The sequence below is a fragment of the Providencia sp. CIM-Carb-044 genome (genome assembly GCF_033901115.1).
Classification (GTDB): domain Bacteria; phylum Pseudomonadota; class Gammaproteobacteria; order Enterobacterales; family Enterobacteriaceae; genus Providencia; species Providencia hangzhouensis.
In genome coordinates this window covers 344038-400978 of sequence record NZ_JAXADV010000004.1, presented here as the reverse complement: position 1 = coordinate 400978, position 56941 = coordinate 344038, and the positions used below count along the sequence as shown (strand labels likewise).

57 protein-coding genes and 1 pseudogene (1 of these 58 cut by a window edge) are annotated in these 56941 nt (G+C 46.3%); 43 read left to right on the top strand and 15 right to left on the bottom strand.

The features are described from left to right. A protein-coding gene (locus tag SJ312_RS11325; protein WP_032481061.1) for a DUF4400 domain-containing protein crosses the window boundary here: on the top strand, window positions 1-404 show its 3' portion. 232 nt of this gene lie to the left of the window's left edge; 404 of the gene's 636 nt are visible here — the last part of the coding sequence; the start codon falls outside the window, past its left edge; it ends in the stop codon at window positions 402-404. A 26-nt stretch (window positions 405-430) separates the two neighbouring features. On the opposite strand, the gene SJ312_RS11320 is transcribed toward SJ312_RS11325, so the two are convergent. Both SJ312_RS11320 and SJ312_RS11315 read right to left on the bottom strand, forming a co-directional pair. Further along, the gene (locus tag SJ312_RS11320) at window positions 431-1018 is read right to left on the bottom strand and encodes a plasmid-related protein (protein WP_032482154.1); all 588 of its coding nucleotides are present in this window, start codon (window positions 1016-1018) and stop codon (window positions 431-433) included. A 13-nt stretch (window positions 1019-1031) separates the two neighbouring features. Continuing rightward, window positions 1032-1271: a hypothetical protein gene (locus SJ312_RS11315; RefSeq protein WP_032482155.1), complete on the bottom strand. Its 240-nt coding sequence runs from the start codon at window positions 1269-1271 to the stop codon at window positions 1032-1034. A gap of 35 nt (window positions 1272-1306) precedes the next feature. Between SJ312_RS11315 and traL the strand changes: the two genes are divergently transcribed. The 6 genes from traL to traA all read left to right on the top strand — a co-directional run bounded on the left by traL (window position 1307) and on the right by traA (window position 5413). Further along, a complete protein-coding gene (gene traL / locus SJ312_RS11310) occupies window positions 1307-1588 on the top strand; it encodes a type IV conjugative transfer system protein TraL (RefSeq protein WP_000433889.1) in 282 nt (93 codons plus the stop codon). Further along, a complete protein-coding gene (locus tag SJ312_RS11305) occupies window positions 1585-2211 on the top strand; it encodes a TraE/TraK family type IV conjugative transfer system protein (RefSeq protein WP_319867718.1) in 627 nt (208 codons plus the stop codon). The genes traL and SJ312_RS11305 overlap by 4 nt, the downstream gene beginning before the upstream one ends. Then, window positions 2192-3091: a type-F conjugative transfer system secretin TraK gene (locus tag SJ312_RS11300; protein ID WP_413776558.1), complete on the top strand. Its 900-nt coding sequence runs from the start codon at window positions 2192-2194 to the stop codon at window positions 3089-3091. Before SJ312_RS11305 ends, SJ312_RS11300 begins: the two co-directional genes overlap by 20 nt. A gap of 2 nt (window positions 3092-3093) precedes the next feature. Next, window positions 3094-4383 (top strand): TraB/VirB10 family protein, encoded by a 1290-nt coding sequence (locus tag SJ312_RS11295; RefSeq protein ID WP_032482156.1) that lies wholly within the window; start codon window positions 3094-3096, stop codon window positions 4381-4383. Between the two features lie 74 nt (window positions 4384-4457). Continuing rightward, a complete protein-coding gene (locus tag SJ312_RS11290; protein WP_148514729.1) occupies window positions 4458-5030 on the top strand; it encodes a TraV family lipoprotein in 573 nt (190 codons plus the stop codon). Continuing rightward, window positions 5027-5413, top strand: coding sequence for a TraA family conjugative transfer protein (gene traA / locus SJ312_RS11285; RefSeq protein WP_004249359.1), 387 nt, complete (start codon window positions 5027-5029; stop codon window positions 5411-5413). The genes SJ312_RS11290 and traA overlap by 4 nt, the downstream gene beginning before the upstream one ends. A 65-nt stretch (window positions 5414-5478) precedes the next feature. Here the strand turns inward: traA and SJ312_RS11280 are convergent, their stop codons facing one another. Together SJ312_RS11280 and abiEi are read right to left on the bottom strand one after the other, a co-directional pair. Then, a complete protein-coding gene (locus SJ312_RS11280) occupies window positions 5479-6399 on the bottom strand; it encodes a nucleotidyl transferase AbiEii/AbiGii toxin family protein (RefSeq protein ID WP_032482158.1) in 921 nt (306 codons plus the stop codon). Further along, window positions 6389-6925: a type IV toxin-antitoxin system AbiEi family antitoxin gene (gene abiEi / locus SJ312_RS11275; RefSeq protein WP_007105006.1), complete on the bottom strand. Its 537-nt coding sequence runs from the start codon at window positions 6923-6925 to the stop codon at window positions 6389-6391. The genes SJ312_RS11280 and abiEi overlap by 11 nt, the downstream gene beginning before the upstream one ends. Before the next feature lie 378 nt (window positions 6926-7303). On the opposite strand from abiEi, the gene SJ312_RS11270 reads away from it, so the two are divergent. Genes SJ312_RS11270 through traN form a run of 7 tightly spaced genes read left to right on the top strand, consistent with a single transcriptional unit; the run spans window position 7304 to window position 17073 of the window. After that, window positions 7304-7996, top strand: coding sequence for a DsbC family protein (locus SJ312_RS11270; protein ID WP_001228924.1), 693 nt, complete (start codon window positions 7304-7306; stop codon window positions 7994-7996). Then, window positions 7996-10395 carry a type IV secretion system protein TraC gene (gene traC / locus SJ312_RS11265; protein ID WP_024008831.1) on the top strand — a complete coding sequence of 800 codons (2400 nt, stop codon included), beginning with the start codon at window positions 7996-7998 and terminating at the stop codon, window positions 10393-10395. The genes SJ312_RS11270 and traC overlap by 1 nt, the downstream gene beginning before the upstream one ends. Beyond that, window positions 10388-10735: a hypothetical protein gene (locus SJ312_RS11260; RefSeq protein ID WP_015066569.1), complete on the top strand. Its 348-nt coding sequence runs from the start codon at window positions 10388-10390 to the stop codon at window positions 10733-10735. The genes traC and SJ312_RS11260 overlap by 8 nt, the downstream gene beginning before the upstream one ends. After that, on the top strand, window positions 10719-11231 hold the full coding sequence (locus tag SJ312_RS11255; RefSeq protein ID WP_187386332.1) for a S26 family signal peptidase: 513 nt from the start codon (window positions 10719-10721) through the stop codon (window positions 11229-11231). Before SJ312_RS11260 ends, SJ312_RS11255 begins: the two co-directional genes overlap by 17 nt. Window positions 11232-11238: 7 nt before the next feature. Continuing rightward, window positions 11239-12366: a TrbC family F-type conjugative pilus assembly protein gene (locus SJ312_RS11250; protein ID WP_319867711.1), complete on the top strand. Its 1128-nt coding sequence runs from the start codon at window positions 11239-11241 to the stop codon at window positions 12364-12366. Then, window positions 12350-13378, top strand: coding sequence for a TraU family protein (locus SJ312_RS11245; protein WP_032482162.1), 1029 nt, complete (start codon window positions 12350-12352; stop codon window positions 13376-13378). The genes SJ312_RS11250 and SJ312_RS11245 overlap by 17 nt, the downstream gene beginning before the upstream one ends. 2 nt (window positions 13379-13380) lie before the next feature. Further along, window positions 13381-17073 carry a conjugal transfer protein TraN gene (traN, locus tag SJ312_RS11240; protein ID WP_032482163.1) on the top strand — a complete coding sequence of 1231 codons (3693 nt, stop codon included), beginning with the start codon at window positions 13381-13383 and terminating at the stop codon, window positions 17071-17073. 153 nt (window positions 17074-17226) lie between these two features. Here traN and SJ312_RS11235 read toward each other — a convergent pair whose 3' ends face one another. Both SJ312_RS11235 and SJ312_RS11230 read right to left on the bottom strand, forming a co-directional pair. Then, on the bottom strand, window positions 17227-18000 hold the full coding sequence (locus SJ312_RS11235) for a hypothetical protein (protein ID WP_050504481.1): 774 nt from the start codon (window positions 17998-18000) through the stop codon (window positions 17227-17229). Window positions 18001-18158: 158 nt separating this feature from the next. Further along, entirely contained in the window at window positions 18159-18761 is a 603-nt protein-coding gene (locus tag SJ312_RS11230) for a hypothetical protein (RefSeq protein WP_001963923.1), read from the bottom strand. 367 nt (window positions 18762-19128) lie between these two features. On the opposite strand from SJ312_RS11230, the gene SJ312_RS11225 reads away from it, so the two are divergent. From SJ312_RS11225 to SJ312_RS11160, 14 genes are all read left to right on the top strand, one after another. Beyond that, entirely contained in the window at window positions 19129-19455 is a 327-nt protein-coding gene (locus SJ312_RS11225; protein WP_032482164.1) for a hypothetical protein, read from the top strand. A gap of 15 nt (window positions 19456-19470) precedes the next feature. Beyond that, entirely contained in the window at window positions 19471-19890 is a 420-nt protein-coding gene (locus SJ312_RS11220; RefSeq protein ID WP_319867707.1) for a single-stranded DNA-binding protein, read from the top strand. A gap of 79 nt (window positions 19891-19969) precedes the next feature. After that, entirely contained in the window at window positions 19970-20788 is an 819-nt protein-coding gene (gene bet, locus SJ312_RS11215; RefSeq protein WP_000414664.1) for a phage recombination protein Bet, read from the top strand. An 81-nt stretch (window positions 20789-20869) separates the two neighbouring features. Continuing rightward, entirely contained in the window at window positions 20870-21013 is a 144-nt protein-coding gene (locus SJ312_RS11210) for a hypothetical protein (RefSeq protein ID WP_008844794.1), read from the top strand. 60 nt (window positions 21014-21073) lie between these two features. Continuing rightward, window positions 21074-22090: a YqaJ viral recombinase family protein gene (locus SJ312_RS11205; RefSeq protein WP_000862954.1), complete on the top strand. Its 1017-nt coding sequence runs from the start codon at window positions 21074-21076 to the stop codon at window positions 22088-22090. 209 nt (window positions 22091-22299) lie between these two features. After that, entirely contained in the window at window positions 22300-23259 is a 960-nt protein-coding gene (locus SJ312_RS11200) for an AAA family ATPase (RefSeq protein ID WP_319867705.1), read from the top strand. Next, window positions 23259-24026: a hypothetical protein gene (locus SJ312_RS11195; RefSeq protein WP_053426189.1), complete on the top strand. Its 768-nt coding sequence runs from the start codon at window positions 23259-23261 to the stop codon at window positions 24024-24026. The genes SJ312_RS11200 and SJ312_RS11195 overlap by 1 nt, the downstream gene beginning before the upstream one ends. A gap of 98 nt (window positions 24027-24124) precedes the next feature. After that, the gene (locus tag SJ312_RS11190) at window positions 24125-25078 is read left to right on the top strand and encodes a DUF3150 domain-containing protein (RefSeq protein ID WP_053426188.1); all 954 of its coding nucleotides are present in this window, start codon (window positions 24125-24127) and stop codon (window positions 25076-25078) included. Window positions 25079-25139: 61 nt separating this feature from the next. After that, window positions 25140-25574: a hypothetical protein gene (locus SJ312_RS11185; protein ID WP_319867700.1), complete on the top strand. Its 435-nt coding sequence runs from the start codon at window positions 25140-25142 to the stop codon at window positions 25572-25574. Between the two features lie 75 nt (window positions 25575-25649). Then, window positions 25650-27305 (top strand): VWA domain-containing protein, encoded by a 1656-nt coding sequence (locus tag SJ312_RS11180; RefSeq protein ID WP_319867698.1) that lies wholly within the window; start codon window positions 25650-25652, stop codon window positions 27303-27305. A gap of 82 nt (window positions 27306-27387) precedes the next feature. Then, window positions 27388-27885 (top strand): RadC family protein, encoded by a 498-nt coding sequence (gene radC, locus SJ312_RS11175; protein ID WP_319867696.1) that lies wholly within the window; start codon window positions 27388-27390, stop codon window positions 27883-27885. After that, on the top strand, window positions 27885-28226 hold the full coding sequence (locus SJ312_RS11170) for a hypothetical protein (RefSeq protein WP_001014427.1): 342 nt from the start codon (window positions 27885-27887) through the stop codon (window positions 28224-28226). The genes radC and SJ312_RS11170 overlap by 1 nt, the downstream gene beginning before the upstream one ends. Window positions 28227-28317: 91 nt before the next feature. Continuing rightward, window positions 28318-29391: a primase-helicase zinc-binding domain-containing protein gene (locus SJ312_RS11165; protein ID WP_223419533.1), complete on the top strand. Its 1074-nt coding sequence runs from the start codon at window positions 28318-28320 to the stop codon at window positions 29389-29391. Between the two features lie 89 nt (window positions 29392-29480). Continuing rightward, window positions 29481-30188 (top strand): hypothetical protein, encoded by a 708-nt coding sequence (locus SJ312_RS11160; RefSeq protein WP_319867692.1) that lies wholly within the window; start codon window positions 29481-29483, stop codon window positions 30186-30188. Between the two features lie 163 nt (window positions 30189-30351). Here SJ312_RS11160 and SJ312_RS11155 read toward each other — a convergent pair whose 3' ends face one another. Continuing rightward, complete coding sequence (locus SJ312_RS11155) at window positions 30352-31242, bottom strand: IS982 family transposase (RefSeq protein ID WP_319867690.1); 891 nt, start codon at window positions 31240-31242, stop codon at window positions 30352-30354. Between the two features lie 111 nt (window positions 31243-31353). Here SJ312_RS11155 and SJ312_RS11150 point away from each other — a divergent pair, with 111 nt between their 5' ends. Both SJ312_RS11150 and SJ312_RS11145 read left to right on the top strand, forming a co-directional pair. Then, window positions 31354-32073: a GGDEF domain-containing protein gene (locus SJ312_RS11150; RefSeq protein WP_319867689.1), complete on the top strand. Its 720-nt coding sequence runs from the start codon at window positions 31354-31356 to the stop codon at window positions 32071-32073. Window positions 32074-32701: 628 nt separating this feature from the next. After that, on the top strand, window positions 32702-32980 hold the full coding sequence (locus tag SJ312_RS11145) for a hypothetical protein (protein ID WP_029628492.1): 279 nt from the start codon (window positions 32702-32704) through the stop codon (window positions 32978-32980). Here the strand turns inward: SJ312_RS11145 and SJ312_RS11140 are convergent. After that, window positions 32969-34228 (bottom strand): annotated as a pseudogene (locus SJ312_RS11140) (IS4 family transposase); the annotation flags it as partial. The gene SJ312_RS11145 and the pseudogene SJ312_RS11140 sit on opposite strands and share 12 nt — an antisense overlap. Window positions 34229-34342: 114 nt before the next feature. Between SJ312_RS11140 and SJ312_RS11135 the strand changes: the two are divergent. The 4 genes from SJ312_RS11135 (at window position 34343) to SJ312_RS11120 (ending at window position 42269) form a co-directional block, all read left to right on the top strand. Further along, window positions 34343-35923: a PAS domain-containing methyl-accepting chemotaxis protein gene (locus tag SJ312_RS11135; protein ID WP_319867687.1), complete on the top strand. Its 1581-nt coding sequence runs from the start codon at window positions 34343-34345 to the stop codon at window positions 35921-35923. A gap of 437 nt (window positions 35924-36360) precedes the next feature. After that, window positions 36361-37305, top strand: a complete 945-nt coding sequence (locus SJ312_RS11130; RefSeq protein WP_319867684.1) for a thioredoxin family protein — start codon at window positions 36361-36363, stop codon at window positions 37303-37305. Between the two features lie 2 nt (window positions 37306-37307). After that, entirely contained in the window at window positions 37308-38696 is a 1389-nt protein-coding gene (locus SJ312_RS11125) for a conjugal transfer protein TraH (protein WP_319867683.1), read from the top strand. 3 nt (window positions 38697-38699) lie between these two features. Next, window positions 38700-42269, top strand: coding sequence for a conjugal transfer protein TraG N-terminal domain-containing protein (locus tag SJ312_RS11120; protein ID WP_319867682.1), 3570 nt, complete (start codon window positions 38700-38702; stop codon window positions 42267-42269). Between the two features lie 32 nt (window positions 42270-42301). Here the strand turns inward: SJ312_RS11120 and eexS are convergent, their stop codons facing one another. From eexS to SJ312_RS11085, 7 genes are read right to left on the bottom strand one after another with little or no spacing between them, the layout of a single operon-like run. Continuing rightward, on the bottom strand, window positions 42302-42733 hold the full coding sequence (eexS, locus tag SJ312_RS11115) for an entry exclusion protein EexS (protein WP_319867681.1): 432 nt from the start codon (window positions 42731-42733) through the stop codon (window positions 42302-42304). A gap of 54 nt (window positions 42734-42787) precedes the next feature. Then, window positions 42788-43321 (bottom strand): FlhC family transcriptional regulator, encoded by a 534-nt coding sequence (locus tag SJ312_RS11110; protein WP_319867679.1) that lies wholly within the window; start codon window positions 43319-43321, stop codon window positions 42788-42790. Then, on the bottom strand, window positions 43318-43617 hold the full coding sequence (locus SJ312_RS11105; RefSeq protein ID WP_000210563.1) for a flagellar transcriptional regulator FlhD: 300 nt from the start codon (window positions 43615-43617) through the stop codon (window positions 43318-43320). The genes SJ312_RS11110 and SJ312_RS11105 overlap by 4 nt, the downstream gene beginning before the upstream one ends. Continuing rightward, a complete protein-coding gene (locus SJ312_RS11100; RefSeq protein WP_078460331.1) occupies window positions 43614-44162 on the bottom strand; it encodes a lytic transglycosylase domain-containing protein in 549 nt (182 codons plus the stop codon). Before SJ312_RS11100 ends, SJ312_RS11105 begins: the two co-directional genes overlap by 4 nt. Continuing rightward, window positions 44149-44811 (bottom strand): DUF6475 domain-containing protein, encoded by a 663-nt coding sequence (locus SJ312_RS11095; RefSeq protein ID WP_319867677.1) that lies wholly within the window; start codon window positions 44809-44811, stop codon window positions 44149-44151. Before SJ312_RS11095 ends, SJ312_RS11100 begins: the two co-directional genes overlap by 14 nt. Further along, the gene (locus SJ312_RS11090) at window positions 44798-45667 is read right to left on the bottom strand and encodes a hypothetical protein (protein WP_319867675.1); all 870 of its coding nucleotides are present in this window, start codon (window positions 45665-45667) and stop codon (window positions 44798-44800) included. Before SJ312_RS11090 ends, SJ312_RS11095 begins: the two co-directional genes overlap by 14 nt. 55 nt (window positions 45668-45722) lie before the next feature. After that, entirely contained in the window at window positions 45723-45974 is a 252-nt protein-coding gene (locus tag SJ312_RS11085; RefSeq protein ID WP_000451746.1) for a helix-turn-helix domain-containing protein, read from the bottom strand. 117 nt (window positions 45975-46091) lie between these two features. Here SJ312_RS11085 and SJ312_RS11080 point away from each other — a divergent pair, with 117 nt between their 5' ends. The 9 genes from SJ312_RS11080 (at window position 46092) to deoB (ending at window position 56685) form a co-directional block, all read left to right on the top strand. Then, the gene (locus SJ312_RS11080; protein ID WP_000854920.1) at window positions 46092-46739 is read left to right on the top strand and encodes a LexA family protein; all 648 of its coding nucleotides are present in this window, start codon (window positions 46092-46094) and stop codon (window positions 46737-46739) included. 256 nt (window positions 46740-46995) lie between these two features. Continuing rightward, entirely contained in the window at window positions 46996-48585 is a 1590-nt protein-coding gene (gene prfC, locus SJ312_RS11075; RefSeq protein WP_112307954.1) for a peptide chain release factor 3, read from the top strand. A 191-nt stretch (window positions 48586-48776) separates the two neighbouring features. Further along, window positions 48777-49187 (top strand): BON domain-containing protein, encoded by a 411-nt coding sequence (locus SJ312_RS11070; RefSeq protein WP_004905738.1) that lies wholly within the window; start codon window positions 48777-48779, stop codon window positions 49185-49187. Window positions 49188-49319: 132 nt separating this feature from the next. Beyond that, window positions 49320-50417 carry a patatin family protein gene (locus tag SJ312_RS11065; protein ID WP_004905737.1) on the top strand — a complete coding sequence of 366 codons (1098 nt, stop codon included), beginning with the start codon at window positions 49320-49322 and terminating at the stop codon, window positions 50415-50417. Then, a complete protein-coding gene (locus tag SJ312_RS11060) occupies window positions 50410-51195 on the top strand; it encodes a TatD family hydrolase (RefSeq protein ID WP_319867672.1) in 786 nt (261 codons plus the stop codon). The genes SJ312_RS11065 and SJ312_RS11060 overlap by 8 nt, the downstream gene beginning before the upstream one ends. Window positions 51196-51500: 305 nt before the next feature. Further along, on the top strand, window positions 51501-52784 hold the full coding sequence (locus SJ312_RS11055; RefSeq protein WP_172767538.1) for a NupC/NupG family nucleoside CNT transporter: 1284 nt from the start codon (window positions 51501-51503) through the stop codon (window positions 52782-52784). Window positions 52785-53258: 474 nt separating this feature from the next. Beyond that, window positions 53259-54038 (top strand): deoxyribose-phosphate aldolase, encoded by a 780-nt coding sequence (gene deoC / locus SJ312_RS11050; RefSeq protein WP_165879960.1) that lies wholly within the window; start codon window positions 53259-53261, stop codon window positions 54036-54038. Window positions 54039-54086: 48 nt separating this feature from the next. Further along, a complete protein-coding gene (gene deoA / locus SJ312_RS11045) occupies window positions 54087-55409 on the top strand; it encodes a thymidine phosphorylase (protein WP_004905729.1) in 1323 nt (440 codons plus the stop codon). 52 nt (window positions 55410-55461) lie between these two features. Continuing rightward, complete coding sequence (gene deoB / locus SJ312_RS11040) at window positions 55462-56685, top strand: phosphopentomutase (protein WP_004905728.1); 1224 nt, start codon at window positions 55462-55464, stop codon at window positions 56683-56685. Window positions 56686-56941 lie beyond the last annotated feature (256 nt).

Here is a 56941-nt window from a genome sequence, read left to right as displayed (position 1 = left end):
TAATCCCCACTGAAGAGCAGCGACTTCGTTCTAAAGGGATGGAGAACATGGGAGGCTTTTGGTTTGTGTGGGTAGAAGACCGTATTCAGGCATTTTTTGATGTGCTGTACCAAGTGTTCACTCGATTTGCTTTACTGATGGTCTGGTTGCCCTTTGCGCTTATTCTCATGTTACCGGCGCTGTGGGACGGCTTGATGACCTGGAAGATTAAAAAGACAACCTTTGATTTTTCAAGCCCTATCATTCACCGCTACAGCATGATCATCTTGGGCTCAGGCGTCATCTTGCTGTTTATGGGATTGTTCGCCCCGCTGGCTATTCCACCGGTGGTGTTACCGTCGCTGATCATCGGTTTAGCATTAATGGCGGGGTTGGCGTTAAGTCACTTGCAGAAGAAGATATGAGGCCAGTTAGGCCTCATCTTGTAGAGCTAAAACCTGACGCCTACGGTATTTCCGTTCTCGTCTTCAGCTGGCAAATGATAAGTATCAATAAGGTGACCTTGAAGCCAAATATATTGCGGCATCCAAAACGAGTACTGTCGTATAAGAGCCAATACTTCTTTCAGCGATTTGTTTGTATGAGGCTCGGCAAGACGAAAGTACATGAATGAGCAATAATCTCGAAAATACTCATGAAGCTCTGAATCCGATAGCGTTTCTTTTAGCGGCCTGTTTTGTTCGTTTTCCTCATCAGAGGAATTGGCATAAATTTCGAATAGCTGCTTTTCAGTGAGCATCTCCAAGAAGTGGTCTTCAATTAAAATTCCATCACTGGTATCGACATCCATACCATCTTTGACATCAAAAGCCATGACACATCCTGAAGATAACGCCACTTCTGATGGCTTCAGTAAGTCATTAGCTTGTACAACTTGATGCCAATGATTAAAACCAACAGAGATTGCAATTTCATCGAGTGCTTGAGTGTGTGGAATAGATTTTTCACGTTTAAGCTTTCGTGCTTTTTGCTTTAAACGTTCAACCGTGGCAGAGGAAATGATTTTAGTAATTTGCATTGAGTTTCTCCTATTAGCGAATACGGTGCCCACTGCCGAGGTCGCAGAAAAAACCTAAGCAAAAAATAAATTTGATATGCATGTCGTCCCGTCCGGGTTTGCTAAAGTGGGCAGCTGGTCTCGACACGACCAATATCCTCATCATATCAACCGCATCAAAAAGATCAATTGTCAGTATTGTCTGAGTAGAACCCTCAAAACCTTCAAAAATTCGGCATCTAGCTGACCACCGAACCTGCCAATCCCAAGGCATTCTTCACTTCTCAATTCAAACAACGAGGAGTGACTATGGAACCTGTAAATATTCCATCCTATATCGATGACCCGCCGCACTTCCTGCTTTGGAGTGCCGATGAGATGGCTCCCATTCTGTTGGGGCTAGTGATCGGCATTTTTACCGGTAATGCCTTGGTTTTATGCCTGTTGGGGTTGGTGACAACCAAGCTCTATCGGCGTTTTCGTGATGGTCGCCCAGATGGTTTTATTCTTCACGCCATCTACTGGGCCGGACTGTTGCCAACCAAAGCCAAGACGATCCCTAACCCATTTATCAGGAGCTATCTGCCGTGAAGTTCGACGTGTTTTTAAAATCATGGCAAGGCACGAAATTAGAGAACCGATGGCAGCGGTTCCTGATTGCAGTGCTGGTGCTATCTAATTTGCTGCTTGCGGTAGCGGCATTTTCTCGCAATACCGTGGTGGCCATTCAACCACCAACCTTGTCTGAAACGGCTGAAGTGTCACGAAACCAGGCCACTCAGCCTTACCTGGAATCTTGGGGACTCTACCTGGCTGAGCTTATGGGCAACGTGACGCCGGGCAATGTGTCCTTTATCCGGGTTGCTATCGAGCCGCTACTTTCACCTGCGGTGTACCAGCAAGTGGTCGATGCACTGGAGATTCAGGCAAGACAGATCCGTGAAGACCGAGTCACGCTCAAATTCCAACCCAGACAAGTGGAGTATGAGTATGAAACCGGCCATGTCTTTGTGACCGGTTATTCCTTGGTCTCTGGACCATCTGGAGATGAACAGCGCCAAACTCGCACCTATGAGTTTGACATCGATATTGAGCAATACCGTCCAAAACTCAATTGGATGGATACGTATGAGGGGCAAGCTAGAACGAAGCGAGTTCGTGAAAAGTTGACCCAAGAGCAAAACCGGAGGGTGAATGATGCGAACCAAAATTAGTCGATGGATAACACCAAGCTTAATCGCAATGAGCTTGAGTGGCGTCCTTTTATCTCAAGCGTCGTATGCAGACGTGGAATTGCCGATTGTGCCAGCCAGTGTGATGAAGCAGTCTGCTACTGCAAATCCACCGGTTCAAAGCAATTCGGTTGCAGCAGATACGCCAACAACGCTACTGATGACACCGGGGGTTAATGAACTGATCCCTGTAGCACTTGGTCATCTGAACCGGATTGTGACGCCGTTTGAATCGCCTCAGGTGAGAACAACCAGTGATGCTCAGACGCAAATCAAGGGGAATGTTGTATATGTGGCCACGGACAAAGAATCACCGGTTTCACTTTACATCACTCCGCCTGGTCAGGAAGCGTCCGCATTATCTGTCACCTTAGTACCTCGTCGTATTCCACCGCGTGAAATCACCTTAGCTATTGATGGTCAGCAGTGGCCTATTAAGGGCGTCGTGAACCGCAAAGCCGCCACTTGGGAAACAGCTCAACCTTACGTCGATAGCTTGCGTGACTTACTCAGACGCCTTGCACTAAATGAGTTACCACAAGGCTATGACATCCGTTTAGCTGGCCAAACTGACACAAGCCCGAAATGTTTTCAGCCGGGCTTAAAGTTTGGTTTTAAGCAGGGGCAAATTGTGACGGGACATTACTTCACCGTCTATGTAGGACTGGTTGAAAGCTTTGCCGATGAGCCGATAGAAGCCAGTGAAATAGCCTGTCCTTCACCAGATTTAGTGGCAAGCGCCTACTGGCCTCGCAATATCTTGTTGCCGGGTGAAAAGACTGAGTTGTATGTGGTTGTTCGCAATCATCGTGAAGAAGCGGTGGAAAGTCAGCGACCTTCGCTTCTTGTGGGAGATGAATAACGATGAAAGCACAATGGGAACAAATGAGCCCGAACATGAAGCGGGGCCTATCGGTTGCTGGTATTGCTGGTGGTCTCATCCTTATGGTGATGGTGTTTTCACCTAATCCTGACGATGACTCAAGTAGTCGGAACCGACAGGAAACGATCCGGCACATTCTTACGGATACCAATACTCGTGATGTTGGGGTCGATAGTTTGGCTGCGAACGTAAAACTACTCAGTGAGCGCAATGAACAGTTACGTCGTGAAGTTGAGCGCTTGCGTCGTGACGTCGATTCAGGACGGCTAAGCCCAGGTTCGCCTTCTATACCAAGTGAAGTCAATGCGGAGCTGGCCCGCCTTCGAGCGGAACTTGATGATGTTCGCGCTGGAGGTGATGCAGCAGTTGAAGGCACAAATAGCCGCTTTGAAGTGCCTTTATCTGCCATGGAATTGCCTAAAGAAGAAAAGCCATTGCCGTCTAACCCAGACGACTATTTTGCCAATGCGCCACTTCCTGATCCGCTCTATCAGCAGCCAGCCAATGGCCAAGGTACACGAGCTCGGGATGTTCCATTGCCGCCAATCACGATTCGTATGATTGAGCCTGAAGTGGTTGTCGAACCAGACGTTGTTGTGCAAGAAGCGCCGCCTTTGTATCTACCGGCGGGCAGCATTATCTCGGGTACTTTGATCACGGGTTTGGATGCTCCTACTCATGAGTCCGCAAGACGTGAGCCTTTTCCTGCATTGCTGAGGATTCAAAAGGAAGCCATTTTACCCAACCGATTTAGAGCGGATATCAAAGAGTGTTTCTTGATCGCCGCAGGTTACGGTGATTTGAGCTCTGAGCGTGCTTATTTGCGAGGCGAGACCATTTCATGTGTGAGAGAAGATGGTGGCGTCATTGAAACACGACTGGATTCTTATGCCGTAGGTGAAGACGGCAAAGCCGGTATTCGTGGCCGATTAGTGTCGAAACAAGGCCAACTGGTGGCCAAATCGATGATGGCCGGATTCCTTCAGGGCTTGGCAGGCGCATTTGATGTGAATCCTGTACCAACGATTCAGACGGGTAATGCAGGTGATACTCAGCTGTACCAGCAAGTCATGAGCCAAGAAGCATTACAAGGTGCTGCAATTAAAGGCACTGGTAAAGCATTGGATCGAGTGGCCAAGTTCTATCTGGACATGGCTGAAAATATGTTTCCAGTCATAGAGGTAGACGCTGCAAGGAAAATTGAAGTCATAGTCACTCGTGGGGCCTCGTTGTCGTTGGCCACTTCGCAAGGGGGAGGTGCAAGAAGATGAAAAAATCCTGCATGTTGCTGACCGATCGAAGTCCGTTTCAGACAATAAGATGTGTATCCAGAGGAGAGTTAACCATGACGACATCAATGCAGAACAACCCAAAGCACCAGTCAAAACAGTGGTCTAAAGCTGGATTACTTTTATTGGCAGTCGGCTCAACCTTATTGTCTGGCTGTAGTTCATTGGGTCTTGGGAGTAGTGAATATGGATGCCCAGGTATGCCTGACGGTGTGCGCTGTTTATCCGCTCGTGAAGTCTATGAGCTTACCAGCAATGGTGCTGCACCCAAGACGATTGATGCTGTGGCGGCTCGAATTGGTTCTCCCTCTGGGTATTCACAATCTGATTTAGAGACAGGACTGCTGAGCCATCCAGCATTACCTGAGACGCAGCAATCTGCACCTATTCGCATTCCTTCAAGGGTGATGCGAATTTGGATTGCGCCTTGGGAGGATGACCGTGGAGATCTGAATTTATCCAGCTACGTGTTTACCGAAATTGAACCGCGACGGTGGGATATTGGGGTGTCAGCACCTCGAACGGTTTCGCCAGTGCTACGTCCACTTCAGACTCAAAGCGATTCAGCCTCAGCGGGAGCTGATGGTAAGCGCGATAACTTGAGTATCTACGGAGAAACTAACGAATGACAAATGCAGTTCGCAGCATTCAGACTCAGCGCCTAATGACCATTGGTGCGCTTGGTTTGATGGCGTTAATGATTTCGGAGCCCTCATTTGCGGGCACCGGAGGTGATGCTTTCACTGATGTGTGGGATACCCTAAAAGATTGGACCCAAGGTACTTTGGGACGGATCGTAGCGGGAGCCATGGTTCTGGTGGGTATTGTAGGCGGTATCGCTCGCCAAAGCTTGATGGCTTTTGCCTTGGGCATTGGTGGCGGTATGGGGCTCTACAACACACCAACAGTCGTTGAAAGTGTTATGTCTGCAACCTTACCTGTTGTTGCCAGCACTCAAGAAGTTATTGGCACAACTGTTCCAGCAATCAGCGCCGTTTTACTGGGCACCTGATAAACTGAATAGAGACCTTTAAAAGGTTTGGGTCTACAAAGTCACTGCTTTTTAGACCCAATTTTTTACATTCTAAATTCATTATTAGTAACGTTGCCTAGTAATTCGTTGCTCACAGTTTTAAATAGTTTCGCCAACATATTTTGCAGGTAAACTTGAAACTTGTCCTGAGCTAGGGTTCTATCAAATACATCTGTTGGTAAGAAACGTTTCATTTCTGCAATGAACGCTTCACTAGATACAATACCAGGAAGTCGGTCAAGAAAGTTATCCAACATTTTGTTGAAGTGCTCAAGTTTATAATCTGACACCTTGTTTTTAACTAAGTCCATATTGAGTGTCGCGCCTTGTTGCTGTAACCAAGCTAAATCCCATATATCTCGGTGGCGGACATACCTTGTAGTGGCAGGCAAGGAAATGATTTTATCCGCCATGACTTCATCCAAGCTTTCTGTCAAAATTAGCGTATCACTGTATCCATCAGGCAAAAAATCATAGTTTATTTGAAGAGGTTGGGGCTCTCTTGTATAGGCTGGAATGTTTGCCACTTCTACTTTGATTTTTTGTTTTGGCAGATCTTTTCTCTCAGGAGAAGTCACTACAGCTATTTGCCACTTATCAATGCTCAATTCAGAATATTTGGGATCTTGCTTTAGATCCTTTGGTTCTTTTACTGTCACTTCAAGCCCGTATCGTTCACCAATGTACTTTTCTATACAATGTTTCATGTCTGCCAGCATCGCTGAGCTGAAATCCTTCCCGCCAGCAAAATCCAGATCTTCGCTGAAACGATTGCCGCCATAACAAAGGCGCAATGAAGTGCCACCTTGAAAAGTTAGTTTGTCTAGAAGTCCACCTTTCTCTAGCGCAAATAAAATATCGTAGTGTAAGAGCTCTTTCTCTATCACTGAGCGCATATGAGATACATTTTCAACCTGCATTGCTTTATTTACCAATTGCGCGAAATTTTCTTGATCAATTTTCATATAGCCCATCCTTGCTTACTAAATGTGTATTTCGGCCAACTCGTTTTAAGTCTCTGTATGCAGTTTGTTTCGTTGCTAACCTAAGCGGTCTGCCGACTAAACTGGTATTTTCTAAAATATCCATTGGATCTCGTTTCGTATGCGTAAATTCAATTGTACCCAAAGGTGTTTTGAATTCACCGGAACGTCCCGTTGTCATAACAGTTAAGCGATCTACTGGAATTTGCGAAATAACTCCAAAATCAGAAAGTGCAGACTCTAGGCTAATGTAGTTATATTCTCCACGCCGAATGGTTTTAGCAATTTGCTCCAACGTATCGCTGCCTTTCGACTGCGCTAAATTGTATAAGTACACACCATTAATGATTCGGGTGAGTAAGCCATCGTCTTGCAAACGTTTAATTCCCGCACGCAATGCTCGTTCATTATCTTGATGAAAGATTTTCGCCAGATCTGAATTAGTAAAAACACAGCGACCACGCTTGTCATATTCTAATAGCTTTTTAATTGCCTCAGCCTTTTTCACAATACGCCTCTAGTTATCAAGGATGGCACTTAAACATGTCATAAGTGTAGACTTAATTCTCATGGGGCGCAAGTGTACAATAATGACGCCAAAAAGCGTCAAATTTGTCAACTTGACCTCTAGGGGGGATTAAAAGGACTTGGTTAGTTTACCCAGTGATGAATTTTAACACCCAGAGTGTGAAAAAGCGGGTTTAGATAAACTAGATGAATTGGGTAAGCCTGTAAGGCTGCCAGAATGAAAGCTATACCTGAATTAATAGTGCGTAACAACAAGTGGCACCCTAGCAAGGCACCCAATTCTTCAATCTATCTAACCGAGTCCATATAGGACAACTGCATAGACTGGAGCCTCGATTTACATTAACGAGGACTCCTCATGCGAAAACTATCTCCAATTATTCTGGCGCTTGCGCTGTCTCCATTGGTTCAAGCTGAACCTGTGTCTGAAGTGTCGCCCGTTGGCAAAATTGACGGCATGGTTTCTTTGCCGGTCACGGGTATGAAAGCGGTCGAAAGCAATGGCCGTATTGTTTTCATGTCAGACAGTGGCCGGTTCGTCATTGATGGCACGCTCTATGATGCCTGGTCCAAAAAGCCGCTTACTAGCCTTGAAGAAATTCGAGAAGCGGGAAACACGCTGGACTTAAGTCGTCTTGGCTTAAAAATGGATGATTTGAACCCACTGACTTTAGGCGAAGGCAAAAAGAAAGTGGTGGTCTTTGTTGACCCACGATGCCCGCACTGCCATGAGCTTTTGAAACAAGCTTTACCGCTAACCAAAGAATACACCTTCCAAATACTCCCTGTGCCAGTGCTTGGTCCAGATTCAGAGCGTCAGGTTCGCCAGCTTGGTTGTGCGCGTGACAAGAAAGCGGCCACCGATGCATTGCTGAATGGCCGGATTGGTAACCTAGAGCAGGATGATGCCTGCAACTTAGAGCCAATGCAGCGTACCTTGGTGACCGCTCAAATTCTGGGAATTCAAGGTGTGCCTTTCATCGTCGCCAATGATGGTCGCATCAGCCGAGGCCGTCCTTATGATCTTTCTGCTTGGTTGGAGGGGCGTTAATGAAAGCCTCTCTGTATTCAGGGCAACGCGCTTCAGAGCTCTTGCCAGTATTGGCCTATTCAGACGATGAGCAACTGTTTTTCATGGAAGACCAGAGTGTTGGCTTTGGTTTTCTATGTGACCCATTGCCTGGTGGTGATGAGTCTGTTGCAGACAGGGTTAATGTTCTACTCAACAACGACTGGCCAAAAGACACTTTGCTGCAATTTGGCCTGTACGCCTCGCCTGATATTCAAACCGACCTTCAGCGCATGATGGGCTTACGGCATCGTCAATCCGATCCATTGCTTAGGGCGTCGATACGCAAACGTGCGGATTTCCTCGATGGGGGCACGGTTCAACCGATAGAAGAATCGACCCAGACTCAGGTACGCAACTTTCAACTGATCGTCACCTGCAAATTGCCTTTGGAAAGTCCTATACCGACGGAGCGTGAGTTGAGTCGAGCATCCGCGCTTCGGGCTTCTTTCTCGCAGGCGCTGGCAACAGTTGGTTTTCGCGTCACGGAGATGACTGACCGAAATTGGCTCGCAGCATTAAGTGCGCAGCTTAACTGGGGAAAAGATGCTTCCTGGCGCAATCCATCACCAATCCGCAGTGAGGCTGATAAACCACTTCGAGAGCAAGTGTTGGATTATGACCGAGCTATCAAAGTGGATAGCCAAGGTCTGATGTTGGGTGATTACCGAGTTAAAACCTTATCGTTTAAGCGCTTGCCTGAACGGATCTGGTTTGGTCATGCCGCAAGTTTTGCGGGCGATATGATGACGGGCAGTCGCGGTTTACGCGGAAGCTTTTTGCTGAATGTCACCATTCACTTTCCTTCAGCCGAGGCCATGCGATCTCGTCTAGAGACGAAGCGTCAATGGGCGGTCAATCAGGCCTATGGCCCAATGCTCAAGTTTGTGCCGGTGCTTGCAGCCAAGAAAAAGGGATTTGATGTTCTTTTTGAAGCCTTGCAAGAAGGTGATCGTCCTATTCGGGCAAATATGACTTTGACGCTGTTTTCACCAACGGAAGAAGCGTCGATCAGCTCTGTTTCAAATGCTCGAACCTATTTCAAAGAACTCGGATTTGAACTGATGGAAGATAAGTACTTCTGTTTGCCCATATTCCTGAATGCTTTGCCATTTGGTGCTGATCGCCAGGCGATGAACGACTTGTTTCGATTCAAGACCATGGCGACACGGCATGTGATCCCTCTGTTGCCTTTGTTTGCAGATTGGAAAGGCACGGGCACGCCAGTGATTAACTTTGTTTCCCGCAATGGCCAGATCATGAGTGTGTCCCTTTATGACTCGGGCAGTAATTACAACTGTTGCATCGCGGCGCAATCGGGATCGGGCAAGTCATTCCTGGTGAACGAAATCATCTCCTCCTACTTATCTGAAGGCGGGCAATGCTGGGTAATTGATGTTGGCCGCTCTTATGAAAAGCTCTGTGAAGTCTATGACGGTGAGTTCTTACAGTTCGGGCGGGACAGTGGCATCTGCTTAAATCCGTTTGAAATCGTTGAGGACTATGACGAAGAAGCGGACGTACTGGTTGGGTTATTGGCCGCAATGGCCGCACCCACGCAGTCATTAACGGATTTTCAGATGGCCAACTTAAAACGTCAGACCCGTGAACTGTGGGAGAAAAAAGGTCGTGCCATGTTAGTTGATGATGTGGCAGAGGCCTTAAAAAATCACGAAGACCGACGTGTGCAAGACGTGGGTGAGCAGCTCTATCCGTTTACGACACAGGGCGAATATGGCCGCTTCTTTAATGGCCACAATAATATTCGCTTCAAAAACCGTTTCACCGTTCTGGAGTTAGAAGAGCTCAAGGGACGCAAGCACCTGCAACAAGTGGTGTTGCTTCAGCTTATCTACCAAATCCAACAAGAGATGTACTTAGGTGAGCGGGATCGTCGCAAGATTGTGTTCATTGACGAAGCCTGGGATCTGCTGACTCAAGGTGATGTCGGTAAGTTCATCGAGACGGGGTACCGGCGATTTCGAAAATATGGCGGCAGTGCTGTAACGGTAACGCAGTCGGTCAACGATTTGTATGACAGCCCTACAGGTAAAGCCATCGCTGAAAACTCGGCCAATATGTACCTGCTTGGTCAAAAAGCTGAAACCATCAACGCCCTCAAAAAAGAAGGCCGCTTGCCACTGGGTGAAGGCGGCTATGAATACCTGAAAACGGTTCATACCGTCACGGGTGTCTATTCCGAAATTTTCTTTATTACCGAAATGGGCACCGGGATTGGCCGCCTCATTGTCGATCCGTTTCACAAGCTGTTGTACTCGTCCCGTGCAGAAGATGTAAACGCGATTAAACAGTTAACGCGCAAAGGCCTTTCTGTTGCTGATGCCATCTCTCAGTTGTTGAAGGAGCGAGGCTATGAATAAGACCACGCTTTGGCCATTTATGGCCTCTATTACTTTGTCTATTGCAGGCAGCGGTTTAATGACCAGCTGGCTCTTAATGAAAACACTCGAACCCATCCACAGCCAGTTGGCGTTAAGTACGCCCATTGCAGTCGTAGATTTTGGGGAGGCGGTGTTGTCACTGGGCCCCAATGCCAGCGAACAAGACATCGAATCCAGGTTGCTTCAGACCAATCAGCAAATTGAAAAGTTAAAAACAGCCGGTTTTATCGTGCTGGATGCCCAAGCGGTGGTGGGTGCTGATGATTCCGTATTTGTGCCAGTAGGCTCAAAGGAGGTGTCTCATGCAGATACTCCGTAAAAGAATGCCTTGGCGGCCATATCTCATCCGGTTGACCGCTCTCGCGTTAATCATGGCCGTGGTAGGCACCTACGCCATGATGCGCTACCGAATAGGTATCGATACCCAGCAAGAGCGATGCCTGCCTGATACCACGGTGTATCTGATTGACCTATGGAATAAAGAGCCCGTTAAGGATGGTCTGTATGCCTTCCACTCAAAAGGACTCGCTCCGTTATATAACGACGGTACTCGGATGTTGAAACGCCTAACAGGGATGCCTGGGGATGAAGTCAATGTGACGCCTGAGCATGTTCTGGTGAACGGTGCTGAAGTCTCAACCGGCATGGCATTAGCCCAGCGTCTTGGTGTGGCGGAATCACAATTTAGCCGCTCATTGACGCTGCAAAAAAACGAATATTGGTTTTCCGGCGAGGCTGCAACGAGTTTCGACTCCCGCTATTGGAATGCCGTTAAGCGCGAGCAGATTGTTGGTCGCGCTTGGCCGCTTTGGTAGGAGGTGGATGATGAGAAGACTATACCTCTTATTTTTGTTGGTTGCGCCATTGGCTTGGGTTCAAGTGTCCTGGGCACAAGAGCCTTATCCGTTGTCTGACGAGGACAAAAAGATCGTCGAAATGAGCCGCAGCATTTTACAAAGTGCTGTGGATGGTTCATCTGAATTTATCGAGCCTTTTGCACCGGTTGAACAACCTGTGTCGCTCAAACACAACGATGAATGGTTGATATTTGCGTCGTCCTCATTGGGGGATTCGTCACTGAAGCAACTATTTAAAGAGGCCAGTGTTACCGGTGCTATTGTGTTGTTTCGGGGAATTCCTGAAGGAAAGACCTTGGGGGCGGCTATCCGTGATTGGCATACCCTGATGGCGGGACTTGATCCTGTTCCTCAGGTTCGAATCGATCCGAAAGCCTTTGTGCACTGGCGGGTGACTAGCGTGCCTGCCATTTTTCGCATAGACGATGACAAGGTGACTGCAAGTGCACTAGGGGTTTACAGCAAGGACTGGTTGCAACGCCAAATTGAAACCGGCAATACCGGTTCATTGGGTCAACGCGGTCCGATTCATTCGATTTTAGAACCGGATTTGATGCAAGTGGCGATGCAGCGATTACAGTCGATTGACCTGGGCGCATTAAAGAAAAAAGCCATTGAGCGTTTCTGGTCTCGCCAAACATTCACTGACTTACCCAAAGCCACGCAGTATCGGATAAGAACGGTTGATCCAACCATCGTCATGCAGCGGCCACTATTGGATGCCAATGGCCGAACATTGATCCCAACAGGAACGCGTATTAACCCGCTAAAAGCCTTGCCGTTCACTCAGCAGCTTGTGGTGTTTAATGCGTCGAACGCTGAAGAAGTGGACGCAGTAGCGCATTGGCTTGAGACGCAAGATAGGACACTGCGCCGCATTACGCTTATCACCACGCAGCTCGACCGTGCCCAAGGCTGGAATCGCCTCAATGCGCTCGAAAAGACATTGGATAGTCCGGTTTACCTTCTCAATGCCTCGCTAAAGCAGCGCTTTGATCTGCAAGTCACCCCATCGTTTGTTCAAGCAAAGGGGCTCGCGTTTGAAATAGAAGAAATTCCAGCAAAGGAGCTTGTTCATGAAAAAGCTCAATAATACGTATCGTCTGTTGCGGACTCTCGTTGTCATGTTTGTCCTTGGCGCATCTATTCCTGCAAAAGCCGAACTGACCTGCCCAGACGCGGGTTTATTGTCGGGTAAGTTGCTGACGGATGTTTGCTGGTCATGCATTTTTCCTATCCGGGTTGCCGGTCTTCCTCTTGGCTCTGGCAGTGTCCCAAGCGGCGCATCAAACAAGTCATTTTGCTTATGTGAAGACAACTTAGGCGTGCCAAGGCCAGGTATTGTTACCAGCATGTGGGAGCCAGCGCGTTTGATTGAACTGGTCAGAACGCCAGGTTGTTCGCCTTCACTGGGAGGGATTCGTTTACCGTTAGGTGATAGACGATTGCAAGGTGGTCATGGTGAAGGTGAATACGATACCGGTGATCTTGCGTTCTACCATTACCATTATTACGCCTTTCCGCTTTTGGTCATGCTCGATTTGTTCATGGATGGCAATTGCAATGCCGATGGTTACATGGACTTTGACTTGATGTATTTGTCGGAATTGGACCCAACATGGCTGAACGATGAACTGGCCTTTTTTACTCAGCCTGAAGCTGCTGCCGTTGCCAATCCATTGGCTATTTCGGCTTGTACCGCTGACGCTGCCTCATCGACGCTTGGTAAACCCATCGACCAGTTGTTTTGGTGTGCTGGCAGTTGGGGCCATCTCTATCCCTTATCTGGCCACACCTTAGCCATTGGCTCATTAGCAGAAAACACCAGCCATTTAGCGGCGCGTGCAATCGCGGCTCAACACAGGCGTGGTCTTGCTAGGCGAACAATGGGGAACAGTGCGCTATGCCGACCTGTTATCGAACCCATGCTGCCGAAATCCCAATACAAGATGAGTATGTTCTTCCCTGTACCAGAAACTGAAAGTGCGCATGTCATCGGTGAAAGCACCATGAAATGGGGAGAGTGGCGAACGATCCCCGGTGCCGGTGAAGATGCGCTCTACATTTTGTGGCGCTGGCAAGACTGCTGTAACTCGGGAGGTTAACTATGAAACCAACACTTTTTACCCGAGTTTTAGCGGGTGTTTTATCAATCACTATGGCGTGCTTGCCCTTACATGGTGTGGCCGCTGATGTGCAGCGCCAATCCGGCTTAAGCGGACAACAAGAAGGTAAGCAATTACTGCAAAACTGGACGATGCCCGCACTTAACGGCAATACATTGTTGGTGCCGAGTGGCAGTGGTAATGAGTCCATTAACTTGCAAGAGCTATTCCCTGGTATGGATCAGGGCTCATTGGATGTCTTAACGGGCGTTTATGGCTCTGATACCAGCATGAATCAATTGGGGACGCAGCGCCAAGAGAGCATGGCATCCGAAAGTGGCGCTACGGGTGAGGCGTTTCGTTCGCTACAGCAAATCAAAGACAGGTCGCGGCCAGATATGGTCAATGATCCGCTTTGGGCATTAACCGATGCGGTTCAAACTGACCCCAATCTATTAACACAAAGCTTCCCAGGCTGTGAGTCTCAAGGTGAAGGTAGCCCAAATTACCAGCAATGCGACAGGCTCAATACAGCGGTTAACAGCTGCACGATTACTCACGATTACACGGCAGGCATTATTGAGCATGTTTCAGGGCCGATGAACCTTCGCTCTTGTGGTGAGGGTTGTCTTGAGGTTTGGATAGGGCGAATTGGTGACAACTACTGGAGTGGCCGTTGTAAAGTATTTGAACAGGCCATCACACTCAAAGTCGTGAATCCCGATGCGATTACCTCTGCCGTTCTTGAGTACGCCAAATGGGATGACTACATGCAAGTGTGGCTTGGCGATCAGAAAGTCTGGTCTGGGCCGAACAATAACTTTCCACCAGAAACGGCAGGTCGCTGCGAGCTCAGTACCAGTTGGGAGCGCAATCCAAATACCGATCTCACTGCCAAGCTAAAAGCGGTAGAACCCGGTTTAGAAGTGCCGATAAAAATTCGCGTATCGGTTACGGGTAGTGGTGAGGGGTATGCACGCATCAAGGTACGCTTTGATCCAACCAAGGTGGTGATGAATGATAGTTGGTCGCCGCAATCCTGTATCGAACAAGCAGCGGATATCCCGACAAAGTTTTCAGACTACAGCATTCAATGCACGGATCAGCCGTCTTCAACCAACGGATGTACGGTGGTTAATGGTGTTTCAGTTTGTGAATCCTACTTTGCTCCAAGCCCAGTGGCTGGCATATCGCCTTTGTGTCGTCGTGTACAAGTTAGTGTGGATGATGAAAGCTATAAGGGGATTGAAAATCAGGCCTGCCAAGTGCTTGAAGCGAACCCTTCCTGTGGCTTCATGTCGTCAGAATGTGCCGAAACCAATGATAGAGGTGAATGCATTCGTTTTACCGATACCTTTGACTGTGGATTGCAAACCAACGATCCAAAGTGCGTGGTATCCAATCTTATGCCGAGTAGTTTTGAGGCCTGTGAGCCTACTCAGACGATTACGCCATTTACTGAAACCAAGCATGTACCGGATTACCAGGTGTGCGAGAAGATCAGCACGCTTACTGAGTGTCAGTTAGAACGACGTGTATCCGCTGAAACCCATCAACAAAGCTGGTCTATTGAGCGCGGTTGCTTTAGCTCTGAAATGCTCAGCTTTGTTCCACAGCACAGCAGCACTATGCAAACTGGAAACGCGACGCTGAGAGTGTTTGATAATCAAAATACTGAGATAAAAATCACCGAGTCGCCGTCCAAGGCAAATGGCTGGAAAACGACACTCTCATTGACGGGCAACAAGGAGACGGTCACAGAGACGAAACCGTCCATTAAATACCCTGAAATGACCTGTCCAAAAGGAACCTTGGTTGGCTCATTGTGCAAGGTCGTTAATGGGTCGATTATTTCGTGGCATGAACCTCAGGAAGTCACTCGTTCCAGATGTGAATCCGGCTGGAACAAAGTTGATTTCGATACTTGCAGCCGAGAAGTTCAGAAGTGTTTGGCTCCTGCAAAACTGAGCGCTTCATTGACCTTCTCTGGCAAATACTTAGAGCAAGACGTTGTTCATCAATCAAGTGATCTGGGCATAGACCAATGCTTGATGCAAACGGATCAGTTTACTGCGGTGCAGTGGCAGTGTTTGGATACGGGCACAAAACGAATCGACGGGTTAACGGTTGGAAGTGGCGAGTTGGCCAATCTTGGAAGCCTTTATCCAGCGGTTGTTTCGTCTCCTGCTCATTTAACCAGTCGCGGCAGTTCTGATGGACTGGGGCTCTCATGCTGGAGAGCAAAAGCGACCTACAATGCTTCGACTGCTCACCCTGAGTTCAACATGGGCAGCTCGGATAGCTGGGTAGATGCCAATGGTAATACACAAACCATCGTCAATAACGGACAAAACACGACCACCAATACGTGTGCCGCGCTAGAGCAAAACCCGGCCTGTCAGTATGTCAGAACCGAATGCACTGAAGGCGGGGCTGGTCATGAAGGCTTCTGTTATATCCAAAGTTTGGTGTATGACTGCGGACAAAGCGTTGAAGTGCAAAACGCTCGAATGGAAACTCAATACAACTGTGAGGGGCCAGTTCGCTGTATGGGCACAGATTGTTTAGAGCCAGAGTCAATCAAGCAGGCTAACTTTGCAGAGGCTGCTGCCATGCTTAATGCGGCGCAGTTTATGACCAATGATATGTCATGTACGGGAGCTGACGGCCAAGACAACGTCGAGTGTACGGTCTTTAAAGGTAATGCTGGCCAGTGCAAAAAAGCCGTTGGCGGCATAGTGGATTGCTGTGAAAAGCCAAGTGGCGTGTCGTTATCAGACTACATCACGATGATAGTGGCGGTTAACAAGCTTGATACGGCAGTCATGGCCATGAATCCGTCTTCTGCAATCTATGGTTCGTGGAATACGCTTAGGGAACCGATAACGAGTACCTGGAGTGCGGTTAAAGAGCCTTTTGTGTCTGCATGGGACTCTCTCATGGGGGCTGGGCCATCAACGGCTGCTGGCGCGGGAGCGGAGCAAGCTGCGACTGGCTTTATGCAGGTGTTGACCAACAAAACGGCTGAGTGGGTAGGTACGACCTTTGGTTCGGGGGCGCAATCGGCACTGTTTAGTAACGTTGGTGGCGCAGTTGGAGCCGATGGTGTCGTTTCGGGTGGTAACTTTGCGCTGGGTGGCGCTGCGGGCGCGGTTCTGAGTACGGTTATGACGGCCTACATGATTTACTCAGTCACCATGATCCTCATTCAGCTTATCTGGAAATGTGAGCAGAGTGAGTTTGAGATGAACGCCAAGCGGGTATTGAAGAGTTGCCACTATGTAGGCTCTTACTGCAAGTCTAAGTTCTTAGGTGCCTGTGTTGAGAAACGGCAATCATATTGCTGCTTTACTTCGCCGCTTTCACGGATCATTCAAGAACAAGTTCGTCCGCAATTGGGCCTTGGCTGGGGCAGTGCGAAATCTCCCAACTGTGAAGGATTGACCGCGAGTCAGTTAAACCAGGTGGATTGGAGCCAAGTCAATCTGGATGAATGGATAGGTATCTTATCGATAACAGGCAACCTACCCGAAGTACCGTCACTGGATCTGGAACGACTCACAGGCTCAGGAAGTACGCTAAACGTTGATGGAAACCGTCAAAGTGCCGCAGATAGAGCCATTGAAAGGCTAAACGGAATGGATGCTCAGAAATTACGCCAGGAGGCGACGGAAGAAATTTCGGGGAATAATTGAGTATGTTCTTCTAAAATAACTGCCCCGATAATGTTCCATTTTGGTTACTTTAATGAGCGTAATGTGCCTTAAGGTAACCAATTTGGAACTTTATGGTGGTTGTGGTTTCCCTTTTAGGATAAATCGCAAGAATGATGACCACTGATAGTGCTCTTAACTTTTTACAATAAAACGAATTTGTTTATCTGTATAAGCTGGCTTTAGTAATTTAAAACTTTTTAAGTAAGCTAGAAATTTCTCACCATGGTATTCAGATAATGTTTTAGTCCCTACAGCGTTACTGCCTCCAAACTGACTACAGAAACGGTATGCTTGACCATTAATTGTATACTCTTTGACCCAATACCGTTCATGATAATTTTTGGACGCTTCCGTTGAAATCATGATCAACGGAAAAGATATGCCAAAGTGTTCTTTGCACCAGTCAAGGTTTTTCAATAACTCCAAATGATCCGCTGTTTGACTGCAAAGCCCGATAATGGCATCAATGTGTTCTTTTACCAATTTTCCAACTCGTAGCTCCACCATATCCACTTCCCCTTCATGTTTTAAAAATCTAAAAGATTCAATATCAGGCTTTTCTGTTGTTAATGTTAATCTAACGATTCCTTTATTTTTCCAGCCTCTCAAGGCTCCAGACCAAATATTGGCTTTAAGGTTCGAATGCTCTCCAAATTGTTGAGCAGACCATTCTTCAGTTGAGACTCGGCCATCAGCATATTGAAAAACCTTCCAAGCTTGCTTTTGATTTATCAAGCATTGCCTAAACTCATCTTCACTTGGAATAAATACTAATTCTGGTTTTTCAGTAACCGTTCTGGATTCATAGAAATCAAGAAGCCTACAGATCACGTTATCCGGTGTCTCAAATCCTATTACGTGTTTACCAAGGCGAAGGTAAGTTTCTTGCGATAGTTCAATTTGCATTGCTGGTACTCATAAGTAATGTTACTTACAATAAATGTAATGATCATTACAATTTAAGTCAACTGTAATTACACTTGAGAAGTAACAGAGAGTTTTGGGACACTATCTGAATTGAAAAAGCCCCTTCGAGAGGGGCTGTGTGATGGGAGCCTAGCTGGCTAGTTGGCGGGGTTATCTGTTTCCTCTTCAGTGATATCGTCATCGGTTGAAGGCACCGCTTGCTCAACTTCTGCTTCTTTACCCTTAGCTTGGGCTGATTTTCGTGCTCGAATTTCGATATCAATTATGCGTCGAGCCAGTTTGATGATGCGCTGTTGCCATGCGTAGTTGCCATCAACACGTTGCTTGTTGCTAAGCACGCTAGACAACCAGAGTGTGTCCATTGAGATCATCAACGCATCGAGTTTGCGAACTAAGCCGACAAACTGGCCAACCTGAGGCGAGCTGATTTTGGCGTTGAAGGTAATCGGGTCGGTGTAGTCAGGTACTTCATCGATGCCGTTGGACTCCATCAGTTTGTCCAAACGAGCTTGTTCTTTGTCTACCGCCTTAGCGCAATCCTCGATCAACTGGCTAATGATCTGTTCCACTTCATCGATTTCGTTCTCATCGCCAATGATGCGTAGGATGACATCGATTCCGTAGAGCGCACTGACCGTCCGTCTAAAAACACGGTCAACGACACGTTGCGCCTGTAAGCTATTAATTGTGAATGATTGTTCAAAGATGGGTTTTGAGTAATTGGGTTTTGCTTGGGCCATAAGTTTGCTCCTGATATGACAATAATCAGTCCCTAGCCTAATCCTCTGTGAGGTAATGGCCTTTCAGCTAGGTGGAAGAATTGAGCATCTTTCTAACTATCCTGTCTGGATAAGACGGTTACACTGACTATCAAATATTGCTGATCTGTTTCAGTGATATCTGCGCCTGAGAGCATGAGCTCAAAGGAAGCCCGCCGCTGAGTTTTCTCAGTGGTACTAAGAGGTAGCTAGCCTCCTTAAACAAATAGCCTGCATGTTTTTACATGCTCAACCATGCGTTCCTTGCGGTTCGCCTTTTCACCACCCAACTGGGGGAGTTTTCCCCAGTTGGGGGTGACTCCTTCACAACCAAATTAAGGAGTCACCAATGGAATATATCTTCGGATTTATTATCCAAATCGCAGGCATTATGTTGCTTGCAAAACTGAGCTGGTCGCTTTTGCGATTGCTTGCTCGTCAAAGCGTGCGCCCGTTTCGATTTGTACTTACTCAAATCAAGCGATTGCTCACACCAACACCAAAACGTCGTCCAATGGCAGTGCCTAAAGCTCCTGGTATGCCCCGTTTGACATCTGCGTTTTACAAAGAGCCACATCCGTACGACATGGCTTTACTCGAAATACCAACCTATCTGCGTCGTCAGTCTTCTTTGCCCAGCCGGGCAGAAACGGCTGTGTGCACAGAGTTCAACTAAGACGAGGAGAACATCATGAAAAACCAAGTAACACTCATAGGCTACGTTGGCTCTGAGCCAGAGACGCGAGCCTATCCATCAGGTGATTTGGTGACCAGCATTTCACTGGCCACTTCTGAGAAATGGCGCGACCGTCAATCCAATGAGCTCAAAGAGCATACGGAATGGCATCGGGTCGTTTTTCGAGATCGTGGTGGATTTAAGTTAGGGCTAAGGGCAAAAGATTTAATCCAAAAAGGAGCAAAGCTTTTTGTTCAAGGGCCTCAGCGCACGCGCTCATGGGAGAAAGATGGCATTAAGCATCGATTGACCGAAGTGGACGCGGACGAGTTTCTGCTTCTTGACAGTGTGAATAAAGCATCTGAGCCATCACCGGCGGATGATGCGGGCTCCCAAGCTAATTTGGCACAAACTTATCCTGAACCAGATTTTTAACCGAGCAAGAACGCTTTAACCCAGCCGGGAGTACTTTCCCGTCAGGGGCAGACTCCCACTTTGATTGTCGGAGTCCAAAATGGAAAAACCAAAGCTAATCCAACGCTTTGCTGAGCGCTTTAGTGTCGATCCAAACAAGTTGTTCGATACCCTAAAAGCAACAGCATTCAAGCAACGTGACGGTAGTGCACCGACCAATGAGCAGATGATGGCGCTCTTGGTGGTTGCAGATCAGTACGGCTTGAACCCTTTCACCAAAGAGATTTTTGCGTTCCCTGATAAACAAGCTGGGATTATACCAGTGGTAGGTGTCGATGGATGGTCTCGCATCATCAATCAACACGACCAGTTTGATGGCATGGAGTTTAAGACTTCAGAAAACAAAGTCTCAATGGATGGCGCGAAAGAATGCCCAGAATGGATGGAATGCATCATCTATCGGCGCGACCGTTCGCACCCAGTCAAAATCACTGAATACCTGGATGAAGTCTATCGACCGCCTTTTGAAGGTAACGGCAAAAATGGCCCTTATCGTGTAGATGGTCCATGGCAGACGCACACTAAGCGAATGCTAAGACATAAATCCATGATCCAGTGTTCTCGCATTGCGTTTGGCTTTGTGGGAATTTTCGATCAAGACGAAGCGGAGCGAATTATCGAAGGCCAAGCAACACATGTTGTTGAGCCATCGGTGATTCCACCCGAGCAAGTTGATGATCGAACCCGAGGGCTTGTTTACAAGCTTATCGAGCGGGCGGAAGCTTCAAACGCTTGGAATAGTGCATTGGAATATGCCAATGAACATTTTCAAGGTGTTGAACTGACGTTTGCGAAACAAGAAATATTTAATGCACAGCAACAAGCAGCCAAAGCGCTCACACAGCCTTTAGCTTCTTAGCGCCACGCATTCATTCTACTAACCCTGGCGGGATTATTCTCCCGTCAGGGGGAAGGTCTCGTCTTTTTTTGGAGATCTTCCATGACTAAATCAGCCTCACTTTTTCGCTTGGTATTGGTTGTTGCCCTTGTCGTAGGTTCGATTCAAGCCGGTATAGCGGCAATTGATTCGGTTCAAGCAAGTGTTGTTCAGCACCAAACAGCGTTAGCACAAGCTGCAAAGTAACCACTTAACCCTGAAGGGGAGTTCTCTCCTTCGGGGGAGTCTCCCCTCAAAGGAGGCAATATGAAGGTTATCGACCTATCACAACGTACTCCTGCATGGCACCAGTGGCGCATTGCAGGTGTTACGGCATCTGAAGCCCCAATTATTATGGGGCGTTCACCCTACAAAACACCTTGGCGATTATGGGCAGAAAAAACCGGATTCGTATTACCGGAAGACCTATCGAATAATCCTAATGTGCTTCGCGGTATTCGGTTGGAGCCTCAAGCAAGGCGAGCATTTGAGAATGCGCATAATGACTTTCTTCTGCCGTTATGTGCAGAAGCCGATCATAACGCAATCTTTCGAGCCAGCTTTGATGGCATCAACGATGCGGGCGAACCCGTCGAGTTGAAATGTCCTTGCCAGTCAGTTTTTGAGGATGTGCAAGCTCACAGAGAACAAAGTGAGGCGTACCAGTTGTATTGGGTGCAAGTACAGCATCAAATACTGGTCGCCAATAGCACGCGTGGTTGGTTGGTTTTCTATTTTGAGGATCAACTGATTGAGTTTGAAATTCAACGAGACGCCGCGTTCTTAACTGAGTTGCAAGAAACAGCGCTTCAGTTTTGGGAGTTAGTACAGACCAAAAAAGAACCGTCAAAATGCCCTGAGCAAGATTGTTTTGTTCCCAAGGGTGAAGCCCAATACCGCTGGACATCGCTGTCTCGCCAGTATTGCTCAGCACATGCCGAAGTTGTCCGACTGGAAAATCACATTAAATCTTTGAAAGAGGAAATGCGAGACGCTCAGTCAAAATTGGTCGCCATGATGGGTAACTACGCTCATGCGGATTATGCTGGGGTCAAACTCAGCCGCTACATGATGGCGGGTACGGTGGACTATAAGCAATTGGCCACCGACAAATTAGGCGAACTGGACGAACAGGTTTTAGCCGCTTACCGAAAAGCGCCACAAGAGCGGTTGCGTATCAGCACCAATAAGCCAGAGCAGCCCGTTGAAACACCAATCAAAATCAGCCTTGAGCAAGAGAACTTGGTTCTGCCAGGTGACTCGCCGAGCTCATTTTATTTTTAACGTTCACTTGGAGCCGATTTCGGCTCCTTTCTCATGCGCTTACATCGAGTGCATCAGAAAGCAGTTTCACTCGTAGCCAATGCTGGGTACGAATGATAGAGCGAGCTGAACTCTTACATACACAGCCATACCACAATCAACACACTACCCGACGGGGACTTCATTCCCTGCTGGGGCATGGGGCCTCGTCAAAACTGATGAGGTTTACCATGACTGAACAATCCCCATTCTTGGTTCAAGTGAATCAAGCGTTTAATGTCCCGGCTCCTGATGCTTTCGTTCTGGAAGGATTTAGTGCCGACACTACCCATCCAAACATTCCCGTTCGCAAGGACGAGTATGTTTTTAGAAAAGAAGACTTACGTGACGTATTGGCATTCTTGTCTAACTCAGACGGTGACGGTTTGTATATTGCAGGCCCCACTGGATGCGGTAAGACCTCGCTAATTTGCCAAGTTGCTTCTCGATTGAATTGGCCTGTTCAGCAAATTACTGCGCACGGTCGGTTGGAGTTGTCCGATCTTATCGGTCACCACACACTGGTTAATGGCAACATGACCTTTGTGTATGGACCGCTGGCACTGGCTGTCAAGCATGGCCATTTGTTGATCATTAATGAAATGGATCTTGCTGAGCCTGCTGAACTGGCTGGGCTCAATGACATTTTGGAAGGTGCCCCGTTGGTCATCGCACAAAATGGCGGAGAGATCATCATGCCACATAACAAGTTTCGTTTTATCGCTACCGGCAACAGTGCGGGCAGCGGTGACCAAACGGGCTTGTATCAAGGTGTGCTTCAACAGAATTTGGCTTTTCTTGATCGCTTTAGAATCATCGAAGCGACCTATGCAGAGCCTTCTGTAGAGGAAGCCATTCTGGAGAACGTTGCGCCGGGCTTGCCAGAAGTCTTTCGCCAAAAAATGGTGAAAGTGGCTGGTGACATTCGTCGTCTTTTTATTGGGGGCGCGGATGGCGGTGCAGAACTCAGTATCACCATGTCCACAAGGACCTTGGTGCGCTGGGCAAAGTTAACACTTGCTTTTAAAGGCGCTCCCAACGCAGTGGAGTATGCACTGGTTCGGTCTTTGACGGCTCGTGCTGAGTTGGAGCAACGTGAAGCCATTCACCGTATTGCCGCTGATGTCTTCGGTGACCATTGGGAGGATTGATGATGGAAAAGTGCTTTGCTCTTTACCGTTACAGTCATTCTGATGGGACAGCCAAAGAATGGGCGATTTACGTTGGATCAGATAACCAGGAGATTGAAGTTCGGTTTGGAAAAGCAGGTCAATTGTCGCAGCAGCGATTGATTGATTCGACTGATCCTAACGCTGAAGCAGACCGACGAATCAATGAGAAAATCAATAAGGGTTATCGATTGGTTGGACAAGTCGGCATTGATCATCAAGGGCGGCCATTTGAACTCTCAAATGCGCTAGATAGCGTCGCGTGTGCCAATAACGTCAGTTGGGAGTTTCGTACTCGCAAGGACGTCAATGGCCAAATCTCGCTGGCACAAAAAGCGTTGTTCGATATGGCAAAGCTGCTTGCAGCCTATGGCTTGGCTGTTATTGATGATAATCAGGTCAGGATTGGAGAGTGGTCATTAGGGTTTTGCAAAAGCGGATTACCTAGTACCAATCAAATTAGCATGGTGTCAGGTGAAGGCGCTGGCATTGTTAACACTGATGATGGCCCGTGGCCATTGTTGCTGTTACTCGCCTTTAAGCGTCAATTACCACCACTGTGTTCGCTCACAGTAGCGAGTCCTGAAGGGATAGAAGTATCTGACCAACTGAAGTTGGAAAAAGATGTCTTGCGGTTGCTAGGCAGTGATTTAGAGCGGGTTCGCCCGATAGCTGAAGCACTGGACTTAATGCCTGTGAAAATCGATCTCAACCAATCGTCGCCTGATTCGCAAAATTACTATTTCTGATAGCGGTATTGCCATTAGCGCGTCAACTACTACCACCCAAGCGGGGGCCATTGCTCCTGTTGGGAGTGGTGTGTCCCCATCTCGCATGAGGATGCACTATGAGTATTCAAACCCTCGACAAACTTTTGATTTGTCACATCGACTGTTCCATCTGGAGCGGTAGAAAAAAACTACGGCCTGAAGATTTCAGATTAGCCAATGGCAGCCAACTTCCACCGAAGGATGTTGCCAGCTTAGGGAGTAAAAAAATTTGCGACCCAGAGGCATTGGCGAACTTTGAAAGGCTTAAGAAAGAAGCGCAGCGCTTGTGTGAGCAAGTCGGTGTACGGTTTTTAGGTGGCTATGCCGTCCCTGAAGATCGAATTGATCAGATTGTTCCTGAGCTTGACCGGATCGGTCAGGAGTTTGCGCAGTGCAAGCAGTTGTTCTTGGACAACTATGATCAGGTGACGTTTGACTGGGTTGCGAAACACCCGGAATTTGCAGATGCAATCCGACGTGCATTATCACCCATCGAAGACGTGGAACAACGGCTTCAGTTCGATTATGCCATCTATCGAATGCAACCGGCTGACCAAGCTGGTGGCTTAGATGACAAGGTCAATGGTATGGGACACACCCTCTTTAGGGAGGTGGCTCGTGATGCCAATGAACTGTTTGAGCGTTCCGTTGCAGGTAAGAATCAAATCAGCCAGCGAGCCCTTAATCCTCTCAAACGGTTAAGAGACAAGTTGGATGGTTTGTCCTTCCTGGATCATCGAGTTCAGCCAATGGTTGAAGCGATGGACAATTTATTTGTTCGTCTGCCGAAGACCGGCCCTGTGACAGACAATCTCTATCACGAACTGATGGCGACCATTTTAATTTTGTCTGATCCAGACAAGATGAGAATGCACGGTGAAGGTCAATTGGATATCAGACAACTGATGCCCAAACCTGAACCTAAACCCGCACAGCCGGTATCTGCTCAGGCAGATAACTTACGTGCAATACCACAACCAACCGTCAGACCAAACCTTGGTTCGACTGTACCAAACTCATTTTATTTCTAACGTCCTTGGGGGCATGTTGCCCTGGAGGGCGCATGTCCTCTGAACTATGTAAGAGAAAATTATGCAATCAACTATCCATAACCCCAGCCAACTGAACCAGTTTGAAGCACATTTTCGTGGTGTGACTGATTCTGTTGAAAGTGAATCGATACCAGAAGTGGCGTGTTGTCGAACGTTAGTACAACGGTCGTACTCAACACATAGTGTCGTAATCCCCAAGAACCCTATGCTGATCGCAGATGCGGACGCACAAGGGGTTTGGGTAACGGCCATGGTATTTGTTCCAAACATGGCATTGCAGCAAACCGCTCATGAGCGGGCCTGGCTGCAATATCAACACGAGGTGTCTACTCAGTTACAAGACCAGTACGGTCTGACATTGGATGACATCCTCAGTTTAAACCATCTTAAAACGTCATTTGAGCAGCATGAAAGTCCTGCTCAATTGGTGGCTTGGTTAGGTCAAAAATACGACCTGGATAAGCTAAAAGCATAGGTTAAAACACCCTCATTCCCAGCGGGGAAATACTCCCGCTGAGGGAGTATTCCCCCTAATGATTAGGAGACTCCCATGAATCATCCATTAAAAAACGCACTGCCAATCGTTGCCGCAGCTTATGGCGAAAAGTTTGGTGTGAAGGTGCTTATTCAAGGACAAGATGCGTTTACCGATGGTGAGCGGATTGTGATCCCAACCGCAAACCCAGACGACCCGCACTATCAACAGATAGCTTGGGGTTATCTGGCTCATGAAGCGGCGCATATTCGGCATACCAATTTTGACATGGTGCAGAAGGCGTCGTCCAAACCGATCCGTAAGGCACTTCTCAATATTATTGAGGATGTTCGCATTGAAAACGAATTGGCAAAGGATTACCCCGGAACCAGGCGCAGTATTTCGCAAGTGATTGAGTACATGGTGGACACACAGCAAATGTGTGTACCTGAACAGCTTGAGCCTGCATCTAACTTGCAAGCATGGTTGTTGTTCCGCTTGAGATGCCATTTTCTGGGCCAGAAAGCGCTGACGCCTTTGTATCAAGCGATTGATGAAAGAGTGAGACAACTCTTTCCTGCCGCAGCGATGAGCCGGTTAAGCGCCATGCTGACAGCAGTGCCTAGCTTAGGGTCTACAGGTGAAGTGCTGAAACTTGTCGATGCCATCGTTGCCATGTTGGAAGAAGAATCTCGTCCACCACAGGATGAGTCGGATGCTGATAGCGGTAATGACATTGGACAAGATGCGAGTAATGACAGCAATAACAGTAGTGATAGTCAAACCCCAGAAACAGATTCGTCTGCAACGGGGGATTTTGCTGAAACGGGTGATTCAGATAACTCTGATCAAGCTGACAATTTGCGACAAGCCTTAGAGGCCAGTGCCGCTCAGTTTGAACCCGATACCTTTGCACAAGTGGCAGAAGTGTTGTCGGAACAAGCTGAAGGACATCAGGGCGTCACTCCACTCAGTTTGCCCCAAGCAGAGCAAGCTATGTTGGGTGATGAGGCCATCTTGACCTTATCGGCGTCTGAGTCGGCTCAAATTCGAGCCCGACTTAGAGGTATGGTTCAGTCCAGTCAGGACAATCGGAATCATGCCAAACGGCACGGTCTTCGAGTTGCAACCCATCGTCTTGCCGCTTCCCAAGCAGGTGAGTCGAGATTGTTTATTCAAAGGCAGCCGCGCATTGCGCCCAATGCTGCTGTGCACTTGCTTGTCGATATATCGGGCTCAATGGGTAAACCCATTGGCGAAGGTAATCGCAAGTACTTTCATGTTGCCAATGAAGCTGCTTTGGCTTTGGCCATGGCATTGGAAGGTATACCGGGTGTTGTACCTGCGGTCAGTTATTTTCCTGGTATTAATCAGGAAGTTTCTATCGCGTTATTGCCCAAGCAATCGGTTCGACATCGGGCCGCCTGTTTTGACCAAAAACCACGAGGTTGTACGCCTATGGCACAAGCTATGTGGTTTGCGGCAAACAGTTTGTTGGCACAAAAACAGAAGCGAAAGCTAATGATAGTGCTAACCGATGGTGACCCAGATGACTGGGCTGCTACGCATGACATTGTTGACCGTTGCAGACGAAGTGGCTTTGAGCTGCTGGGGATCGGGATTCAAACACGCAGTGTTGAGAAATTCTTTCCTCAAAGCATCGTGATTAACGACGTCAAAGATCTGAAGCGTGAGTTATTCGAAGTAACACAACAACTGTTAATTCAGTAACCACATCAACTTTACCACCCTGCGGGGACGATTCTGTCCCCGTCAGGGCATGGGTTCGTCTCCGTTTTTTTTGGAGACTCCTATGAAAAACAGAGAGTTCTTAGCTGGCGAAGAAGCCGGTACTTACATCGTTCCTGAGCAGGTGACCGAAGCCGATATATTAGATATGGCGCTCAAGCTTGCTCGTGGTCGATTGAGTAAAGGTCGCAAAATTGAACAGCCATCGTCGGCGTTCTCATACCTGCAAACACTGATGCACGAGTATGAGCACGAAGTCTTTGGAGTGCTGTTTCTTGATACAAAGCATCGCGTTATTCGATTTGAAGAGCTGTTCAAAGGCACTTTAGATGCGGCGAGCGTGTATCCAAGGGAAGTAACAAAGCGTGCGCTAGAGCTTAATGCGGCAGCAGTGATACTGGTTCATAACCATCCATCGGGTGATCCTGAACCTAGTGAAGCTGATAAACGCATCACTCATCGACTCCGTGACGCCTTGTCACTTGTTGATATTCGAACGCTTGACCATGTTGTGGTCGCATCCGAGGGCTGCGTTTCGCTTGCCGAACGCGGTTATCTTTAATGAATGGGCGCATTGCCCATTCTCCTACATCACAAAAGCAGTCCCATCAACACACATCATCACAGCTCGAATTTCTATTTGAGTTTGATGATGCCCCAGTCACTTGGTCTGACACGGAAATCTGGCAGTTACGCGAAGGCATTCTATTGGATGCGATCCGAGTATTGCTGGATGGCCGTGTCAGTACTCGGTTGCGAAAGGATGTGTTGTCGTGGATTAAAAATGACGAATTAGCGCCATTTTGCTTTCGTGTTTGCGCGATGGCTGCGGTTGTCGATCCTGATGTGCTTCGTGATTCCATCATGTGGCTATTAAGACGACATGGTATCCAGCTTGACTAACGTTCCTGCATTAACCAAACGGCTTAATGCAGGACCCAAGCTGACTTTTACCACCAGTGGTAGGAGTCGGCTTTTTACTTAAGGAGGTTATATGGCGTTACCTTTACAAATTGAAACAGTAAGGCCATATCTTAACGACCAATGGCTTCAAGTATTAGCGGCATTGGTGCCAGAACTTGATGCCGCTATTGCTCGAAAAGGCCGTCATGTGGCTTGTCCTGTTCATGGCGGTCGTGATGGCTTTAGGCTTTTCAAAGATGCTGAATATACCGGTGGTGGCGTTTGTAATACCTGCGGTATCTTTCATGATGGCTTTGAACTGTTGTCTTGGATTAATGGGTGGAACTTTGCTCAGTCTATTGAAGCAATTGGCCAAGTTCTTGGTATTCAACCCGGACAAATACAAGCACCTTCTCGGGTAGTAACGCGTAACGCTGTTGATTGGAAGGCTAGAAAGCAGGACGAGGACAAAGCGATTATCCATCGCTTGAATCAAACCTGGGGAGAAACGCTATCTCTTGCAGATACTCGTGCGCAACCAGTTTGGAACTACTTGCATCGTCGTGGCATTGTGACGCGGCTTCGTCCTGAATGGGATTCGGTGCTGAGGTTTCATCCAAGCTTGCCTTACCATGATGAAGATGGTCTGTTTATCGATAGCTACCCAGCGCTGCTAGGTAAAATCGTTACGCAGCAAGGGCGTTCGGCCACGTTTCATCGGATCTACCTAAGTGAAGATGGATTCAAAGCGCCGGTTGAAAAGCCTAAAAAGATGATGCCGATACCAAGTGACAGAGCAATCACTGGAGGTGCCATTCCGATAGGTGAACCTGGTGGAGTATTAGGTGTTTCTGAAGGCATCGAAACAGCTCTAGCGGTTACCAGAGCAACGGGACAAACATGTTGGTCGGTTGTGAATGCAACGCTACTGGCTAGGTTTGAACCACCAAGTAATGTGAAAATGCTGTACATCTGGGCAGATCACGATCTCTCTGAGACCGGCCTGAATGCAGCGAATGAACTCAAGAAAAAAGCCTGGCAGAAAGGCATTCTGACACAAGTCCTGATCCCTCCGATACCAACGTCACTTGGCGTGAAAAGTTGGGATTGGAATGATGTGCTGAATGTTTACGGTGCCATGGGCTTTCCGAAAGTTCATATCTGATCCAAGGGGCTTCGGCCCCTTTTTTTGCGCCTTGCATATTTGAAAAAACATGGAGAATGAAAAAAAGATAACCAATAGGAGAAACAAACATGATGGTATTAACCCTGTTAACAAAGCAGATTGATGGTGAGTTTACGGTTTACTGGAAGACCGGCATTCGAAGAGGTGGCGAGCTAAAGGTCAATTTAGGTGAGCAATACGACAAGCTACCTGAGCAGCAAAAGCCAATTGCAGCTGAGCTCTATGCTATTCATCACCTCTTGTCAGTGAAAGAAGTGATGGGCAGTAACCGAAGCGGCAATGGGCTTCAAATCCGAGTCAGTAAAGGAGCCATCAAAAAGTTACAGAAACAACGCTCAACTCAGCATTCACTGTACATCCTGACTAGGTTTTTGCTTACTCGATACCAGGAAGCACAGATCTCGGTAGAGAAACGGGACGATTGGCTCTCACATTCCTTCGAAGAATACAGCGTCGATAATGCTACAGTGAGAGAAATCGATGAGGTCATCAACGTTCCGAACATTGGACCTGTCGTGGTGACTCGTCATGCACTGGAACGGTTTGTGGAAAGGCTTTCAGACGGTGTACCTAAGCATCCTTGGAAGGCTTTGTGCACAAAGCTGTTATGTTCTGCGCTAACTAAAGCCGAGTTACCAGAAAGAGTCGTTACTAAAAAAGCAAAAAAATATGCACAAGAGGCCGAATTCTGGCAGCACGTGGAGAGCAAGATGTACTTTGTTATGATTACGGGTGACTCAATGAAGACATTGGTTACGGTTTTTGCAGTAAAGTAAGCTAATGTAGTATTCGCACTTTATGAATATTACTTATGTGCCAATTGCAGACATTTCGCTATGTAGGGATTCAAAATTCACTTTGAATTGCGAACCGGTCATTAAAAGTTTAACTTTTGACTTTGTACACATCACTCTGCCACTTAACTAACCTGAGATCGGTTTAACGAGCCATGACTGTAATAGCATTAAACTCCGCGTTTGTGATGTTCAGTTGTGGCTTGGAGTCCTTCAATTGATAGGCTATAAGCCCTGCAATCATGTTCAGCATAAAACCATGCACGCTGCGGTGCCTGGAGTGTTCTATCTGTGAGATATTTTTCAACTGGTCGTTGATTGTTTCAATGATAAACCGCCTTGAGAGCATGACTCTGTCCCACAACGATATGGCCTTTGCTTGCATGTTTTTACGCACGTTTGTCACCAGTGTAATGCCTTTTTCCAGTAGGTCACTGGACAGTGCTTTGCTGATATAGCCCTTGTCTGCATAGAGTCTATCCATGGGGCTGAACACCATGTCGGCCACCGGTTTTGTATCATGTACATTGGCTGGGGTAATTTTTGCAGCCACAATGCCTCCTTGATGATTCACAATCAAACGCAGTTTAAATCCATCAAACCATCCCATAGTGCCTTTGCCCCTGCACGCCAGTCCTGACAAGGTTTTATGCCGCTGAATGCGCAAGTTATGACAGACTTTAATACTGGTAGAATCAACAAATTCGATGCCAGTTGGCTCACTTTTTAGGCTGGCAAAGTAGCTGCAAAGAGGCACCAAAGCACTGGGCATCACCTCAAGAAAGCGGGTATAACTGAGTAAATTTGGAAATTCTGATTTGTAAAAATGAGCCAAGTAGCCAGTGTAAAAGTTTTTGAAATCACGATGGTGGGACATCTGGAAGAAGATAATGATAGTCATCACTTCGCTCATCGTCATACGGCCAGAGCGCTGACGCTTACGTGTTCCATCGGTTAACAGAGTTTTTTCCCATTCAGGAATGAAAACAGCACAAAAATCATCGACATCACAAAACACTTCAACTAATTTATGCATAGGCCCTCTGTGTGATGGGGTTTCTCTTGGTCGAAAGATCCGATCACGTGGAGGGCCTTTAGTTCAAATTTTCTTATCCCGAGTTCAGGTTAACTAATTGAGGGTATACATATGCGCTTAATGTTTTCGACCCATGCACGTAAGCGCATGCTTCAAGGCGGGGTGGGCGCTTTAGGCTCACCCTTAGGATGGTTATGTATTGAATGGCTTTCCGGAAAAGGCATTGTAGAAAGCTTTTTAGCGCAACCCGGTTTATATGCCTATCTGCTGTTCGGCACAATGTTCGCATTCACTATTTTTGGTTTTTATGTTGGTAATAATGAGTCTAGGTCGTGGACATTAGCAATTCGTGATACGCTAACGGGGGTATTTAATCGGCGTTATCTGGAAGCTCACCTGGAGAAAGAATTGGCGAGATTTCATCGTTCTGGTCGGGCTTTTAGCTTAGCCTGTCTGGATATTGACCATTTTAAGAAAGTGAATGACACCTATGGTCATGCGGTCGGCGATGAAGTGCTGAAAGGGCTGGTCGATGTTGTTAGTCAGAATATCCGTGGTTATGATATTTTATCGCGTGTTGGTGGTGAGGAGTTTGTTGTGTTTATGCCTGACATTAGCGAGCAGGACGCACAACGCATCATGACACGTTTATTGGACGAGGTTCGCTTTAAAGCGTTTAGTGGTGATAATGGAGATTCATTTCATATAACCATTAGTATCGGATTAACGACGATACAAGACAGTGATACAATACCTAAAGCATTAAAACGCGCAGATGAAGCAATGTACCAGGCCAAGCAATCTGGGCGTAATCGTCTGGTAATTATGTAACGATTAATTTAAGCTGTAATCTGAAGTGGCAAATATTAAGGGCACTGTCTGGGCCGGTAAAATAAATCAGGTTTTGCAGTAAAAGCAGTCATTCGCATGTGGATTGTGTTGAGGTTTTGAAATTCTTCTTTTCGCTCATTCCCGACAGTAGACCTCGGTTGCCAGGCAGCTAAGTGCCAAAAGCTGAAATTCACTGAGATTCGACAAAATCGGCGCTTTTCACTGAAAGCTGACATTCCTGACAAAAACTGAAACGGAGCTCTCGAAAATTTCGATACATTCACGAAATTCCAAATGGTTTATATGGGAAGTGCTATCCATGTCTATTTTGAACTACTAACCAGTTTGTATTTGTCAGTCAGTAGTATGCAATCTTGTCAAATGTTATATATGTATTTTCAAATTACTTGGTGTGTTTATTCACGCTTTGCTCGTCCCACAGCTAGGTACTCGCTACCAAAGGTTTGAGATTGATGAATTTTTACGTTAGCGTTGCAGTATTTTAAAAACTCAAAAGGGTTGTCCCTGCTTAAAAGCGTGGTTTTTCCTTTTGATGAAATTGTTAGCAGTAAAGAGGTTCTGATGGACTTAGCTAAGAAATTTTATTTTGCTTGGTGTGATAAAGTAAATGCACGTAAGAAATGAGCTTGAAAATACCTGGAGAAACTCTAAAGCCTATACAAAGACAATTATCCATTCAAATAGCTCAATTTTAATAGATATATCTGAGACCTTAGGTTTTAAGTGTTTTAATGCGGATTACTACTTTATTGATGCAGTTTTCTTTAAACCTGAAGATTTGGTTCCTGAGTATCCAGAGGCTTACTACTTAACGGATCTTCGTATCGCGTTTGAGCATGAAAATGATTTTGCTCATACGTATGTCCTTAAGAGCTTAAGCTGCTGATATATTTAGATTAGTTAGCATTTTAAACACCCCGTTTTTTTGATCCCTCTTCAAATTCTGACGCTGGCAACGTTGTGCTAAAAATGCCAATGCTTCATTTATGGCCGTCACTAAATCTGCGCCATGGCTTCTGGCAATATCTAAACAAAAGGGTAAACCACCAGATATGGGCTGATTTTGCACCGGTAAACAGTGAAATCACCCGGTTATACTTTTGTTGTGCCGCGTTGATAAGCCACCGTTTTAAGGTTGCCACAGGCAAGCTTCCCCAGATCAGCGTTTCGACTATTGTTGGATGATATGTGTCGAATTTATTCAAATTATTCATCGACTTCCATTCTTTGAATAGCAGTTCAATCTGCCAGCGGACACGGTAGAGGTCGCCGACAACTTCTGCGGGAAACTGTTGCCGATCAAGGTTGGTGCACACCAAAACATGTCTTTTTTTGTGATCTAATGCGGCAAATGCCACACAACGATAAATTGGACCATCCGGCCAATGCACGTCTAAATCCAACGCACCTGTACCGGGTAATTCTTTTAGCCATGATTTCAGCGGTTTTGCCTGCTGGCTTTTGTTGCAACCGGCCATTGGATTCACGCTGTTGCTCATGCGGATGATGAAAAAAACGCTGGCGTCTTGCAATTCCTGGACATAAGCCTTTGAAAAATAACCCGCATCTGCCATAAATAAGCAACCAGCTAAGGATGAGGCTGATGGCAAATACTCCCGCTCTGGCGCAATATCTTCGGTCAGGCTTACGCGCTGTGGTTGTCCTTTGAACACATCATAGGTGACATGCAACTCAACCGCAGCAGGGTTGTGTACGTTAAAACGGCCTGGAAAATAGTGCATTAAGTCGCCATGCACCGCGAAACTGGTGCCATCTTGCAAGATAATACGTTCAAAAACGTCTTTATACTTCTCTCGCAGAGTAAGCATATCTGGAAGATGCACAGCCAGTGCTTTTTCAAACACTTCACGCATAAACTCAGGCGCAGCCATTTTAACCAACTGTTTATGAGAAGGTTTTAGCTGTATGTTGGTGAAGTGCATATGATTAAATTGACGGTGGATATCGGTAATAGAATTCGTAGTCCCAGAGCCAAGGGCGCTGACCAACGCCATGCAGAACTTATGCGGCGTGACCTGGCGACGACGTTTCATAAATCCGGTTTTTGCCCAAGCGTATCAAGCTCATCTGGAGAAAAAAGTCGTTCAAAAGCGTTTAAGAATGGGCTATCTTGTTAGTGCTTCATTCGTTTTGCCTGCAAAGATGATCTTTTTTATTCGCAAAATCAATTAGATCACGAATGAAGCACCTTTTCAAATCCTAAAGATCATACGTAGGTGGACCCAATATGAAACAGAATTTACCGGTCACCGGCGTGGAGCAGCGTTTTTCTGCCCAAGCCAATATTCTATCGACCACTAATCTTGATGGCATAATCACTTATATTAACAAAGACTTTATTGATATCAGCGGCTTCAGCAAAGAAGAGCTAAATGGTCAGAACCACCACATTGTCCGCCACCCTGATATGCCACCCGCCGTATTTAAAATGTTTTGGGCTGATTTACGCGCCGAAAAATCCTGGATGGGTATTGTCAAAAATCGCTGTAAAAACGGTGACCATTACTGGGTTGATGCTTATGCAACGCCGATTAAAAAGAATGGCAGAACCGAGGAATATCAATCGGTAAGGCGTAAAGCAAAGCCTGAATTTATTACTCGGGCAGAAGAAGTTTACGCCGCCATCCAGGCTGGAAAATCTTTACGCAAGCTGGGCGATTCACTATCGCTGCCCGCCAAAATATTGATTACACTCTTTGCCGGCTTACTATTGCCGGTACTGGTTTATCTCTTAAACTACTCCGCCTTACTCGTACTATTAGCCACAATTTTTAGTACCTTTGTTGTCAGCGCCGCAGTCTTCGTCTTTAGCCAACCTTTACTGCTCGCATTAACGAAACTCAAAACCATTTCTGAAGATAAGGTCGCGCGCTACGTCTACACCGGTCGAAATGATGAAGCCGGGACTTTGTTACTGGCGGTTAAAAAACTTGAGTCTGAGAACGCGGCATTAATTGGCCGCATCAATGATATGTCGTCAACCTTAAGTGAAAATGCCCAAAGTTTAAGTGCTGCCGTAACACAATCTGAAAATGGCACCTTACATCAGTTTGAACAAACAGAGCAGGTTGCAACGGCAATGGAACAGATGGCCGTGAGTATCCAAAGCGTATCCATCAACGCAGCCGAAACTTCTACCGCCTCTGCTGACGGACTGGCAATTGCCAACTCCGGCAAACAGGTTGTTGATGAAAATGCCAGCACCATTAATGAATTGAAACGTCTCATTCACTCGGCGTCGCAGGTCATCAATAACGTTGCCATAAGCAGCAATGAAATTGAAAAAATCCTCGACGTTATTCTCGCCATTGCCGACCAGACTAATTTGTTGGCGTTAAACGCAGCCATTGAAGCTGCACGAGCAGGTGAGCTTGGCCGGGGCTTCGCGGTTGTTGCCGATGAAGTGCGCTCTTTGGCCAATCGCACCCAAGAATCCACTAAGGAGATCCGCGGCGTCATTGAGCAATTACAAAGTGGTGTCCGACAAGCCGTCAGTGCCATGCGATCCGGTGAAGCGGCAGCGGAACAGAGTGTGGCAAAAAGCCATGCCACGGCGCAGGCTCTGGAAAATATCCTGAATGCGATTAGCACGATTTCCAGCATGAGCGAGCAAATTGCGCGGGCAGTAAATGAACAAACGTCGGTGGTAAACTCGGTCAGTGAAAGCGTGCATATTATAAAAAGTAATGCGCAGGAAAACCTCGATGCCGTTAAATTAAGCGGAAAGGTTGCCGAAAAGACGGTCAATATCACCAGAAGATTGGATCAGCTAACCAATCAGTTCTGGGAGACACAGCAAGGGATCTAGCCATGCGCACCCTAAACCTGATTTATCGCTCGGAACAGGAGCTGCAGGCTTACTTATCCGAGCACAGGCTGACTGAATGTCAGGTTTCAAGACAAATCACGCTGTCTATGCCCCTCATTTGGACTCTCAAAGCACCAGAGATTACTGGAGTGGTGCACCGAAATTGCTCACCTTACTAGAGATGATATGAGGGCTCTCGAAAAAACGAATGTCAGCAAATAAGGCAAAGCAGAGATTCGTTTTTCACGAGCGGCCTGATCTGAATAGCTGCTTTTCGCTCAAAGCGGTCCAATCATAAATTTGGCTCGTTAAAATTAGCTGTTGTTACTGGTCACAACAGCTAGTCAGAAAAACACACGATTCATTCATCTATCTGGCCAATCGCTCTTACCGGGATCATTAGCATGTTAGCTCTATGAAATTTTCTGGAGCTGACAATGAGAACCCCCTTGTTCCCTTGGTTCATCCTATGGGTGACCATCCCAATCATTATTTTCTTTCTATTCATCCTGCCCGCTCATGCTAGTGATGGGCAATTCTATCAGCGTGGTCAGGAAGGCTGGTTTTGGTATCAGGTCATTCCTGAGCCAGCGGAGGATGAAGAGCCTATAAAGCCGGAATCAGGTGCGGCAGAGTCGAGTCAGAGCGGGCTAAAGCCTTTCAGTGCTGCCTGGTTCCGAGAGCACATGCAGTCGTTCATGGACAAGGCAATTGATGAGCCGACGAATGAGAATGTCAGAGCCTATCTGTATCTCCAGCGAGTCATGATGGATAAGGGCTCACAGTTTGCTGATGTTAGTCAGCAGGTGGTCATGGGCGATCCTGTTTTGGATGAAATCAGTCGCAGACCCTTGGCGACCTATGCTGCCAATCGGATGGATCGAGAAGCTGGCGCTCAACGTGATGTAGCTTTAGGTGAAGTAGCAAAACGGGCTGGCTTGTTCTTCTTCTATCGTTCGGATTGCCCTTATTGCCATGCTCAAGCGCCTATCATCGAATCCATGGCTTTGAACTACGGTTTCGAGGTGTTTGCTATTGCTGTCGATGGCTTGCCTTTACCAAGTGGAGAATTTCCAAATTACAAAGTCGATTCAGGACAAGCACAATCGTTGTCCGTTACGACTGTTCCTGCCGTGTTCTTAGTAGATCCGCCTAATGTCATCACTCCGATTGGCCAGGGCGCAATGAGCCTTGATGAACTCAATAATCGAATCATTCTTGCAGCCCATCAAGCCGGTTGGATTGATGATCAAACTTACTATGCCACCAGACCTGTTCAGCCCGGCGTTTCACTCGCGATGTCAGCCCAAGAGCTTAACGAGAAGATATTACATGACCCTGAGTTCCTTGTTCGCTATCTGCGTGCACAAGGAGGGTTATAACGATGAAAAAAGTATTTCAAGTATCGCTAATCGCCTGTGCGATTGGTTTTTCGTCTATAAGCCAAGCAAGCTTGCAACAGGAGATGAACCAGTTGTTTGGTTCAATGACCAACACCACTGCGCCTGGCGTATTCGAGAGTCAGCGGCGTGGCGTTATATCTGGTGGAAGCGTTGTTGTCCGTAACAGGATCATGAACGAGAACCTCGTCTCTATGGTGCCACCGTCATTCCAAGCCGGTTGTGGCGGCATTGATATGTTCGCTGGAAGTTTGTCATTTGTTAATGCAGATCAGTTTGTTCAATTACTTCGCTCTGTAGCGGCAAATGCCAAGGGATACGCATTCCAATTGGCGCTCAGTGCTATGTGTGAGAAATGCTCTCAGCACATGGAGACACTGCAAAAGAAAATCCAGCAGTTGAACGAGTATTTTGGCAATTCCTGTCAAATGGCTCAGGGAGTCGTGAACGATACCCTGGCCGCCTTTGGTAAGAAGGGGCAAACAGAGGCCAGCATGTTGAGCTCACTTAAAGGGGCTGGAGACATTTTTACCAGTTGGAGTGAATCCAACGGTAAGAACCCTTACGAGAATGCTTCGAGTGTCGCGGCATCTGATGTGAACAAAACGATTAAAGGCAACTTGGTTTGGCGAGCACTGAAACGTCACTCGGCATCAAGCTGGTTTGCATCGGGGGATGACCGTTTTCTTGAAGCGGTTATGTCCGTGACGGGCTCGATCATCGTTGGTGATTTAGCGAATGCGGCTGATGGTCAAGGTAAAGCCCCAAAACTGACCAGACTGAATGGCAATAAAGTGACTATTGAGCATCTAATTCATGGCGGTAACGTCGCTATGTACCGATGTGACACAGTGATACAAGACGGCTGTCTAAATCCGACAATCACTAACGTGACCCTAACCGGGTTATCAACTGAGGTCGAAAATTTACTTCTTGGTACAGGTTCTAGTAACGGCATTATTTTTAAGTTTGCTCGAAATACTGGGGCAGCTAGCACCACCGAAAAGGCTTTTATGACCTCGGCTCCTGCAAGCATTGGCGGCATGATTCGAACACTTTCTGCTTTAAATGAAGGGGCTGCTAGGTCGTTTGCTTCAAGAGCTGCGCCATTTATTGCTGTTGAGATGGCCCGAGCATTGGTTGAAGACATGCTCAATGCAGCTAGAAGTACCTCCGGTGTGGAAGATCATGCCTATGCGAAGTTATTAACGGAAGACCTTGAACGTGCACGTCGCCAAATCAATGAGGAGTACGCTGCGTTGCAGCGAAGATACGGCTCAGAGCAAGAATTGCTGGCGCATTTTAACCAGGTGATTCAGACCATTCGCAAACAGCGTTATTACACCGTTAAATCTACGGCGCTGGGGGAATAGATAATGTGGGAGATCTATTCCATCGGGGATTCGGCATTTTTAGAGCAGGTCTTGAACGCTGTCGCGATGATCACTGGTACAGGCGACTTTACTTCAATGGTTCGGATTGGCTTGCTCATTGGGGTATTGATGGTCTCTGTTCAGGCCTTAATGCAAGGTGGTCGTGGGATTAACTTTCAGCACGTTTTAGTCTCATGGCTAGTCTTTGCAACCATGTTTGGACCCAGTACCCGAGTGAGCATTGAGGATGCGTACACGGGGCAAGTTCGAGTGGTTGATAATGTGCCCATCGGTGTTGCTGCCGCAGGTAGTACGATTTCAACTGTTGGCTTTCAAATCACGCGATTGTTTGAAACGGCGTTCTCAACTCCCGCCATGACGGAATACGGCTTTGCATCCAGTTTACAGTCACTGATTAAAGTGAGAAAACAGGTGATGGATCGCTCTGGGTTGGGTGATGCAAATCGTGTCGGCGGCTCGGATATCGAGCAATCGTGGTTTAACTACATTAAAGAGTGCACCTTGATTGGTATCGACATTGGCCAAAAGAACCTCGATCAGGTGCTGAGTGATCCTAACCCGATGACTGCGATTAGGTTTGATTCGCGCATTTATGGCACGCGCATCATGCTCAGTGGTAGCAGTAGCGATCTGGACTGCACCGATGCCTATAGCCAACTGAAACTCATGACAGAATCAACCTTCATTCCGAGGCTTAAACAGGTTCTGTCAGCCTCATTGGGGACTTCGTCAGCCACTGACACTGATGACGTGATCCGAAATGCACTGAATAACCTTGGTTTGGCTTCGGTTAACACCCAAGAGTACATGACCGCGTCAGTGCTTTTGCCTATTTATGAGCAAAGCGTGACGGGCAAGTATATGGATGATCAAGCTTTCACCGCCGCCGTTATGGTTAACCAAGCGATTGAACAGCGCAATACACAATGGGCGGCGGAGCAGACTCTTTTCCAAAGTATCGTTCGTCCGATGATGACGTTTTTTGAGGGGTTCATTTACGCCATCACCCCATTGATGGCCTTTGTGATTGCCCTTGGCCAAATCGGGATGCGAATGGCCGGGAAGTACTTGTTAATCCTGCTTTGGATCCAACTTTGGATGCCTGTCATGGCCATCATTAACCTGTATATTCATTTAACCGTTGCAGGGAAAATGTCGGCGCTTGATGCCTTTGCAGGTACAGAAGTGCCATCTTTTGCCGGGATGATGCAAATGGATTCAGTGCTGCAAACCTGGATAGCTACTGGCGGCATGTTGGCGTCGAGTGTTCCAGCGATTTCGCTCATGCTCGTGTATGGCTCAGCAATAACCGCTACCCACTTGGCTGGGCGTCTTCAAAACGGTGATGCCATTGATGAAAAGCTGGCAAGTCCAGATGTCGCGAAAAATGCCCCGGTAATGCAATCACAGTCAATGTTCCAAAATTCAGCCCTCACTGGTTCTGCTATGACCGGCGCGTCAAACCTACTAAGCAGTTTCTCTGTCGGAAACGCAGTGGGTTCAATGGTCGGCTCTGCAAAAGAATCCATGACTCAGGCAACTCAAGCCTTTAGCCGTCAGGTTGGCAATACCATGAGCCGAACCTTTGGTGAAAAGCTAAGTTACGATAACCTTTCTTCGGTTGGACGTCAGATCGGCTCTTCTAACTCCGCATCTAGTGCCGTTGTTAATCAGGTTACTGATGACCTGCAAACTCGGTATGGTTTTGGAGACGATAAAAAAGATGCTGTACGTGGCTTGGTATCGGGCGTGCTATCGGGAGGCCTAAGGGTCGGTGGCGATGGAACTATTACTAATCCCGGTGAGAAAGAAGTTGCTGATAAGGGCTTTCTTGGAAGGCTTCTTGGTACTGGCGGCAATGATTCTCCACAGGGCAACTTGCCAGGAGTCGATAAGCCAGACTCATCTCGTGTACCAAAACTATCAAGGGTACGAGCAGGGGTGGATTTAGGTGGTAACTTTAGTGGCCAAGTTGAGTCGTCAGAAGGCAGTTCTCGATCTACGACCGCAAATACGCTCACTGGGGAGATGCAAAGCTTGGCATCGAGTGATTCACGACGTGCTGAGTATCGCGATGCAATGGTTAAGGACCTTTCAGACTCAAGACGTTCTGGCGTTGAGATGTCCTTGTCTAACCAAGACTATCAGTCACTTCAGAGTTCAGCACAAGACGTTGTCACGGCATCAAATCGCTTTAGTGAGCTTGATCAGGCCAGCTACAGTCTATCAGGACAAAGAAATACTGATGGTGCGACGTTAACCCGATTAGCGGCGGACAATCCTGAAGTCATGGATTATTTAGGTCGCTATATGAACCAGCATGTTGAAGCAGGTAACCGTTTACGTGAAAACCTTCCAATGTATCAGCGCTTGCTACCTGATGATAATCAGGCGTATGTAGCGGCAGCTATGGAGTCTTTAACCTATAGCAACTCTTCAACGCCCGCTGAACGCGACAATGATTATCAAGCTGCAATGACGGTTATGGCCATGGCTACCGGAGCCGATTTACGATCAATTCAGCCGCGCTCAAATGAAGGCTTGTCATCAACTGCACCTACTTTTGGTGGTACTCAAAGCCAAGTTGAATCGGGTGTATTGGGCGGCTACGAGGATGCAGCAACAGTTCAAACTCAGTTCAACGCAGCTCAATCGGCTTACCAAACCAATCTGTCTGGTATAGATGGACAGTTGAATGCGCATCAGCAGCAAGCCCAGCAGGCCGTAGCTTCTGACACAAGCACCTATCAATCTGGACTAAACAGTGAAGCTGGATCTCATTGGCGATCTCGCATTATGGCTGATGATAGCGGAGTCTCTGGTGCTGAAATGTTCTTCAACAGCGCCAGTGCTATTGGTGATTTCAGTGGCAAGCATACTGATGCAGCACTGCATACCTTGAATCACTTTGGCGAAGACTATGAGAGTTACAAAGAACAAGCGCTTGAAGATCCTGGCTCACGAGGTTTCTTGCACAATGCAACGGTGGCCAGCAAATCAACCTGGGATGGCTTAAAAGCCGCCGTTGATGCCGGAACCTCTTTGGAAAATCCATTGACGGCGTTTAATGATGCATACAGTGGATCGAGTTCGCAGTATGCCTCCGAAGTAAACTGGGGCACTAAGTCTGAAGCCATGTTGGCGGGGGCATTCGGTGCGGCAGTTAACAATCGATATGGTGAGTTCTTAGAACAGTATGCCGATGATTTTAAACAGGAAGCATACAGCGAAGGGCAGAGAATGGGATTGACCCCGATTCAAAGTCAAGTGTTCGCTCAAGCTTTCAATGAAGGTTTGGCGGGGCGCGTTTTCAACTCTGAAGACTCATCGAGTTGGTCGCCTGAAATGCTTGGCCTAAGGGAACAAATGCTAAATGAGTATCGTCAAAAGGATGAGAGTGGCTCTTACATCCCCGACAGTGTGTCCGAAGAAGATAAAGCATTTGTGGATAAGCAGATTGCAGTGATCTCAAATGCATCCCTTGCGGGAGATTATGCTCAGAACAACTTGATCGATATTAGGGCCTATAACCAAGCATCAGGAAGGAACTAAAAACAGAAGGTAGCCAGCTTGTGGTGGGCTGGCTATTTTTTTGGCTTTTTGGGATACCTAGGATAAAAGCCATCAAAAAACGAATGGAGCTTATACCAATACCATTTTTCTTCAATGCTCAAAGTTCTACCCGAATCTTTAATTTGGCTGCTCAAGAATCTAATTCCAGTACAAATAGCTAAGAAAAAGAGTCCCAAACCAACAATTGTCCAACTCGCTTGCCAATATGCGATTGCTACAAGCATAGTGATGATGGCTATAAGTCCGATAGGACTAGCAGTTGCTTTGAACCCCAAGTAGCTGAAAAAAACGATGGTGCAAATCAGAAATGGCAAAGCCGCTAACTTGGCAGATGCTGTTAATATTTCTGAGGGAAAAAAATGAGCCACAGCCAAAGTCGCCAGAAAAAGCCCCAGTGAAATAACCCAGCAGCGTGCTGGTAAAGATTTAAGTAAGTTTGTCATCTTAGTACTCTCAAAGTGCACGGGCGGTGCACAATCAAATCATGCATCAGCATGTTAGTTCTCAAAAAGTGCTCTAGTGGTTTGCTCGGCCATAATCTCGCACACAGGACATTTAAGCTGAATGCGCTGTTGAGATACCGTCAAATACAGACTGCCGCATCGACACCGGTGTAAGGATGCTAGCTGTGATCTTAAATCACGAGCTAGAACCCAACCTTCATTAATGGTTAGTTTTTTCCAGGGGATTTCAGCTGGAAGATCTGCTTCTTCCCTTGCAACCAAGTACGCATCGTAAGCCTTCATCAAAGCATCAATATTTAATTGCTTGTAGACATTATCACCACCAATATTGACGTAAAGCGCCATCAGCAGGGAGCCTTCAACTAAGGATCTTCTGCTTTTAACGATGGCATCTGATTCTGGCAATTGACCAGGACAAGGTGACTTGCCAGTCACTTCTTTGTGCAGCCTTCTGATAATGTGGATTGGCAAACCTGTATCGAGCGCGATAATGGTCGTTCGAAATCCGTACTTAATAAGCAGCGAGGCTCGGGTAAACAGCTCACTTTTGGATAGGTTATCAATCATGCATCCCCCTTGTTGTTTAGGGTTGATAATAAATAAGCGATTCTTGGGATACCTGTGCCTTTGCTCTTAACCATCTCAATCAGTTGGCTTTGGTTACCCCTTGGTTGAAACAGCATGAATGATGAGGTCGCCACTCGTTGCAGGTCGTCAACACCGGCATTAATCAGTGCATCCACCACGTCGCGTGTAAGTCCAAAGCGCAAGACCGCCTCTTGCGGATCAATTCGCGCTAATTCACGTGCTGCGTGTAGGTACGCCAAATTTAATTGATAGAAGTCTTGTTGATTGGTTGTCATTGACGGACCTCCAGTTCATGTAAAATATTGCGATAGATAGAAAGCACTCTTTGCCCATACCAGCGTGCACGATCTTCGTTCCAACTGTGATAGCGGCCTATGCCAAGCTCTAAATCGTTTGGTGAAGACTTGATTGCTTCGGCCAAAATACTGGAGCCGACAGTAAGGTTGGTGATGGGGTCTAGCAGTTCTGCTGCTGAGCTCACTCGATGCCCATGCCAATGCAAATTGATTTGCATAAGGCCAATATCGAGCTGGTATTTTTCACTCTCTTGAAGTGCCTGGTTTAACAGTTGCTCCGCTTCTGTCTTAGATTTGGCGTAGGTTGCGTTTGAACCATTGCGAATTGCGTATGGCCATGGACTGGTCATGTTAAGACCTCGATGTGAGGCCGACTCAGCCAAGGCAACGGCGTAGAGCATGACTGGATCAATACCAACACTTTGTGCTGCTTTTTCCCACTGATAGCCCGGAAACGCATAGACTGAAGTGCTTGCGGACATGGCTATCACTAGGGCAACGGTTTTTGCTTTAATCGTTTTCATTTTTGTCCTCTAATTGATTTCCGAGAAGCGCCTGAATGGCTTTCGGGCTTATTCTTTTCAAAGGCACTGCGCTAAAATTGGCGATGCCTCTCGTGTAAACTTGTGCCGCTTTTGACCAGTCACCCACGGTAACAGGCGCTTGCATATCAAATCCTTTTTGCTGGTTCTGATGGTCTGTAATACCCTGTAATAGCCTTGGGTATTCACCCACTTCGTCCCGCAGCAAGTAAGCCTGGTAGCGTGTTAAAAACTCTTTTTGCTTAAAGGGGTATTCCCTGTCATCAACTTTGCAGAGTTCAACCCATCCCCCCATGTCTGAAATCACGCGGTGGATAAGTGCATCGTCAAACATCACGGATGTCCAAGCGCCAACCTGACGAACAGCCTTGTCAACTTTGTTCCAAGCAACCATGGCTCTTGAACCCGAGTTGCCATCGATATGCTTGATGACGTCAGCGGGCTTTGGAAAAAATTGTCCAGTATCCGGTGATTGAATATGCCGAGTCAGACCGATTCGCACTTCTTCAATGCTATAAGCACGAAGGGCTTCAAATGCGATGGATAGCAATTGCGGTGATACGCTTTTGCCATACATGGCCCAAGCGGCTCCCCAAACCTCAGCAAACTCGCGTTTATCAACCTCCTGCACTTGAACGAACCTCCCGAATACCTGGTCCGGCCCAACTTTCAGCGATGCGACGATTGCTTTCTTCAATATTCAACTGGTGATTGCTGCTTTTTAGGCTCGTCGGTGTTTGCTGTGTTTCATCGATGCGAACGTACTCGTCTTCCCATTGCCGGTTTAAAAGCCAGTTATGTGGCATAGGGGTCTTAGTCCGATCTTGATACTGCAATCGGTTGTCACGTTGCTCTTTCCAGCGTGTTAGCACTTCCAAGGCGAGTTCATGGTCTTCATTGAGGCCCATGCGTAGCCATTCTTCTTTGGCTTTCGCTTTCTTTTCTTTGCGTATTTGTACATCCCAGAAGTCTTCAAACTGTATGTAGTCAACAGTTTTAACTGTTGATTTATTGCTTCTCTCAGAGTCATCCGACCGTTGAGAGTCCCTTACCGGGTTGCCATCAGGCATAAACAATGATGAAAATTCTTCTGGTAGCCGAGCTTGAAAAGCGGCAAGAGATTTCAAAAGCGATGCCATACCAACGAAGTCGGCAGGTACATCTTTAAACAACCGAAAGGCTGCCTTACCTTGGTTTGGGTTTTCGATTGGGTTGTGCTTCAGAAAGCTCCGAATCAAAGTCCAACCGGATTCCTCGCAACGAATGAGGAACTGATCTTGTTCTAACTCATTTAGAGCCTTGGCAACCTGTTGCTCATCCCAGTTCAAGTCAGAAGCAACGTAACCAATCGGCAATCTAAAGCAGCCAAGCAAATTACAATGTGGGCATGTAAGCAAATACAGTCCTAGCAACTTCGCTGAGTCACTCCAGGACAAAACGTTTTGCTTTAGCCAAAAGCGGGTATAGACCTTGCCATAGTCACGCATGGAGGAACTCGCTTTTGTGTTTACATAAAATGCTGACCATTATTTGCCCTTAATCCTACTGGTTACTGGCTTTCAGCTCGCTTGGGCATTCGGGATAGATGTCCGGTCTTAACTGAGATCGGGTTACCTGTCCTTGCGTAGCTTGTTCGATGGGTAAAACGAATTCAGCGGGAACACGCCCTGATTTATTCAACCAAAACCAGACGTTTTGCTGTTTTGAGTTGATGGCTCGCGCTAATGCTGATTGCCCGCCGACCAAGTCAATGGCACGGCGGAGATGTTTTTGTGTCGTGTTGAACACTTCCATACCGTCTCCTGTTACAATAATAACTGTTACAAGATTGAATGTTACAGTTTAAACTGTAGCTAAGTCAACAGTTAAAATTGTTGAAAGGCTACAGTTTTATTTGTAGAATACGGGCTTATGAAAACTTTATCCGAACGACTAAACCATGCCTTGCAGCTTACTGGGGTGACTCAGTCTGAGTTGGCTCGTCGCATTGGTATCAAACAGCAGTCGATCAGCCAGATTTGCTCTGGTAAATCGGCTAGGTCTCGTTACACCATGCAGATCGCGGAGGCGCTTCGCGTGAATGCTCATTGGCTCGCCACAGGTGATGGCGAGATTGGCTTGGGGGTCGGTAATGTAGAAGTCGGGCCTGATATTAAGGGAAGAATTCCTCTCATTAACTGGGTTCAGGCCGGTGATTGGACTGAAATAGCGGAGGGATTTGCCCATGAAGATGCTGAGGAGTGGCGTGAAGTCACTGGGAAAGCACATGAGGGTTGTTTCGCACTTCGCGTAAAAGGCGACAGTATGGAAAATCCAAGCGGAAAAAAATCCATACCTGAGGGGGCAGTGATCGTTGTTGATCCTGAGTTACCTTACTCTTCAGGTTCATTGGTTGTTGCGCGTTTGGATGATTCGAAAGAAGCAACCTTTAAGCAGTTGGTTATTGATGGTGAACAGAAGTATCTAAAACCTTTGAACCCGCAATACCCTGCAATACCGATCAACGGCAATTGCACCATCATCGGTGTAGTACGACAAGCTATCATCGATTTCTGGTAGCGAAGGAATTTGTGGTTTAGCCACAGTTGTTCATTAGCTGAAGAAGCAACGATTGCAAACAGCTACAACTGAGCATTGGTGCACGCTGAGAGTAAATGGTAACCGATTAGATAACCATTGATTGTTTATAAAGTCAAGATCAGCGAAAATAGCGGCCAATTACGATTAACACGACGGATTTGACAAGCGAAGAACTGAAAAGAGAGTACTTCCAAAAGTGTGTACAAATCCGTGTACAAACTAAAAGAATTTATACATGGCAAACCAAGATTTTCTTAATGAAATCAATAAGCGAAGGACCTTTGCTATCATCTCTCACCCCGATGCGGGTAAAACCACAATAACCGAAAAAGTGTTATTGTTTGGGCACGCTATTCAACGTGCTGGTACGGTAAAAGGCCGTGGCTCTAACCAACACGCTAAATCTGACTGGATGGAAATGGAAAAGCAGCGTGGTATTTCGATTACCACCTCTGTTATGCAGTTTCCTTATAATGATTGTCTTGTTAACTTATTGGATACCCCAGGTCACGAAGACTTCTCTGAAGATACTTATCGTACATTAACGGCAGTTGACTGCTGCTTGATGGTCATTGACTCGGGTAAAGGGGTTGAAGACCGGACACGTAAACTGATGGAAGTCACTCGTCTACGTGACACTCCAATCTTAACTTTCATGAATAAGTTGGACCGTGATATTCGTGACCCAATGGAATTAATGGATGAAGTGGAAAATGAGCTGAAAATTGCTTGTTGTCCAATCACATGGCCTATTGGTTGTGGTAAATTATTCAAGGGTGTTTATCATTTATTACGTGATGAAACAATCCTATACCAAACAGGCCAAGGTCACACTATTCAAGAAGTCCGTATAATTAAAGGGCTGAATAACCCAGATCTTGATGCTGCCGTAGGTGATGAATTAGCGGCACAGTTACGTGATGAGCTGGAATTGGTTCAAGGGGCATCTCATGAATTTGACCATGACGCATTCTTGCAGGGTGAATTAACCCCTGTCTTTTTCGGAACAGCGTTAGGTAACTTTGGTGTTGACCATATGCTAGATGGCCTAGTGGAATGGGCTCCTCAGCCACAACCGCGCCAAACAGATTTACGCCAAGTTAATGCGACAGAAGAAAAGTTCACTGGTTTCGTATTTAAAATCCAAGCAAATATGGACCCGAAACACCGTGACCGTGTTGCGTTTATGCGTATAGTTTCAGGTACTTATGAAAAAGGCATGAAACTACGCCAAGTGCGCATCAAAAAAGATGTGGTCATTTCTGATGCTTTAACCTTTATGGCGGGGGATCGCTCTCAGGTCGAAAACGCCTATGCAGGGGACATCATTGGGTTACATAACCATGGTACGATTCAAATCGGTGATACCTTCACACAAGGTGAAGAGCTCAAATTTACGGGTATTCCTAACTTTGCCCCTGAATTATTCCGCCGTATTCGCTTACGTGATCCGCTAAAACAAAAACAACTGTTAAAAGGCCTCGTTCAGTTATCTGAAGAGGGTGCAGTACAGGTGTTCCGCCCGTTAACTAACAATGATTTAATTGTTGGTGCGGTAGGTGTGCTGCAGTTTGACGTGGTGGTTTCGCGTTTGAAAAGCGAATATAACGTTGAAGCTATTTATGAAGCCGTTAACGTTTCTACTGCGCGTTGGGTTGAGTGTGATGATGCGAAGAAATTCGAAGAGTTTAAACGCAAAAATGAGCAAAACTTAGCCCTTGATGGTGGCGACAACTTGTCTTATATCGCACCGACTATGGTGAATTTGAACCTGACTAGTGAACGTTACCCTGACGTTAAATTCCGCAAAACACGCGAACACTAATTGTGTTTATGACCCACGACTAACATAGTTAGTGGGTCATCTTATTTCGAACTTCATTTAAAGCAACTTTCCCTGTTTTTTTATGCTTATCATCAAGAATATTCTGTCTTTATCACCTTTCTCTTTATTTTTTATGTTTTTTTACTTAGGCTATATTATTCGTTGTCCATTGCAGTGAAAGGAAGGTTTTTATGAAAAAAGCAAAACTATTGAGTTTGTTAGGAGTTATTGGGTTGAGCTGGGCGCTCGCGGCTTGTAGCTCATCATCAGATAGCGCTTTGAAAAAACAAGCCTCAGAAACCTGGGACAGTGCATCTAAGACCGTTGAAATGGCAGGTAAAGATACTGGGAATGCCATTTCGAGTGGCGCTAAAAACACCGGTGACTACATTGATGACTCCGCGATTACGGCGGATGTAAAAGGAAAATTACTGGGTACGAAAGGTATTTCGAGTAACAGCGTATCAGTAAAAACAGTCAATGGTGTTGTTTACTTATCAGGCTTTGTTAAATCAGCCGATCAAATTGATAAAATTACCCAAGTGGCATCGCAAGTCAATGGGGTAAAATCAGTACAAAATGGTTTAGTCATCGCTAACTAATCAGTAAATAAATGTCTCAATAGCTCATATTGCTGAATATTTATTGTACAATGCGGATAGAATGGGCTTTCAAAGGGAAGCTCATTCTGTTTTTGAGCTATTTAATGTGAACTTCTGTCATTCAGAGGCATTATGGGAAAACACGTTTCAGTTACACTCGGCACGATTGAGCCGCTTGCATTCTTTGATAATATCAACTCGGGAAAAACTGCCCTGATTTGTGAAGGTGGCGGTCAACGAGGAATTTTTACTGCGGGTGTACTGGATGAGTTTCTTATCTCTGATTTCAACCCTTTTGACCTGATGATAGGCACTTCAGCTGGGGCTCAAAATCTTTCTGCGTATATTTGTGGGCAAGCAGGTTATGCACGCCGTGTGATCACGCGTTATACGACTAATTCGGCATTTTTCAATCCACTGCGCTTTATCCGCGGCGGTCATCTGATTGATTTAGATTGGCTCGTCGACACCACAGCAAAAGAATTCCCATTACGTATACAAGCAGGGCTCGATTTATTAAATTCAGGCCGTGAATTCTATATGGGAGCAAGCCGCAGTGATGATTTTTCCGCTGCTTTTCTAAAGCCTGACGCAGACAACTGGCTCGATATTATTCGTGCATCCAGCGCTATTCCGGGCTTTTATCGTGAAGGTGTCGAATTTGATGGCACGCTTTACCAAGATGGTGGCATTAGTGCTGCTATCCCAGTTGAAGAGGCATACCGCCGCGGTGCAGAGACTATTGTGGTGATCCGTACCGTTCCTTCCCAAATGTATTTTACCCCTGAATGGGTGAAAAGAATGACTCGGTGGCTGGAAGGGGATAAAAATGGCCTACAACGTATGGCCGCGATGCTAAAAGTTCATCTGAAAAGCTACCGTAGAACACAAGAATTTATTGAAAACCCACCAAAAGATGTACAGGTCTTTGAGATTTATCCACCTGTTCCACTGAAAAGTAGTGCGCTGGGTAGTAAGGTATCTTCGCTTAATCAAGATTACCATACGGGGCGCCGGTGTGGTCGCTATTTTATTGCAGCACTGGGTGATGCCTTTGACCACAACACAAATCGCTTTAGCCATACTTTGGCACAGAAAATTGAGTCTAACCCATTAGATATTCAGCTTGAGCCACAAGTACCGAATGAGCTCATTCCTGAATTGGCGGCGGAGCCTGTTACCTCAATGCCTTTGGCCGCAATATCCGCAAATGAAAATCGTGATGGCTAAACGTCAATTTATTGATACTCATTGTCATTTTGATTTCCCACCTTTTAGTGATTCCTTCACTGAAAGTTTGCAGCTTGCTCAACAAAGCGGGGTGAGTGATATTATCATTCCTACAGTGAGTATGGATAATTTTGCACGAGTTTGGCAACTGGCACAGCAGTACCCGCAGTTGCATGCCGCTATGGGGTTTCATCCGTTATATTTGAGTCAGTTTCAAGAGCAACATATTGATATATTGACTGATTATCTAGCTAAAAAGAATAAAAAGTGTGTGGCGATAGGGGAGATTGGGCTTGACCTCTATATGCAAAACCCGCAATTTGAGCACCAGCAAGTGCTGTTGTCCGCACAATTAAAGTTAGCGAAACAGTTTGATTTACCAGTTATTTTACATTCACGTAAAAGCCATGACCCATTAGCTGCGATGCTACGTCGTTTTGATGTCCCAGCTCGTGGCGTTGTGCATGGTTTTGCCGGCAGTCTATCTCAAGCCCAAGCCTTTGTTAAACTTGGCTATTATATTGGTGTTGGTGGCACAATTACTTATGACAGGGCGAATAAAACTCGCCATGTGATGTCGCAACTCCCTTTGACTTCATTATTATTCGAAACGGATGCCCCTGATATGCCAGTTTCAGGTTTTCAAGGCGAACCAAATCGTCCTGAACGTATTGAGTGGGTTTTTCGTTCATTATGTGAGCTTCGCCACGAATCCCCTGCAGAAATAGCCCAACAACTTTACAACAATAGTTTGTCGTTATTTAATCTCACCAAGTAAAATCGCATACAGAATCATAAATAATATTTATATAATTTCACTAATTGGCTATTAAAATCTATTTAGTTTTTATTGTGCTTAATTGGGACTTTAGTGCCTTTACAGATTAAACTGAATAGTTTTTGTGACTTTTATCACATTATGTGAATTTTTGTTGTTTATTGCAGTATGTATTTGTGATGAGTATTGCGGGTTATTGGTGATGACTAGGTATAATCATCAAATTAAGAGTCAAGGTGACTTACACGTTTCCTTATATATCAACCTAAAATAAAGTGAACAGGGATCCTTCCATGCAGCTCATTATGAGTATTATCGGAATGGCGGTACTTATCGCGATAGCTATTCTATTTTCCAGCAATCGCCGAGCAATTAGACTACGCACAGTTGGCGGCGCATTTTTAATTCAATTAGCCATTGGTGCATTTGTTCTTTATGTTCCAGCGGGGCGTAGTGTGCTCCAAGGGATGTCTGACGCGGTTTCTAAAGTTATTGGATATGGTCAAGATGGGATGAGCTTCATCTTTGGCGGCCTTGTTTCCGATAAAATGTTTGAACTGTTTGGTGGCGGTGGCTTTATTTTCGCTTTCCGCGTTTTACCAATTATTGTTTTCTTCTCATCGTTAATTGCTGTCCTTTATTATTTAGGGATCATGCAGTTAGTGATTAAAGTTCTTGGTGGTGGTCTGCAAAAAATATTGGGAACCTCAAGAACAGAATCGTTATCTGCAACAGCAAATATTTTTGTTGGGCAAACGGAAGCACCATTGGTTGTTCGCCCTTATATTGCAACAATGACGACATCAGAGCTGTTTGCCATTATGTGTGGTGGTTTAGCTTCTGTAGCGGGTTCAGTTTTGGCCGGCTACGCCCAAATGGGTGTACCAATGGAATACCTGATTGCTGCCTCCTTTATGGCCGCTCCAGGTGGTTTATTATTCGCCAAACTGATGGTTCCAGAAACAGAAGATGTAAAAGATAGGGTTGATGCGACAGATTTAGTCGCTGAAGATGAACGCCCTGCCAATATCATTGATGCGGCCGCTTCTGGGGCATCATCAGGGATGCAACTGGCGCTGAACGTAGGGGCAATGTTATTGGCCTTTATCGCTTTGATTGCATTGATCAATGGCATCTTAGGTGGTATTGGTGGCTGGTTTGATTACCCACAATTATCACTGGAATTATTATTAGGTTGGTTATTCGCTCCGATTGCCTTCTTAATTGGTGTGCCGTGGAGTGAAGCGACAATTGCCGGTTCTTTTATCGGCCAAAAAGTTGTTGTGAATGAGTTTGTCGCATTCATGAACTTCGGTGAATACATGAAAGCGGATGCTGAAGTGCTGGCGGCAGGCAAACAAGTGCTTTCCGACCATACTAAAGCAATTATTTCGTTTGCATTATGTGGTTTTGCTAACCTTTCATCCGTCGCTATCTTACTCGGTGGTTTAGGCGGAATGGCGCCAAATCGCCGTGGTGATGTCGCTCGTTTAGGTATGAAAGCGGTTATGGCTGGTACCCTGTCTAACTTAATGAGTGCAACCATTGCTGGCTTTTTCTTGACGTTAGGCGCAGCAGCCGTAATTTAATTTATATTTGCTATCAGCTAATCCAATTAAACGGAAGGGGATTAATCCTTCCGTTTTCATTTTGATTCGTTATATTCTTTTATGACTTTTTATATTAATCGTAAATTTTCAACTATTCTTAACTTAGTCAATTAATGATAAAGAAAATATTGAAAAAGCCATTTGAGAGAAGAATTGATGGCGATAGATGGTATAATTTGATCTATATCACATTTATTATTTTAATAATGTAACATTCAGTCGATTAATGTGATTTGTAGCACATAAAATGGCATCATTCCATGGTCAAATAGGCATTAGTAAGCTGCTATGGAACTGCTAGTTCTCAGAGTCTAGGACTCTAGGGCATGATGCGGTGAGAAGGATCTCAGCTGCTCAGTTCGGAAAGAATCCGACTAGCATCTTTAAGGAACCAAGCCCGCTCGCCAACAAAGAACGTGTCGTTCTGAAGAATTAACAACGTTGGAGAGTTATATGACTGATTTAAAAGCGGCCGCACAACGCGCGCTGTCACTTATGGATTTAACCACTTTAAATGATGACGATACTGATGCAAAAGTCATCGCACTGTGTCATCAGGCGAAAAGCCCAGCAGGCAATACCGCTGCAATCTGTATTTACCCTCGTTTTATTCCCATTGCACGTAAAACATTACGTGAGCAAGGCACTCCAGATGTGCATATTGCAACGGTTACGAATTTCCCACACGGTAACGATGATATTGATATCGCATTAGCTGAAACCAAAGCAGCGATTGCTTACGGTGCGGATGAAGTTGATGTTGTTTTCCCTTATCGTGCGCTGATTGCGGGTAATGAACAAATTGGTTTTGATTTAGTGAAAGCCTGTAAAGACGCTTGTGCGGCTGCGAATGTGTTGCTGAAAGTAATCATTGAGACAGGTGAGTTAAAAGATGCAGCACTAATCCGTAAGGCTTCTGAAATTTCAATTAAAGCGGGCGCTGATTTTATTAAAACCTCGACAGGTAAAGTACCTGTTAATGCAACATTAGAAAGTGCGGAAATCATGATGCAAGTCATCCGTGATATGGGCGTTGAAAAAACAGTCGGCTTTAAACCTGCTGGTGGTGTACGTACCGCAGAAGAAGCAGCAGAATACTTAGCGTTAGCGGGACGAATTTTAGGTGACAATTGGGCAGATAGCCGCCACTTCCGTTTTGGTGCTTCTAGCCTATTAGCAAATTTATTAAATACGCTAGGTTTTGACGTTAAAAAATCAAGCAGCAGTTATTAATTTTCGCAATATTGTTAGCCGATAAATTCGACTTTAAAGGAGAATATTGTGTTTCTGGCACAAGAAATTATCCGTAAAAAACGTGATGGTAAGCCATTAAGCGAAGAAGAAATTCGTTTCTTTATCAATGGTGTTCGCGATAACTCAGTTTCAGAAGGTCAAATTGCTGCATTGGCAATGACTATCTATTTTAATGATATGACCATGCCTGAGCGCGTTGCATTAACGTTAGCAATGCGTGATTCAGGAACCGTTCTGAACTGGAAATCACTCAACCTCAATGGCCCATTAGTTGATAAACACTCAACTGGCGGCGTGGGTGATGTGACTTCACTGATGCTTGGCCCTATGGTCGCTGCTTGTGGCGGTTATGTACCGATGATCTCAGGCCGTGGTTTAGGCCACACTGGTGGAACACTAGACAAGCTTGAAGCGATCCCTAATTTCGATATCTTCCCGGATGACGTTCGTTTCCGTGACATTATCAAAGATGTCGGGGTGGCAATTATTGGGCAAACTAATTCATTAGCACCTGCTGATAAACGTTTCTATGCGACCCGTGATATTACAGCGACAGTGGATTCAATTCCGCTAATTACCGCTTCAATCTTAGGTAAAAAATTGGCTGAAGGCCTTGATGCTCTGGTGATGGACGTTAAGGTCGGCTCAGGCGCATTTATGCCAACTTATGAGAAGTCAGAAGAGTTGGCTGAGTCAATTGTGAAGGTCGCTAATGGGGCGGGTTGTAAAACTACGGCATTATTGACTGACATGAATGAAGTGCTAGCTTCCAGCGCAGGTAACGCAGTTGAAGTTCGTGAAGCGGTTCAATTCTTAACGGGTGAATACCGTAACCCACGTCTTTATGAAGTCACCATGGCGTTATGTGTAGAAATGCTGGTATCTGGTTCATTAGCAGCAAACCGCGAAGAAGCACGCCAAAAATTACAGGCAGTATTAGACAATGGTAAAGCGGCAGAAGTGTTTGGCCGTATGGTTGCAGCTCAAAAAGGGCCTGCTGATTTTGTTGAAAATTACAACAAATACTTGCCGACTGCGGTACTGAGCAAAGCTGTTTATGCACCAAAAGATGGCATTATCACGCAAATGGATACACGTGCGCTAGGAATGTCCGTAGTGACGTTAGGCGGTGGTCGCCGTAAAGCGACAGACCCAATTGATTATAGCGTTGGTTTGAGTGATATCGCTGCGTTAGGCGCCAAAGTGGATACCCAAACGCCACTGGCAATTATCCATGCAAATAGTGAAAAAGCGTGGGAAGAAGCGGCGAAAGAAGTGCGTGAAGCGATGGTGATTGGAGACAAATCTCCTGAAACAACACCAATGGTTTATCGCCAAATCAGCGAGTAATACAAATAGATTTTAGTGGTATATCGTTTTAAAAATACCGCAGGAGAAAAATATGAAACGCACATTTATTATGGTTTTGGATTCCTTTGGGATCGGTGCAGCACATGATGCACATAAATTTGGTGATGAGGGTTCCAATACATTGGGTCACATCGCAGATGCTTGCGCCCGTGGCGAAGCGGATATTGGTCGTAAAGGGCCTCTGCATTTACCTAATTTAACAAAATTAGGTTTAGGTAAAGCAGGAGAAGAATCAAGCGGTTCATTCCCTGCAGGTCTTGACCCTAATGCAGAAATTATTGGCGCATACGGCTATGCGAGCGAAATTTCTTCGGGTAAAGATACGCCTTCAGGCCACTGGGAAATTGCGGGTGTACCTGTGCTATTCGATTGGGGCTATTTCTCTGATGAAGAAAACAGCTTCCCGCAAGAACTGCTGGATACTTTAGTCGAAAAAGCAAACTTGCCGGGCTATTTAGGTAACTGCCATTCATCCGGTACAGTTATCCTCGATCAACTGGGTGAAGAGCACATGAAAACAGGGAAACCTATTTTCTATACCTCTGCTGACTCAGTATTCCAAATTGCGTGTCACGAAGAAACTTACGGCTTAGATAAACTGTATGAGCTGTGTGAAATTGCGCGTGAAGAGTTAACCAAAGGTGGTTATAACATTGGCCGTGTTATCGCGCGTCCATTTGTTGGCGACAAAGCGGGTAACTTCACACGTACAGGTAACCGTCATGACTTAGCGGTAGAGCCACCAGCACCAACCGTATTGAAAAAATTAGTTGATGAAAAACAAGGTGAAGTTGTTTCTATCGGTAAAATTGCGGATATTTACGCTCATGTCGGTATCACCAAGAAAATTAAAGCTACCGGTATCGATGCGCTATTCGATGCAACGGTAGAAGAAATGAAACTGGCAGGTGACAACACCATCGTTTTCACTAACTTTGTGGACTTTGACTCTGCATACGGCCACCGCCGTGATGTGGCCGGTTATGCTGCGGCATTAGAATTATTTGACCGCCGTTTACCTGAACTAATGAAATTAGTTAAAGAAGACGACATCCTAATTTTAACGGCAGACCACGGTTGTGACCCAACCTGGCCAGGTACAGATCATACCCGTGAGCACATCCCAGTGTTGATTTATGGTCCAAAAGTGAAACCAGGTTCATTAGGTCACCGTGAAACTTTCGCTGATATTGGCCAGACAGTCGCGAAATACTTTGACTTGTCGCCGATGGATTATGGTAAACCAATGCTCTAACACCCATTACCCGTCATACTTTGAGCTGTAGCGGTGTTGGCTGCATAAAATCCCCCTAATCACATACTAATGTATGCTCATAGGGATGATTTTCTTTGCCGCCTAGCTACAACTCAAATTATTTAGGGTAATGGCGGGGAATAAAAGGTAATGGGCAAGGCTTTGTCGTCATACTTTGGGCTGTAGCGGTGTTGGCTGCATAAAATCCCCCTAATCACATACTAATGTATGCTCATAGGGATGATTTTCTTTGCCG

What these genes read in the sequence shown, in the direction of transcription:
- SJ312_RS11320 (WP_032482154.1), bottom strand. Translation starts at nt 1,018, where the DNA reads ATGCAAATTACTAAAATCATTTCCTCTGCCACGGTTGAACGTTTAAAG.
- SJ312_RS11315 (WP_032482155.1), bottom strand. Translation starts at nt 1,271, where the DNA reads ATGCCTTGGGATTGGCAGGTTCGGTGGTCAGCTAGATGCCGAATTTTT.
- traL (WP_000433889.1), top strand. Translation starts at nt 1,307, where the DNA reads ATGGAACCTGTAAATATTCCATCCTATATCGATGACCCGCCGCACTTC.
- SJ312_RS11300 (WP_413776558.1), top strand. Translation starts at nt 2,192, where the DNA reads ATGATGCGAACCAAAATTAGTCGATGGATAACACCAAGCTTAATCGCA.
- SJ312_RS11295 (WP_032482156.1), top strand. Translation starts at nt 3,094, where the DNA reads ATGAAAGCACAATGGGAACAAATGAGCCCGAACATGAAGCGGGGCCTA.
- SJ312_RS11290 (WP_148514729.1), top strand. Translation starts at nt 4,458, where the DNA reads ATGACGACATCAATGCAGAACAACCCAAAGCACCAGTCAAAACAGTGG.
- traA (WP_004249359.1), top strand. Translation starts at nt 5,027, where the DNA reads ATGACAAATGCAGTTCGCAGCATTCAGACTCAGCGCCTAATGACCATT.
- SJ312_RS11280 (WP_032482158.1), bottom strand. Translation starts at nt 6,399, where the DNA reads ATGAAAATTGATCAAGAAAATTTCGCGCAATTGGTAAATAAAGCAATG.
- SJ312_RS11270 (WP_001228924.1), top strand. Translation starts at nt 7,304, where the DNA reads ATGCGAAAACTATCTCCAATTATTCTGGCGCTTGCGCTGTCTCCATTG.
- traC (WP_024008831.1), top strand. Translation starts at nt 7,996, where the DNA reads ATGAAAGCCTCTCTGTATTCAGGGCAACGCGCTTCAGAGCTCTTGCCA.
- SJ312_RS11260 (WP_015066569.1), top strand. Translation starts at nt 10,388, where the DNA reads ATGAATAAGACCACGCTTTGGCCATTTATGGCCTCTATTACTTTGTCT.
- SJ312_RS11255 (WP_187386332.1), top strand. Translation starts at nt 10,719, where the DNA reads ATGCAGATACTCCGTAAAAGAATGCCTTGGCGGCCATATCTCATCCGG.
- SJ312_RS11250 (WP_319867711.1), top strand. Translation starts at nt 11,239, where the DNA reads ATGATGAGAAGACTATACCTCTTATTTTTGTTGGTTGCGCCATTGGCT.
- SJ312_RS11245 (WP_032482162.1), top strand. Translation starts at nt 12,350, where the DNA reads ATGAAAAAGCTCAATAATACGTATCGTCTGTTGCGGACTCTCGTTGTC.
- traN (WP_032482163.1), top strand. Translation starts at nt 13,381, where the DNA reads ATGAAACCAACACTTTTTACCCGAGTTTTAGCGGGTGTTTTATCAATC.
- SJ312_RS11235 (WP_050504481.1), bottom strand. Translation starts at nt 18,000, where the DNA reads ATGCAAATTGAACTATCGCAAGAAACTTACCTTCGCCTTGGTAAACAC.
- SJ312_RS11230 (WP_001963923.1), bottom strand. Translation starts at nt 18,761, where the DNA reads ATGGCCCAAGCAAAACCCAATTACTCAAAACCCATCTTTGAACAATCA.
- SJ312_RS11225 (WP_032482164.1), top strand. Translation starts at nt 19,129, where the DNA reads ATGGAATATATCTTCGGATTTATTATCCAAATCGCAGGCATTATGTTG.
- SJ312_RS11220 (WP_319867707.1), top strand. Translation starts at nt 19,471, where the DNA reads ATGAAAAACCAAGTAACACTCATAGGCTACGTTGGCTCTGAGCCAGAG.
- bet (WP_000414664.1), top strand. Translation starts at nt 19,970, where the DNA reads ATGGAAAAACCAAAGCTAATCCAACGCTTTGCTGAGCGCTTTAGTGTC.
- SJ312_RS11210 (WP_008844794.1), top strand. Translation starts at nt 20,870, where the DNA reads ATGACTAAATCAGCCTCACTTTTTCGCTTGGTATTGGTTGTTGCCCTT.
- SJ312_RS11205 (WP_000862954.1), top strand. Translation starts at nt 21,074, where the DNA reads ATGAAGGTTATCGACCTATCACAACGTACTCCTGCATGGCACCAGTGG.
- SJ312_RS11200 (WP_319867705.1), top strand. Translation starts at nt 22,300, where the DNA reads ATGACTGAACAATCCCCATTCTTGGTTCAAGTGAATCAAGCGTTTAAT.
- SJ312_RS11195 (WP_053426189.1), top strand. Translation starts at nt 23,259, where the DNA reads ATGATGGAAAAGTGCTTTGCTCTTTACCGTTACAGTCATTCTGATGGG.
- SJ312_RS11190 (WP_053426188.1), top strand. Translation starts at nt 24,125, where the DNA reads ATGAGTATTCAAACCCTCGACAAACTTTTGATTTGTCACATCGACTGT.
- SJ312_RS11185 (WP_319867700.1), top strand. Translation starts at nt 25,140, where the DNA reads ATGCAATCAACTATCCATAACCCCAGCCAACTGAACCAGTTTGAAGCA.
- SJ312_RS11180 (WP_319867698.1), top strand. Translation starts at nt 25,650, where the DNA reads ATGAATCATCCATTAAAAAACGCACTGCCAATCGTTGCCGCAGCTTAT.
- radC (WP_319867696.1), top strand. Translation starts at nt 27,388, where the DNA reads ATGAAAAACAGAGAGTTCTTAGCTGGCGAAGAAGCCGGTACTTACATC.
- SJ312_RS11170 (WP_001014427.1), top strand. Translation starts at nt 27,885, where the DNA reads ATGAATGGGCGCATTGCCCATTCTCCTACATCACAAAAGCAGTCCCAT.
- SJ312_RS11165 (WP_223419533.1), top strand. Translation starts at nt 28,318, where the DNA reads ATGGCGTTACCTTTACAAATTGAAACAGTAAGGCCATATCTTAACGAC.
- SJ312_RS11160 (WP_319867692.1), top strand. Translation starts at nt 29,481, where the DNA reads ATGATGGTATTAACCCTGTTAACAAAGCAGATTGATGGTGAGTTTACG.
- SJ312_RS11155 (WP_319867690.1), bottom strand. Translation starts at nt 31,242, where the DNA reads ATGCATAAATTAGTTGAAGTGTTTTGTGATGTCGATGATTTTTGTGCT.
- SJ312_RS11150 (WP_319867689.1), top strand. Translation starts at nt 31,354, where the DNA reads ATGCGCTTAATGTTTTCGACCCATGCACGTAAGCGCATGCTTCAAGGC.
- SJ312_RS11145 (WP_029628492.1), top strand. Translation starts at nt 32,702, where the DNA reads ATGCACGTAAGAAATGAGCTTGAAAATACCTGGAGAAACTCTAAAGCC.
- SJ312_RS11135 (WP_319867687.1), top strand. Translation starts at nt 34,343, where the DNA reads ATGAAACAGAATTTACCGGTCACCGGCGTGGAGCAGCGTTTTTCTGCC.
- SJ312_RS11130 (WP_319867684.1), top strand. Translation starts at nt 36,361, where the DNA reads ATGAGAACCCCCTTGTTCCCTTGGTTCATCCTATGGGTGACCATCCCA.
- SJ312_RS11125 (WP_319867683.1), top strand. Translation starts at nt 37,308, where the DNA reads ATGAAAAAAGTATTTCAAGTATCGCTAATCGCCTGTGCGATTGGTTTT.
- SJ312_RS11120 (WP_319867682.1), top strand. Translation starts at nt 38,700, where the DNA reads ATGTGGGAGATCTATTCCATCGGGGATTCGGCATTTTTAGAGCAGGTC.
- eexS (WP_319867681.1), bottom strand. Translation starts at nt 42,733, where the DNA reads ATGACAAACTTACTTAAATCTTTACCAGCACGCTGCTGGGTTATTTCA.
- SJ312_RS11110 (WP_319867679.1), bottom strand. Translation starts at nt 43,321, where the DNA reads ATGATTGATAACCTATCCAAAAGTGAGCTGTTTACCCGAGCCTCGCTG.
- SJ312_RS11105 (WP_000210563.1), bottom strand. Translation starts at nt 43,617, where the DNA reads ATGACAACCAATCAACAAGACTTCTATCAATTAAATTTGGCGTACCTA.
- SJ312_RS11100 (WP_078460331.1), bottom strand. Translation starts at nt 44,162, where the DNA reads ATGAAAACGATTAAAGCAAAAACCGTTGCCCTAGTGATAGCCATGTCC.
- SJ312_RS11090 (WP_319867675.1), bottom strand. Translation starts at nt 45,667, where the DNA reads ATGCGTGACTATGGCAAGGTCTATACCCGCTTTTGGCTAAAGCAAAAC.
- SJ312_RS11085 (WP_000451746.1), bottom strand. Translation starts at nt 45,974, where the DNA reads ATGGAAGTGTTCAACACGACACAAAAACATCTCCGCCGTGCCATTGAC.
- SJ312_RS11080 (WP_000854920.1), top strand. Translation starts at nt 46,092, where the DNA reads ATGAAAACTTTATCCGAACGACTAAACCATGCCTTGCAGCTTACTGGG.
- prfC (WP_112307954.1), top strand. Translation starts at nt 46,996, where the DNA reads ATGGCAAACCAAGATTTTCTTAATGAAATCAATAAGCGAAGGACCTTT.
- SJ312_RS11070 (WP_004905738.1), top strand. Translation starts at nt 48,777, where the DNA reads ATGAAAAAAGCAAAACTATTGAGTTTGTTAGGAGTTATTGGGTTGAGC.
- SJ312_RS11065 (WP_004905737.1), top strand. Translation starts at nt 49,320, where the DNA reads ATGGGAAAACACGTTTCAGTTACACTCGGCACGATTGAGCCGCTTGCA.
- SJ312_RS11060 (WP_319867672.1), top strand. Translation starts at nt 50,410, where the DNA reads ATGGCTAAACGTCAATTTATTGATACTCATTGTCATTTTGATTTCCCA.
- SJ312_RS11055 (WP_172767538.1), top strand. Translation starts at nt 51,501, where the DNA reads ATGAGTATTATCGGAATGGCGGTACTTATCGCGATAGCTATTCTATTT.
- deoC (WP_165879960.1), top strand. Translation starts at nt 53,259, where the DNA reads ATGACTGATTTAAAAGCGGCCGCACAACGCGCGCTGTCACTTATGGAT.
- deoB (WP_004905728.1), top strand. Translation starts at nt 55,462, where the DNA reads ATGAAACGCACATTTATTATGGTTTTGGATTCCTTTGGGATCGGTGCA.